Here is a 53,390-nt window from a genome sequence, read left to right as displayed (position 1 = left end):
TTGGGTTTGTTTGGCGACTACACAATAACCTTTCCAGCCGTTTTCGTATCTAGTTCCCGCTAATGTGCGAAGAACCTAAAAAAGGCCCCCGATTGGGAGCCTCATTTGCCATCAGCGGCGATTCTTCAGATGACCCAGCACCCGTCTGCGCTGCTTGAGATCTTCGCCACTCAAACGCTTGCGACGGTTGTCGAAGGGGTTCTCACCCTCCTGGAACTGAATGCGGATGGGGCTGCCCATGATCTTCAGCGACTTGCGGTAGTAGTTCATCAGGTAGCGCTTGTAGGAATCCGGCAGGTTCTTCACCTGGTTGCCGTGCACCACCACGATGGGCGGGTTGTAGCCGCCTGGGTGGGCGTACTTCAGCTTGATGCGGCGACCGTGGGACATGGGCGGCTGGTGATCGTCCACCGCCATCTTCATGACCTTGGTCAGCAGCGAGGTGCTGTGACGCTGGGTGGCGCTGGCATAGGCCTCCTGAACCGACTCAAACAGGTGACCCACACCGGTGCCATGCAGGGCGGAGATGAAGTGCACCCGGGCAAAATCGATGAAGCCCAGACGGCGATCCAGCTCCCGCTTGATCTCCTCTTTGACGTCATTGGAGAGGCCGTCCCACTTGTTCACCGCCAGCACCAGGGCCCGGCCGGCGTTGAGCACGAAGCCCAGCAGGGAGAGATCCTGATCGGAGATCCCTTCACGGGCGTCGATGGTCAGCAATACCACGTTGGCCTCTTCGATGGCCTTCAGGGTCTTGATGACGGAGAACTTCTCTACGGTCTCGTGGACCTTGCCACGACGGCGAACCCCGGCGGTGTCGATCAACACGTACTCTCGATCGTCGCGCTCCATGGGGATAAACACCGAATCACGGGTGGTGCCGGGCATGTCGTACACCACCACCCGCTCCTCGCCGAGGATGCGATTGGTCAGGGTGGACTTACCCACGTTGGGACGACCGACGATGGCCAGCTTGATCGGCTGATCCTGCAGACGCTTGGCCTCGGCCTCGGCGTCCTCTTCAGTCAGGTTCTGCTCCTCTGGGGACTCGTCGAAAAACGCTTCCTCACCGTCATCCTCATCACCGTCGCCGTGCTGACCGGCAAACTGCTCCACAAAGGGCTCCAAGGCACGGTAGATCAGGGCGCTGATGCCGCGGTTCTGAGCGGCGGCGATCTGGTGGATCTCGCCCAGTCCAAGGGAGTAGAACTCACCACAGGCGGAGTCGGCATCGATGCCGTCGGTCTTGTTGGCCACCAGGAACACCGGCTTCTCATTGCTGCGCAGGTGCTGGGCGATCGCCTCGTCGGCCACGGTCAGTCCGGCCCGGGCATCCACCAGGAACAGCACCACATCCGCTTCCTCGATGGCCGCCAGGGACTGCTCGGCCATCTTGGTCTCGATCCCCTCTTCGGTGCCATCGATACCGCCGGTATCCACAACGATAAACTCATGCTCACCCACGTTGGAGCGACCATATTTGCGGTCCCGGGTAAGGCCGGGGAAGTCCGCCACCAGGGCATCCCGGGTACGGGTAAGGCGGTTAAACAGGGTCGATTTGCCCACATTCGGACGCCCGACCAGGGCTACCACTGGCATCATGGAGAACAACCTCTCAAACAAAAAACGCCCCCAGGATTGGGGGCGCAGTATTTTAGCAGTGCCTTAGCCTATTGTCACCACGGCGATGCGACCACTTCGTGTCTGCAGGAACACCTTGTTCCCTTCGACCCTCGGCTGGCTGTAGAGGCCGGAGCCATCGATCTGACGACGCCCCACCAGCTTGCCGGTTTCCCGGTCGAGGATATGCAGGTAGCCTTCGAAGTCACCCACCAGCAGGAAGTCACCCAGGACCGCGGGGCCGGTGACCAGTCGTCCGGTCAGCTCGGAGTTGGCCCAGGTCTCCAGACCATTGAGGCGGTTCACCGAGTAGATGGTGCCGTCGCTGCCGGTCAGGTAGAGGTCGTTACCCTCCAGATCCATCGGGGTATAGCTGGAGTACTGACGCTTCCACTTGATCTGACCGGAGCGCACCTCTACCGCCGCCAGGTTGCCATTAAAGGCGCTGGCGTACAGGGTGGTGCCCAGCACCAGAGGTTTGGCGTCGGAATCCACCATGCGATCCAGTTCGTTGGATCCTGAGGCTTCCGCCAGCTTGGCTTCCCAGATGGGCGCACCCTGCTGGGCAAAGATCGCCGCCAGTTTACCGTCGGCGGTGCCCACAAAGGCGGCCCCCTGAGTGGTGGCGGCGGCACTGGTGCCACGCAGCACCAGGGAAGGCAGGGTCAGTTCGTAGGTCCACTGCTCTTCACCGGTTTCCACATCGAACGCCTGAACCTTACCGGCGCCGGTGTTGACCACCACCTTGGCATCCACCACTGTGGGGTCAGACAGCAGCTCACCCCGGGTCTGAGCCTGCCACAGCACTTCACCGCTGTTCTGGTCCAGGGCAAACAGCACACCGTTTTCGCTGCCGACAAACACCTTGTCGAAGCCGCTGCTCAGGCCGGCGGAGAGACGGGCACCGTTGTTCTTCTTCAGAACGCCGGTGGCGAAGACGCGGCGCAGGTTTTGCTGCCACAGTTCCTTGCCATTCTCCTGGTCAAAGGCGGTGATCAGGCCGAAACGCTCAGCCACAAACACCTTGCCATAGGCCACTTCAGGGGAAAGGCTGGACCAATACTCACCAATGCCGTCACCGGCACCGGTATCCCAAACCACGGTAGTGGCCACGCTGGAGTCGAGCTCCGGCAGCGGCGAAATCTCCACCTTGGCATCGTCATCACTGGAGGCACAGCCCATCAGAGCCAGGACCATCAGTCCGGCCAGCCATCCTTTTCCTGCCTTCACCATCCGCGCCATCCTCAGTTTGCCAGATCGTCGAGCTTCATCTGCAGCGCGGGGCTGCGGCTGCCGGCGGTCAGGGCCGCCTGGTAAGCGTCACGGGCTCCCTGGAGGTCACCCTTCTGCTTCAGCAGATCGCCCTTGAGCTCATCACGCTGGCCGGCAAACGCCTCACCAGTGATGGTGTTCAGGGTCGCCAGAGCCTCATCGCTCTTGCCCAGAGCCAGTTGCACCCGGGCCAGACGCAGGTCCACCAGGGGCTTGATGTCGGCATCGATGCCGGCGGCCACGTCGCTCAGGCGCTGTTCGGCCTGGGTCAGGTCACCGGCGTCGGCGGCGGCCTTGGCCAGCATCAGCGAGGCCAGATCCGCATAGGCGGAATCGCCGTGGCTCAGCTTCAACTCATCCACGGCGGCAGCCAGGGTGTCACGGGCACCGGCTTTTTCCACTGTGGCATCGAATGCGGCAGAAGCGGCTTCCTCCTGACCTACCTGGTACTCCTGGTAGGTGTTCCAGCCGAACAGGGCGGCCAGACCAATGGCGGCGCCGCCGATGATGGAGTTACCATACTCCTTCCAAAACGACTTAATCGCTTCTACCTGTTGTTCTTCGGTGCTGTAGATTTCCACTTGGTCAGTCCCCTTAAGCGTTCACCAAAGAGGGCAACAGACTGGCCAGCTCTTCCCGGCTGACCTGACGCTGTTCGCCCCCGGCGCGAAGCGGTTTCACCGTCACCACGCCCTGTTGTAATTCGTCTTCGCCGATGATCAGTGCCACGGTGGCACCACTCTTGTCGGCGCGTTTCATCTGTTTCTTAAAGTTGCCGCCACCGCAGTGCATCATCACTGCCAGGTCGGTGTCCCGGCGCAGATCATCCGCCAGGGCCATGGCGCTGCCCAGGGTGCCGGCGCCCATGGCGCACACATAGAGATCCACGGGTGCAGGCAGGGCATCAAATTTGCCCAGGGTATCCAGCAGCAACACCAGGCGCTCGATGCCGGAGGCGAACCCCACTGCCGGAGTGTCTTTGCCTCCCAACTGGCCCACCAGACCATCGTAGCGGCCACCGGCCAGCACGGTGCCCTGGGCACCCAGGCTGTCGGTGATCCACTCGAACACGGTGTGGTTGTAATAGTCCAGGCCACGCACCAGTCGAGGGTTTACCGTGTATTGGATGCCGGCGCCGTCCAGCAGTTCACACAAAAGTGAAAAATGTGCCTTTGACTCTTCACCCAGGTGATCCATCAGGGCCGGGGCGTCCGCCAGCAGCACCTGAACTTGCTGGTTCTTGCTGTCCAGTACCCGCAATGGGTTAGTGTACATGCGGCGCTGGCTGTCTTCATCCAGCTGCTCTTTGTGCTGCTCCAGGAAGGCCACCAGGGCATCACGGTAGGCGGCGCGCTCTTCGCTGGTGCCCAGGGTGTTGATCTCCAGGCGTACGGTCTCGGCAATCCCCAGATGCTCCCACAGGCGGGCGGACATCATCAGCACTTCCGCGTCGGCGTCGGCGGTGCCGATACCATAGACCTCCACACCAAACTGGTGGAACTGGCGGTAACGGCCCTTCTGAGGACGCTCGTGGCGGAACATGGGCCCCATGTACCACAGGCGCTGCTCCTGGTTGTAGAGCAGGCCATGCTCGTTGCCGGCACGCACGGTGGAGGCGGTGCCCTCTGGGCGCAGAGTCAGGGAGTCACCATTGCGATCTTCGAAGGTGTACATCTCCTTCTCGACAATGTCGGTTACCTCACCAATGGCGCGCTTGAACAGGCCGGTCATCTCTACGATGGGGGTCCGGATCTCCTGATAACCGTAGCTGGCAACGGTGTCACGCAGGGCCGCTTCTACCCACTGCCACTTGGCGCTCTCGCCAGGGAGGCAATCGTTCATGCCGCGAATGGCTTGAATCTGTTTACTCACGTTTCTCTCTTTCTGGATATAAAAAGACCCCGCGTCCCATCGGGCGCGCCCGAACCCGGGACGCCATGTGGGTCACGCAGGGGTGATTACTCTTTGACTTCCTTGACCGCGATCTGCTGCTCCTTGATGGCAGCCTGCTTGCGGATCCGCTCTTCCAGCAGCTCCACCAGCTGATCGTTGTCCAGACGCTCTTTCTGGCGTTCACCGCCGAGATAGAAGCCACTCTTTCTGTTGCTGCCCGCCAGGCCCAGGTCCGACACCAGGGCTTCACCGGGTCCGTTGACCACGCAGCCGATGATGGACACATCCAGGGCGGTGGTCACATCTTCCAGGCGCTGCTCCAGGGCATTGACGGTACCGATGACGTCGAACTCCTGACGGGAGCAGGAGGGGCAGGCGATGAAGTTGATGCCGCGGGAGCGGATGCGCAGGCTCTTGAGAATATCAAAGCCCACCTTCACCTCCTCCACGGGATCCGCCGCCAGGGACACCCTCAGGGTATCGCCGATCCCCTCGTTGAGCAGCAGTCCCAGGCCGATGGCGGACTTCACCGCGCCGGCGCGTTGACCACCGGCCTCGGTGATCCCCAGGTGGATGGGCTGCTCGATGGCATCGGACAGCAGGCGGTAGGCGTCCACCGCCAAGAAGACATCGGAGGCCTTCACACTGACCTTGAAGTTGTGAAAGTCCAGATCCTGCAGGATCTTAACGTGACGCATGGCGGATTCCACCAGTGCGGCAGGTGTGGGTTCACCATACTTCTCCTGGATGTCGCGCTCCAGGGAACCGGCGTTAACACCGATGCGGATTGGGATATTGCGCTCACGGGCAGCGTCCACCACCGCCCGGATCCGCTCTTCGTTACCGATGTTACCCGGGTTGATCCTCAGGCAGTCGGCGCCATACTCCGCCACCTTCAGGGCGATGCGGTAATCAAAGTGGATGTCCGCCACCAGAGGAATGGTGGTCTGTGCCTTGATCAGCTTGAACGCCTCTGCCGCCTCCATGGTGGGTACGGATACCCGGACGATGTCGGCACCGGCCCGCTCAATGGCCTGAATCTGTGCCACGGTGGCGTCCACATCTGTGGTGCGGGTGTTGGTCATCGACTGCACCGAGATGGGGGCTCCGCCCCCCACTGGCACATTGCCCACCATAACCTGGCGGGTGGGGCGACGCTTAATGGGAGATTCGTGTTGCATGGGACACCTTAATTGGCCAGGGTGATTACCGCCACCCGTCCTGGGCGGTAACCGGACATATCAATGGGGTTGCCGTTAAAGCTTAGGGACACCACTTCCGGCGCCCCAACGCGCAGCTTCATGGGGGCCTTGCCCTCCAGGGCGGTCTGGTAACCGCTGCGCTTGAGCCCCTCCATCAGGGTGTTGCCATCCGCATCCTTGAGCAGCATCCAGCAATCTCCGGTCAGGGTCAGGCTGACCTTATCCAGTGCGAGCTGAGGCGCGGCAACGTCAGCCTGTGGCTCGTCGGCCGCCAGCTCATCCGCCTCAACGGCTTGAGTGACCTGCGGCTGTTGAGTGGGCTCGGCACTGAGCTGATCAGGCTGGCCCTCATCAGAACTCATTGGGGTCTGGTCTTGGACCTCAGGCTCCACCACCTCCGGCGAGGCATCCAGAGTCTGCGCCAGGGTCTGCTGTTCCACCGGCTTCTGGGGCTGGGGCACCAGCTCGGCGGCACTGCGACGCTCAGGCTCGCTGCTGACAATGGAGGGAAGGGAGATCTCGCTGCTGGTCTCCAGCAGGGACTGGGGCTTGGAGACCCACCACCACACCAGCAAACCCACCAGGGCCAGGACGATGGCCCAGGTCAGCAGCATCCAGCGACTGTCGCGCTGCTGCTTGGAGGTGCGACGGGAGAAACTCTGCATGTTGGTTTCGGCTTGAGAGTGAGGCAACGCCGACAGGGCCAGGGCGATCTGCTTTTCGCTGACGCCCACCAGTCGAGCATAGTTGCGCACGTAGCCGCGAAGATAGGTGGTGGTGGTACCGGACTCGTAGTCGTCGTTCTCGATCCCCTCAACCACAGAGCGGCGCAGGCTGAGACGCTGAGCCACCTGTTGGGTGGTCAGGCCGCTGGCCTCCCTGGCGGCCCGCAACAGGGGGCCTGGGGTGATCACCGTACTTTCTTCTTGTTGTTCTTGGTGTTGTTGATTGTCATTCATTGATAATTCTTTGCCCGGTATGCCTTAGCTTGTTCCGAATCTGGGTATTTCACCAGCAGCTGGGCGCCAAATTGTCTGGCCGCCTGCCACTGCTGCGCCCGGCGCTCAATCTCCACTCCCAACCATAGGGAGGGTGCCGTGGCGACCGCTGTCCCGTGAAATTGGGACAGAGCACTCCTGGCTTGGGGATAATCCTGCAGGCGAAACGCCAATTCTGCCAGTTCCAGCCATAAGCCGATACGACCAGGATCATACTTTAATGCCGAATGAAAGTATTGAACCGCAAGGGGTTCACGACCCACTTTCAAGGCACACCGCGCCAGGTTTTCAAAGCTGCTTCCCTGTTTCGCGTACCCGGGCGAAGCGATGGCAGCCAGCAACTGCTCTTCGGAGGCGTCAAACTCCAGCCGTCGGCAGAGAAACACCCCGTAGTTGTTATGCACATCGGCGCTGTCGGGGTGCAACTTGAGCAGGTGCTCGTATGTTTCCCTGGCTGCAGGGAGATCCTCCACCTGTTCATAGTAATAAGCCAGGGTCAGATGAGCCTGCATCGAATCACTGTCGTGCTCGAGTGCCCGCTCCAGGTTTCGCCTGGCCGCTTCCATTTCGCCTCGTTCCAGATAGCCTACCGCCAGCGCAACCCGTTCCCGAGCTGCGGATGCTGCGTCCAGACTGCGGTCACCGTCGGCGACCTCTCTGCCGTCCAGAGTGGTCTGGGTGACGCAGGCGGTTAACAGGGCAACACATCCCAGGGCGATCCATGCCTTCATGCCAACACCTTGTCAGCTTGAGTAGTGTATTAACTCATTTTTACCGAAATTTGTTCACCATGCATGCGTTTTTTCAGCATACGCTTGGTGCGGTCCCGAACATCGCCCACCAACTGGCCGCAGGCCGCGTCGATGTCGTCGCCTCGGGTCTTACGTACAATAACGGTATACCCCTTCTCCATCAACACCTTGGAGAATCGGTCAATCCGGGAGTTGGAGCTCTTGCCATAGGGGCTGCCAGGGAAGGGATTAAAGGGGATCAAATTGATCTTACAAGGGGTATCCTTCAGCAGCTCCGCCAGTTCGTGGGCCTGGTCCATGGAATCGTTGATGTGGTCCAGCATCACGTATTCGATGGTCACCCGCCCTTTGTTGGCAAATGATTTACCCAGGTAACCGCGAACGGACTCCAGGAAGGTAGCGATGTTGTACTTCTTGTTGACCGGTACCAGCTCGTCCCGCAGCTCATCGTTGGGGGCGTGCAAACTGATGGCCAGGGCCACATCGATCTGGTCACCCAGCTTATCCAGGGCAGGCACCACGCCCGAAGTGGAGATGGTCACCCGACGCTTGGACAGGCCGAAGCCGTAGTCGTCCAGCATGATGTCCATGGCAGGCACCACATTGGTCATATTCAGCAGCGGCTCCCCCATGCCCATCATCACCACGTTGGAGATGGGACGCTCCTGACTTTTCCCGGAGAGACCCAGGTAGGTGGCCACGCGCCACACCTGACCGATGATCTCGGCCACGGTCAGGTTGCGGTTGAACCCCTGTTGGGCGGTAGAACAGAAGCTGCACTCCAGGGCACAGCCCACCTGAGAGGAGACACACAGGGTCGCCCGATCATCTTCAGGGATGTATACGGTCTCCACCTCCTGGCCGTTGCCCACATCGATGGCGAACTTGATGGTGCCATCGGAGGAGTGCTGACTGTCGGCGATCTCAGGTGCCTGGATGACCGCCACCTCATTCAATTTGGCACGCAGTGCCTTGTTGAAGTTGGTCATCTCATCAAAGTTGTCCTGGCCGAAGTGATAGATCCACTTCATCATCTGATCGGCGCGAAACGGCTTTTCGCCCAGTTCGGCAAAAAACTCACGCATCGCTTTGCGATTCAGGTTTAAAAGGTTGACCTTGTCAGTCATCTCAGTGCTCCTCGACTCCAGCCCGGAAAATGGCGCGCAATTGTACAGGCTAATCCCCCCGAAAGTCCACCATGACGGGGTTTCGCGGAGTTCAGCCGGTATCCAGCCATATCATGATACACTAGAGCTCATTACGACTGTTTCTAACCTGACTCAATGATACTGTTAGTTAGCTATATTCTTGCCGCCATTGGCGTTTCCTTTGTGTGCAGCGTCTTCGAAGCGGCCCTGCTCAGTGTGACACCCAGCTATATTGCCAACCTGAAAAAGAGCAATCCCAAGGCGGCTGCCCGTCTGGAAAAACAGAAAGAGGACGTTGAGGCGCCGCTGGTGGCGATCCTTACTCTCAATACCATAGCCCATACAGCGGGCGCTGCCGGTGCCGGTGCACAGGCGGCCAAGGTATTCGGAGACGATCTACTGGGTCTGTTCTCCGCGGTGCTGACCCTGGCCATTCTGTTCTTCTCCGAGATCATCCCCAAGACCCTGGGCGCCAACTACTGGCGCTCCCTGGCGCCGTCGGTGTCCCTGGCGCTGAACTGGATGGTGACCCTGACCAAGCCCCTGGTTTGGCTCTCCCTCAAGGTGACCCGACTGATGGGTAAGGGGGAGCAGGGACAGTACATCCGTGCTGAGATGTCTGCCATGGCGGACATTGGCCACCAATCCGGTGAGCTGGAGGAGAAAGAGTCCAACATTCTCAAGCAGTTGCTCAGTGCCCGGGAGGTTCCGGTGACCGCAGTAATGACCCCCAGAACGGTGATCCATGCGGTCAGCCAGCACATGAGCCTGGCCGATTTCGTCCGCGAGCAGTCCGAGGCGCGCTTTACCCGGATTCCGGTACACGACGAGGAGCGGGACGACATCGTGGGTTATGTGCACCGCAATGAAGTAATGCTGGCCGAACGCAGCAATCCAAACAAACCTTTGCGCACCCTCAAGCGGCCTATCCTGGCCCTGCCAGAGGGAACCCGTCTGATGGCGGTGTTTGAGCAACTGCTCAAACGCCGGGTGCAGATCGCCATCGTGGTGGATGAGTACGGCAGTGTCTTGGGTCTGGTGACCATGGAGGACATCATCGAGTCGCTGCTGGGTCTGGAAATCGTCGAGTTCAGCGATCCTGCCGCAGACATGCAGGATGTGGCCCGTAAGCTGTGGGAGCAGCGCAAGAAGCAGCGGGGAATCACCCTCAGTGACAACGACTCGGCCTGATCCGGTTCTGGCAGATGCAACACACAAAAAAAGCGCCCCTAGGGCGCTTTTTTTATTTCTGCCTGACACTTAGCGAGTGCGTGGGCAGATCTCTTCCTGAGTGAAGAAGTAGGCAATTTCGCGCTCGGCGGAAGCCAGGGCATCGGAGCCGTGTACGGCGTTCTCATCGATGGAGTTGGCGAAATCGCTGCGCAGAGTACCGCGAGCGGCATCGGCAGGGTTGGTGGCACCCATGATTTCACGGTTAGCCAGAACGGCGTTCTCACCTTCCAGAACCTGAACCATGATAGGACCGGAAGTCATGAAGTCTACCAGGGCACCGAAGAAGGGACGCTCCTTGTGCTCAGCGTAGAAACCTTCGGCTTGCTCACGGCTCAGGTGAACCATCTTGGAAGCCACGATCTTCAGGCCAGCATTTTCGAAACGGCCGTAGATGGCGCCGATCAGGTTCTTGGCTACAGCGTCAGGCTTAACGATGGAAAAAGTGCGTTCAATCGCCATTTTTCTCTCCATATTTAGGGTCGGTGTGTTGTTTGGCGCGGATTATAAGGCAAAACCACCCAAAGATCCCTACTTAAATCACGTTCAGGATCATTGCGGGTGGTTCAGCGATCACGTTTAGCGCAAATATTTGACACCGATCCACATGCAGTGCTCGTCACAGCGGCGCTTCATGCGGCTGACAAACCCGAGGCCGTTGCCAATCTCGATGGCTTCGTCCAAGGAGGAGCTGGAGTCTGGATGGGATTGAGGAAGAGCAAGGAGGAGGCGACCGCACTTGTCCAGCAGGCGCCAGGAGAACTGGATCTCCCTGGCCAGATCGCTGCCCGATTCGGTCATCGCCCCCAGCCAGATCACCGCCTGATAGGCGACATGCTTGACTGCAGGCCCTCGAACTTGAATAGAAACACTAGGAAGATCAGCATATTGCTGCTTTAACATGGCGGAATCCATGACGTGATCCGTCAGTATGTCGATGGCCCCGGTATCACCAACCTGCTTCGCCAGTACCCGAACAAAGCCCTCTTCACAAGGGGAGATCACCAGCACACGCTCACCGCGCTTAAGTGCCAACTTCCTTAGGATAAACTTGTACTTCCACTCAGGAAACGCATCATTCGAACCGTCAGAATGACAAACAAAAGAGTGGGTTTTGCGGACTTCTTGTTGCATTGTTATTTCCGCCCCAATTATTTTGATTTGAGCAATTTATCGCCAAACAGCCCCGACAGCCTGGTCAGCGATTACACAACATACTTCCTTGCTGGCTAAAAAAACAACCTTTTTTTGCCCTCAATGAGACATAGCGGCAGTTTTGATTAGCTTGTTAAATGAACTGACGCAGATTTCGTGTCCAAGTCCCTAAAAAACAAAAAGCCGGCTCAATCGAGCCGGCTTCACCTTTACGTTCAGCGTTGCTTTTGCAACCAGTCAATCCACTCATCCATCCCCTCACCCGTGGTGGCGGAGGTGCAGATCACCTGGATATCTGGATTGACCTTACGAGCGTTGTCGATGCAGGCCTGAACATCGAAGTTTAGGTGGGGCAACAGATCCACCTTGTTCACCAACATCAGGTTGGACGCGGCAAACATGTCGGGGTACTTAAGTGGCTTATCTTCCCCTTCGGTGACGGACAGAATGGCCACCTTATGGCGCTCACCCAGGTCGAAGCCCGCGGGACACACCAGGTTGCCCACGTTCTCGATGATCACCAACTCGTCCTTGTCCAGATCCAGACGATCACAGGCAGAGCCGATCATCGCCGCGTCCAGGTGACACCCCTTGCCGGTATTGACTTGGATGGCACGGACACCGGTCTCACGAATCCGGTCCGCATCGTTGGCGGTCTCCTGATCCCCTTCGATCACCACCACCTTGTCATCGGCCAGGCGACGGCAGGTTTCGGTCAGCAGGGTGGTCTTACCTGAGCCAGGGCTGGACACCAGGTTGACCACCAATTGATTGGCCTGATGGAAACGCTTGCGGTTTTCGGCGGCGAGGGCGTCATTCTTGCCCAGGATATCCTGCTCAATCTGTACCATCCGTGCCTGGGACATGCCGGGAGCATGGGCGTGAGCCGGCCCCTGGCCGTAGTGGAGGTTGTCGCCCTGATGTTCCGGAGCAAAGGCCTCAGCCTTGTCATCGTGATGATGGTGATGGCCGTGGTCATGAGAATGGCCATGATCATGGCTGTGACCATGCTCGTGGCCGTGGCTATGACCATGCTGATGGGCCGCCTCACCATGAATATGGTAGTGATAATGATGCTCTACATTACCCTGGTGGTGATAGTGGTGATGAATGATGGTCGGCTCGGCAGTGGCGTGGTGAGCATGGCCGTGGTGATGATCATGAGCATGACTGTGGCCATGGTTATGGCTGTGGCCGTGACTGTGGTCATGGCTGTGGCCATGCTCATGATGGTGGTGGTGACCGTGGTCATGGCTATGACCCTGTTCGATCTTTACATTGCCTTCGGCACAGCCGCATACGGTGCACATGGTTACTCTACCTCTAATGATTTGACGCGCATCTGGGTGCCTCCCACAACCTGCAGCGAGTATCCGCTGCACTTGGGACAGGGCTGCCCACGCCGTGACAGGGGAACCTCCACGGCACAATCGAAACAGTAGGCGGTGCCAGGCACCGACTCGATGGAAAGGCTGCACCCTTCAGCCAGGGTCTCCCTGGTGATCACATCAAAGCTGAACTCCAGCGCTTCCAGCTCTACCCCGGCCAGCTCCCCAACCTCGAGGCACACCTCTTTCACCTTGGTGAACTGCTGCTTCTGGGCCTCGCTCTCCAGGATCTGTACTATCCCTTCAGCCAGTGACATCTCGTGCATCTTGCCTTCCCGCTCTAGACCTTATCGGCCTGTTACTGGTTGATGGCTGCCCCTGCAGCAACCCTATCACCCCATGTTACTCAGGGAACCCGGGTCGAAACATTGTCCTTTGTCATAAAAATTGAAAAAAGGTCATAACATCGCTGTTACCCGTCGGCTCTGGCTTTCGCCATAAAAAAAGCGGAGCCAATGCTCCGCCTTATCTATTCAGTCTGGCCTATTCGGCCTCGTCAATCCAGGCCTGCTGAATCGCCTCCAGGATACGCTCGTTGCAGTGATCGGGGTCGTCACTGAACCCCTCCAGATCCATCACCCACTGGCGCAGCTCGGTGAAGCGCAGCTGCGTAGGATCCACATCGGGCTTCTGTTCACTCAGCTCGATGGCAATATCCTGCACGTCTATCCACTTCAGTTCCATGCTTATCTCCTTGGCGTGATTAGTGGTGTTCGCTTACCTGGTTGATGGTGTATCTGGGGATATCCACCACCAGATCCTCATCTTCGACCTTGGCCTGACAAGAGAGGCGGGACTCAGGTTCCAGGCCCCAGGCCTTATCCAGCATGTCATCTTCCAGCTCGTCGCTCTCCTCCAGAGAATCGAAGCCTTCGCGAACCACCACATGGCAGGTGGTGCAGGCGCAGGACTTCTCGCAGGCATGCTCGATGATGATGCCATTGCGCAGGGCGACGTCCAGAATGGTCTCCCCCTGCTCGGCTTGGGCTTCCAGGCCTTCAGGGCAGTGCTCTTCACTGGGCAGAAAAATAATCTTTGGCATAACTAACCTTATACTTTATCAACCGATTGTCCCGACAGCGCCCGGCGGATGGACAGATCCATCCGGCGCGCGGCAAACTCGGCACTGGCCTTATCCAGGGCCTCGATGGCGTCCTTGATGACCTGACCATCGTTGCCTTCACACAACTGTTTCAGCGCCACCATCTGGTCACGCAATACCTGCTGCTGCTCAGGACGCAGCAGTTCATCGCCGTCGGCATCCAGGGCAGAGCTCAGGCTCTCAATCACCCGCTGCGCCTCGATGCGCTGTTCGGTGAGCATCCGCTTGGCGATATCCTCTTTGGCATGCGTCATCGATTCGGTGAGCATACGGGTGATCTCCCCTTCGCTCAGGCCGAAGGAGGGCTTCACCTGAATGGAGGTTTGAACCCCGGAGGTCTTCTCTTGGGCCATCACCGACAGCAGGCCATCAGCGTCCACCTGGAAGGTGACCCGAATCACCGCGGTACCCGCAGCCATGGGCGGAATGTCCTTGAGGACGAAACGCGCCAGGGAGCGACAGTCCGCCACCATTTCACGCTCACCCTGCACCACATGAATGGCCATGGCAGTCTGACCATCTTTGAAGGTGGTGAACTCCTGGGCCCGGGCGACAGGGATGGTGGTGTTACGGGGAATCACCTTCTCGGTGAGGCCGCCCATGGTCTCCAGTCCCAGGGACAGGGGCGCCACATCCAGCAGCAGCATATCCGAGTCTGGCTTGTTGCCCACCAGAATGTCGGCCTGAATGGCGGCACCGATGGCCACCACACGATCAGGGTCGATGCTGGTCAGCGGGGTACGTCCAAAGAACTCGCCCACCTGTTCCCGCACCAGGGGAACCCGGGTGGAACCGCCCACCATCACCACCTCCAGCACCTCATCCTTTTCCAGGCCGGCATCGCGCAGGCTGCGACGACAGGCCATCAGGGTGCGCTTCACCAGGGGTGCGATCAGCGCATCAAACTGGCTGCGGGTGATCTCCCCCTGCCAGTCACCGATGGCGGCGGTGACGCTGTCGGCGCCGGTGAGCGCCTCTTTAACCCGGCAGGCTTCGCTCTGAAGCTGTCGGCGCAGGCTGGCGTCCGGTTCGGACAGCCCTGCCAGCTCAGCCAGGTGATCCGCCAACAGATGGTCGAAGTCATCCCCACCCAGGGCGGAATCCCCGCCGGTGGCCAACACCTCGAACACCCCCTGATTGAGGCGAAGGATGGAGATGTCGAAGGTGCCGCCCCCAAGATCGTAGACGGCGATCACCCCCTCCTGGCCGGAATCCAGGCCGTAGGCGATGGCGGCGGCAGTGGGCTCATTCAGCAGGCGCAGCACCTTGATCCCCACCAGCTCGGCGGCATCCTTGGTGCCCTGACGCTGGGCATCATCGAAGTAGGCAGGCACGGTGATCACCGCGCCGGACAACTCTCCACCCAGGGTCTCTTCGGCCCGGGCGATCAGTGGTTTGAGCACTTCTGAGGAGACCTGGACCGGGTTGACCCGGCCGGAGCGGGTCACGAACAGCGGCAGGCCGTTGTCCGAAGCTTCCAGCTCATAGGGCAGCTTGGGGTAGCGGCTCTGAATATCGTCCAGGGAGCGCCCCATGAAGCGTTTCACCGAGATGATGGTGTTCTGTGGATCCTCGCTGGCCAGGGCTTTGGCTGACTCACCGGTCTCTACTCCTTGCTCCAGGTAACGGATCACCGATGGCATGCGGTGGTGTCCCTGGGGGTCAGGCAGAGTTTCGGCCTGGCCGCTGCGCACCGCAGCCACCAGAGAGTTTGTGGTTCCAAGATCGATTCCCACCGCCAGCTTGTGCTGGTGAGGGGCGGCCATCTGGCCGGGTTCAGCAATTTGCAGTAGCGCCATAATCAGTGATGTGAAGCATCAGGCCAGCAACCGGTCTTCCAGCTGCGCCAGCTCCTCCTCCAGCTTCTTCATAAATTTTAGTTTGCGTACCGAGTCAGCGGCCTCCGGCCACTGCTGATCACCCAGCTGTGATTCCAACTGCTGCATCAGGGCACGGGTGCGCTGACCAAGATCATCGGCGAAATCCATCGCCGCGCTCTCTACATCGGAGGACTCCTCCACCTCTTCCAGTGTCTCCCTGAGCATCATCTGCTCCATCAGGAAGCTGGTATCACGGATGGTCTGGGTCTCACCCTGGAGCTCGATGCCACCGAGTTTCAGCATATACTGAGCTCGGGCTACGGGTTCTTTCAGAGTCTGGAAAGCGTCGTTGATCTCTGCCGCTTTCTGCACCGCCAGCAGGCGATCCCGCTCTGAGGCGTCGGCAAAGTTATCTGGATGGACGGCACGCTGAAGCTCGCGGTAGCGGCCGCTTAGCAGGGTGGCGTCCACCTGGAACGCCACCGGAAAGTCGAACAACTCGAAGTAGTTCATCAATATCCCCTGCGCCTGGCAAATGGGCCCGGTCGGGCCCCAGGCATCAAACTGTAAAGCTCTCTCCGCAGCCACACTCTCCCTGGGCGTTGGGGTTATTGAACTTAAAGCCTTCGTTCAGGCCCTCCTTGACGAAATCCAGCTCCACGCCATCCAAATGGATCAGGCTCTTGGCATCGATGATCACGTTGACTCCCTTGTCTTCGAACACTTCATCGTCTGGATTGAGCTCATCAACGAACTCGATTACGTAGGCCAGTCCGGAGCAGCCGGAGGTCTTCAGGCCCAGGCGCAGGCCGATGCCCCGCCCGCGATTGGCCAGAAACTGCTTCACCCGGTCGGCGGCGGCGTCGGTCATGGAGATGGCCATAGAAACTCCCGTTACTCTTTGCCTTGCTTGCTGTTGTAGTCGGCGATGGCCGCCTTGATGGCGTCCTCAGCCAGAATAGAACAGTGGATCTTCACGGGAGGCAGGGCCAACTCTTCGGCGATCTCGGTGTTCTTGATGGAAGCCGCTTCCTCCAGGGTCTTGCCCTTCACCCACTCGGTGACCAGGGAGGAGGAGGCGATGGCGCTGCCGCAGCCGTAGGTTTTGAACTTGGCATCTTCGATAACGCCTTCGTCATCCACCTTAAGTTGCAGCTTCATCACGTCACCGCAAGCCGGTGCGCCAACCATGCCTGTGGCGACATTGGGGTCGTTCTTGTCGAAAGAACCCACGTTGCGGGGGTTTTCGTAGTGGTCAATGACCTTTTCACTGTATGCCATGATTACGCTCCAAATTCCTAACTCTCATCGGGGACCGATCGCGGCCGGCCCCTCGTTGTGTCTCTATCAGTGAGCCGCCCACTCCACGGTGGACAGATCGATACCGTCTTTGTGCATCTCCCACAGAGGAGACATCTCGCGCAGTTTGCCGATGGCGCCACGAATCTTGTCGATGGCGTAATCGATCTCCTCCTCGGTGGTGAAGCGGCCGATGGAGAAACGGATGGAACTGTGGGCCAGTTCGTCAGTCATGCCCAGGGCGCGCAGCACGTAGCTGGGCTCGAGGCTGGCAGAGGTACAGGCGGAGCCAGAAGACACTGCCAGGTCACTCAGGGCCATCATCAGAGACTCACCCTCAACGAAGTTAAAGCTGATATTGAGGTTGGAGACCAGACGCTGCTCCAGATCGCCGTTGATGTACACCTCTTCAATGTCCTTGATGCCGTTCAGCAGACGGTCACGCAGTGAGCGCATACGCTCAGCCTCTGCGCCCATCTCCTCTTTGGCGATGCGGCAGGCCTCACCCAGGCCCACCAGCTGGTGAGTCGCCAGGGTACCGGAACGCATGCCGCGCTCATGGCCACCACCGTGCATCTGGGCTTCCAGACGAACGCGAGGCTTACGACGAACATAGAGGGCACCGACGCCCTTAGGACCGTACATCTTGTGGGCGGAGATGGAGATCATGTCCACCTTCATCGCCTTCACATCGATGGGCAGCTTACCGGCGCTCTGGGCAGCATCCACGTGCAGCAAGATCTTTTTGCTGCGACACAGCTCGCCGATGGCGGCGATGTCGTGAATGACACCAATCTCGTTGTTCACGTGCATAATGGAAACCAGGATGGTGTCATCACGCATCGCTTCTTCGAAGCGGCTCAGGGGGATGATGCCGTTGCTCTCCGGCTCCAGATAGGTCACCTCATACCCTTCACGCTCCAGCTGGCGACAAGTATCCAGTACCGCTTTGTGCTCGGTCTTACTGGTGATGATGTGCTTGCCCTTCTTGTTATAGAAGTGCGCCACACCCTTGATGGCCAGGTTGTCGGACTCGGTAGCACCTGAGGTGAAGACGATCTCGCGAGGATCGGCGTTGATCAGATCCGCCACCTGGTTACGGGCAATGTCCACCGCCTCTTCGGCCTGCCAGCCAAACTTGTGCGAGCGGGACGCGGGGTTACCGAACATGCCGTCCAGTGTCATGTACTGAACCATCTTCTCGGCGACACGGGGGTCTACCGGAGTGGTGGCGGAGTAATCAAAATAGATCGGAAGCTTCATTACCTTCTCCGACTTGAGCCGGCTAAAACATGGTGCCGGCGGTTAGTTACATCATGGCGCAAGCGCCAAAACCATTACTGTGCGTGAGCTTTGGCCTGTTGTGTTTCCTGACGCACGGAGACCACCTTTACGTCATGGCTCGACATCAGGTCAGCCAGGCTGATGCCGTTAAGAAATCCTGCAATACGGTCGCTGAGGTCTCCCCACAGGGAGTGAGTCAGGCAGCGGGCGCCGCTCTGGCAATTGCTCTTGCCGTGACAACGGGTCGCGTCCACGGACTCATCCACGGCGTGCACCACCATGCCCACGGCGATGTCGGCAGGGTCCTGCCCCAGCAGGTAGCCGCCCCCTGGGCCACGTACACTGCTGACCAAACCGTTTTTACGCAGCTTGGCGAACAACTGCTCCAGGTACGACAGAGAGATGCCTTGTCGCTCGGAGATGTCAGCCAGCGGCACCGGCCCATCGGCGGAGTGCAGAGCCACATCGAGTATGGCGGTGACCGCGTAGCGGCCTTTGGATGTCAATCTCATAACCTGTCCCTTTCATGCAACGCTACCACTATACCATATACCTGAGTAAATTACTCAAGTATTATTCTGGCAGCTTTAACCGGGATGTTCGATTAGTGGAGAGGAATACCCCAGCATCCAGCTGGGGCATTTAACCCTATTCGCAAGTCGGATTCAAATACCTGGATCAAATCTTTCGTGCTCTTTTCGACGGGTATCTGCCGCTTCTTGCTCTGCTTCAACAAAAGCGGTGACATTGAGCTGTGGCAGCTCCTTGGTTTCGATGGTGCATCCCTGCTCCTTGAGAGCCTGGCAGATCTCCATCATGCGGGCGTCCATCAGGTGCATGTGATCCAGCATGGAGCCGATGGCACTGGCCACAGGGTCCGGGTTGTCCGGCGACACCGCATAGGCATCAAAGCCATATTTTCTGGCCAGGTGACTGCGTCTGTGCTCCTTCTCGCGCTCCGCCTTGCTGAGCACAGAGCGGGCAGGAATGCCAATCATGGTGGTACCCGGCTCCACATCCTTGATCACCACTGAGTTGGACCCCACCCGGGCTCCCTCACCAATGTCCAGGGGACCGAGGATCTTGGCACCGGCACCCACCACCACATTGTCGTGGAGGGTCGGATGGCGCTTGCCGGCATTCCAGCTGGTGCCCCCCAGAGTAACACCGTGGTACAGGGTCACGTCATCGCCAATCTCGGCGGTCTCCCCGATCACCACTCCCATGCCGTGGTCGATGAAGAAGCGACGGCCAATGCGGGCTCCGGGGTGGATCTCCACACCGGTGGCCCAACGAGAGAAGGTAGAGAGAAGGCGAGAGGTCAGTTTCCAGTTGCGACACCAGAGTTTATGGGAGATCCGGTGAAGCCAGATCGCATGCATGCCGGGATAGTTGGTCAGGATCTCGAAGGCACTGTTGGCCGCCGGATCTCTGTGATAGATGGAAGCGATATCTTCCTTAAGACGCGCACGTATTCCCATGTTTGCCATTACTCTTTGTTGGTGGGGTCAGTTCTCTCTATAGATGTGAGGACGCCTCGCAGGATATTCAACTCCTGAGACTCAGGCCGAGCCCGGTTGAACAGTCTGCGCAGCTTGGCCATCACCTGACCAGGATGGTTTTTACGGATAAAGCCGGTGTGGGTCAGAGCAGACTCAAGGTGTTGGTAGAACCCTTCGAGTTGCTCGCCATTGGGGTAGGCCTCCTCAGGCTCCGGCTTGGCCAGCAGGCTCAGGTGCTTCATTCGCACCTCATAACAGAGCAGCTGCACCGCCTGAGCCAGATTGAGGCTGGAGTACTCAGGGTTGGCGGGAATGTTCACGTGGAAGTGACACAGCTGCAGCTCCTCATTGGTGAGGCCATGATTCTCACGGCCAAACACCAGGGCCACGGGACCGGTACGCCCCTCCAGCGCCAGCTTCTCCCCCGCCTGGCGGGCATCCAGCTGAGGCCAGTCCAGGCCTCGACGACGGGCCGAGGTGCCAATGGCCAGGGAGCAGTCGGCGATCGCCTCCTCCAAAGTGTCCACGGTTTTTATGTTCTTCAGCACATCCACGGCACCGGCGGCCAGAGCCACAGACTTGCCGTCCGGCTCCACTCTTGGGGCCACCAGCATCAGCTGGGACAGGCCCATGGTTTTCATCGCCCTGGCGGCGGAACCGATGTTGCCCGGGTGGGAGGTGCCCACCAGGATAATGCGGATATTCTCTAGCATCCGGTTGATTACTTAGGTAAACAAAGAGGGCCAATATGCTATCACAGCCTAATGTGCCACTTTAGAAACATTTGTTGCTTTTATATATAGATCATCTCTGCTAAGATCCGCGCCCCAACCCACAGGGGTTTCCGTTCTTTTACATCCAGGGGTATCGATATGCATCCGATGCTGAATATCGCCGTTCGCGCTGCGCGCGCCGGCGGAGAGGTTATTGCACGCGCGTTTTCTGAGCAGGACAAGGTTGAAGCCGAACTGAAAGGCATCAATGACTACGTCACCAAGGTAGACCGCGACGCCGAGGCGGCCATCGTGGCCACCATCCAGAAATCCTATCCTAAGCACACCATCATCGGCGAAGAGTGTGGCACCATCGAAGGTGAGCACGCAGAGTTCCAATGGATCATCGACCCCCTGGATGGCACCACCAACTTCGTTAAGGGCCTGCCCCACTTCTCCGTATCCATCGCTCTGCAGATCAAGGGCAAGGTGGAACAGGCGGTGGTGTTCGATCCCATCCGCAATGAACTGTTCACCGCCACCCGTGGTGCAGGCGCCCAGCTGAACGGTTACCGCATCCGCAACAGCGGCGCCCGTAACCTGACCGGCACCGTGATCGCCACCGGCTTCCCCTTCAAGAGCCGTCAGCACAGCGAGAGCTACCTGAATATGCTGGCTGGTATCTGGGAAAGCGCCGCCGACTTCCGTCGCACCGGTTCCGCAGCCCTGGATCTGGCCTACGTGGCTGCCGGCCGCGTTGACGGTTTCTTCGAGATTGGCCTCAAGCCCTGGGACATCGCCGCAGGTGAACTGCTGGTGAAAGAAGCCGGCGGCATCGTCAGCGACTTCATCGGCGGCCACAATCAGTTGAAGAGCGGCAACATCGTGGCTGGTGCACCCAAGGTCACCGCAGGCCTGCTGTCTGCCATGCGTCCTCACCTGAATGACGCCCTCAAGCGCTGATTTCGGTCAAGAACGGAAAAGGGGAAGCCAATGGCTTCCCCTTTTTTGTGAGTGAAACTGAGATCACGCCTACATTTTTCTGTCACCTTTTCACCTTTCCTTTCACAAATGGATATAAATGGCGCTAAATACGCCATTTCTGTTGATTTCCCCCATGGAAATCTTCAGGGAAAGCTGCTGAGATCTATCGATTTTTGAATTAGTACTCCCCTCAGGTAGAGCAAGACTCCCTGAAGGTTCAGAAAACCGAGGTACCCGTGAATCCACATCTGTTTTTCAAACTGCTCAGTGATGAAACCCGGCTGCGCTGCGTACTGCTGCTGGTCCGCAAAGGTGAGTTGTGTGTCTGTGAACTGGTCGAAGCCCTGAATGAGAGCCAGCCGAAGATCTCCCGCCACCTGGCCAGCCTGCGCAGCCAGGGGCTGCTGAAGGATCGCCGACAGGGCCAATGGGTCTACTACTCCCTGTCGGAGGAGCTGCCTGAGTGGCTCAATCCGCTGCTGGCCGAGCTGGGCAATGCGCAAAGCCTGGCGGATCTCTACCAGGCCGACAGTGACCGCCTGCAGGCGATGACCTATCGTCCAGGCCGCTGCACCAACTGATCAGCGCCCTCGAAGCTTGAGAAACAGCACCAGGTAAAGGGTGGCAGTAGCAAAGGAGGCCAGGGTACCCAAGGCCACACCCAGCAAGGGGTAACTCACCCATACCGACAGCCCGTAGACCACCAGGCTGCCCACCCCGAAGGGGTAATGCTTGGCCAGAACGGCCACCGGCCGGTTGCCATACTCCATTTGCAGCAACAGCATCAAGGGGAACAGGGTGACCGGAAACGCCGCCATCACACCGGCCAGGCTCTGCGGCAGCCAGTGTGCCAGGGCGGTGATCACCACCACGATCACCGCCGCCAGCAGTGCCCTGCCCCAGATCATCATCGGCCCCGCTTTCACCGCCACAAACTCCGGCTCCGGCACTCTACGGGTGACTCGAATGGCAAGCAGCGCCACGCCGGTTGCCACCAGGGCACCCGCGGCCCCTATGGGTGGCATGGATTGGGCCAGCAGGGCAAAGCCCACCAGCGCCAGAATGGCCACCCCCATGGGGCGCCAGGCCCTGGGCTCAGCCCCCTGGGCACTCAGGGTATAAACCAGACAGTAGCCCGTTGTCGCCGCCAGCCCCAACTGACCGTAGAGGGCCGCCTCGGCGGCATACTCGGGGCCATGTTCAATGCCGTAGAAGAACAGCACAATGGCGGTACCCAGGGGGTAACCGGAAAGAACACCGGCCAAGCGGGGACCACTGCGTTCAGCAATCCACGCCAGACCCACTACGGTGATCACCGCCGCCAGTACCTTGGCAACCAACAACATCATAGGAGCCGGGAAAATAGGAAAAAGAGGGCGCCAGAATAGCAGACCAGCAAGAAATGCCAAGAAGCAGTTGTGAGGCAGATCACGTTGATAACAATGCAGTTTTATTTTTGGAACTATAGACTGTAGGGAACAACGGAGTCCCCCTGGAGAGTGCCCATGCACAGACTGTACAAATCGTTCGGACTGCCCACCATCGCCCTGTTTGAACACCTGATCCTGATCATCATCACCCTGGCGACTCTGGTGGCCATCGGCCAGGAGGTATGGCTGATGATCTCCAACCGTCATGTGGCCCTGGCGGATCTGCTGCTGTTGTTCATCTACCTGGAGGTGTTGGCCATGGTGGCTGTTTACGCCGCCGAGGGGCAACTGCCGGTGAGGATGCCCATCTACATCGGCATTGTCGCCCTGGCCCGCTACCTGATTCTGGATATGAAGGCGATGGATGATTGGCGGGTGCTGGCCATCTCGGCCTCGGCTCTGCTGCTGGCCGCCACCGTGGTGGTGATCAAGGTGGGACAGACCTACCTCAGCAGCGAAACCGAGCACAACCGGACGTCAAGATAGAGCCAGATAGAGAAAAAGGAGGCTAAGGCCTCCTTTTTCTTTGAATCATCGTCGTAGAATCAGTGGCTGCACATATTGCCCAGGTTCAGGACATAACCTTCGCCTTGGGGTGCCACTTTCTGCATCTTAACGAAGAAGGTGACGATCTGTTCAATGCTCTGATCGTCCAGACGACAGGTGAAGAACCGGGCCTCGGCACCAAACTGGTCTGCAGCCAGGACCTTTATCTGATCCAGGGTCAACGGCTCACTCTGTTGGCCGATAAGGTTGAGAAGTTCGTGGGCGTGGATAGACTCGGACATAATGGTTCTCCAGATTTCAGAAGATTCATATTATATGCACCTTATAAAAGCGCTTTTTGATCTGAATCCGGTTTCCAGCAATTGGGTACAACAATGATCTCCATTGAAGCCCTGCAGCTGATCCTTAACCTGACTCAGCAGATGTCCCTCTACCTGGTGATCGCCTACATCTTCACCAAGACACCGGTGTTCAAACCCCTGGTCACCCTCTCCCATCGTCTGCCCCACAGGTTGATGCTGTACGGAGTGTTCAGCTGTTTCTGCATCCTGGGCACCTATTTCGGTGAACAGACCAATGGTGCCATTGCCAACACCCGGGCCATGGGCGCCGTGCTCTCCGGCCTGCTGGGCGGCCCCATCACCGGCTTTGCCGTGGGCCTGACCGGAGGCCTTCACCGCTACAGCCTGGGCGGTTTTACCGACATCGCCTGTGCCATCTCCACCACCTGCGAGGGGCTGTCGGCCGGCCTGGTGCACGCCTATCTGATCCGCAAGGGCAAACTGGAGCAGCTGTTCCATCCCGCGCTGGTGGCCCTGGTCGCCCTGTGGGCCGAGGTGCTGCAGATGATCATCATCCTGCTGGTGGCCCGTCCCTTCACCGATGCCTGGCAGCTGGTGCAGGTGATCGCACCGCCCATGCTACTGGTCAACAGCGTGGGAGCCGCCATGTTTATGAGCATGCTGAGGGATCAGCGGGTGATGGTAGAGAAGATGTCCTCGGTGTTCTCCGCCAAAGCGCTGAAGATCGCCGAGCGCACCGTGGGGATCCTCAGCCAGGGGTTCAATGCCACCACCACCAAACAGGTGGCTCGCATCGTCTATGAGGAGACCCAGGTGGGGGCGGTGGCCATCACCGACCGGGAAAAGCTGCTGGCCTTTATCGGCATAGGCTCCGACCACCACCTGCCCAACACCCTCATCTCCTCGGAGATCACCATGGAGGCGATTCGCAGTGACCGGGTGATGTACGCCGATGGCCTGCAGCTGAAGTACCACTGCTCGGTCTCCAAAAACTGCCCTCTGGGCTCCAGCCTGGTGATCCCACTGCGGGGGGAGAACGAAGTGATCGGCACCATCAAGCTGTATGAGGCCAAAAACAAGCTGTTTCTCAACATCAACCGCACCCTGGGCGAGGGGATCGCCAAACTGCTCTCCAACCAGATCCTGCACGGCCGCTATCAACACCAAAGCAACCTGCTGACCCAGGCAGAACTGAAGCTGTTGCAGGCCCAGGTGAACCCCCACTTCCTGTTTAACGCCCTGAACACGGTGGCGGCGGTGACCCGCATCGACTCCAACCGGGCCCGAGAGCTGATTCAGAACCTGGCCACCTTCCTCCGCGGCAACCTTAAACGTGGCACCGGAGTGGTCACCCTCAAGGATGAGCTGGAGCATATCGATGCCTACCTGGAGGTGGAGAAGGCCCGCTTCGGTGACCGGCTTTCCATCAATCGGGAAATTGCACACAATGTCCTGCACCTGCGGCTGCCGACCTTCACCCTGCAGCCGCTGGTGGAAAATGCGGTGAAACACGGTATCGCCAACCTGTTCGAACCGGGTAAAATTGAGATTGGTGCCCATCAGTCGGGAGATCAATTGATCCTCACCGTTGAGGACAATGCCGGTGCCTACAAGGAGAATCCCAACAGCAGCGGGCTGGGGATGAACCTGGTGGACAAACGAATAAAAGCACAATATGGACAACAGTTTGGCATCAGCGTCCAGTGTCGCCCCCAACGCTATACTAAGGTGACCGTGACCCTGCCTGCCGTGGAACACAGTGATGATTACCACCCTGCTGATTGATGACGAACCCCTGGCCAGAGAAGAGCTGGCCAGTCTGCTGGCCCACTACCCGGATGTGCAGGTTGTGGACCTGTGCGCCAACGCGGTAGAGGGGATAGCTGCCATCCACAAGCACAAGCCGGACCTGGTGTTCCTGGACATCTCCATGCCCAAGATCAGCGGCATGGAGATGCTGGCGATGCTGGACCCGGACAACACCCCCAAGGTGGTGTTCGTCACCGCCTACGACGAGTACGCGGTGAAGGCCTTTGAGAACAACGCCTTCGACTACCTGCTCAAACCCATAGAAACCGAGCGGCTGGAGAAATGTCTGGAGCGTGTCCGCCGGGCTCAGGAACCTCAGGATCTCAGCGCCATGGTGCCGGAGCAGCTCACCCTGGTACCCTGCTACACCGGTTCGATCCTCAAGGTACTCAAAGTCGAGGAGGTGGAGTTCGCCTTCTCCGACCTGGGGGGCGTGCATGTGGCCAGCACCGATGAGGTGATCCACACCCAGCTGACCCTCAAGGTACTGGAGAACCGTACCCCTCTGCTTCGCTGCCACAGGCAATACCTGATCCACCCAACTGCCATCGCCGAGATTGAAATTCAGGAAGGGGGCAATGGCGAGATCCACACCCGTGGAGGACGTACAATTCCGGTCAGCAGGCGCTACCTCAAAGCACTAAAACAGACGCTGGGCTTTCAATAGTTGTGATTTATTAGGCACCTTTGCAGATCAGTCACTACACTTATTTTAGCCGCCGACACGGCAAGACTGACTGGCAAAACGAGGTGTCCCCATGTCCCTGACCAAAGCCGAGCTGACGCAGAACCTGATCACCAACCTGAACCTGTCCACCAATGACGCCAAAAACCTGGTGGATGCCTTCTTCGAGGAGATCCGGGCCTGCCTTGAAAACGGCGAAGAGGTAAAGCTGAGCGGGTTTGGCGTGTTTCACCTGAGAGACAAGAGCCCTCGCCCCGGCCGCAACCCTAAAACCGGCGAAGAGCACGAGATCTCCGGCCGGCGAGTGGTGACCTTTGCCGCCGGCGGCAAGCTCAAGGGCCGGGTCGCCACCCTGAAAGCAGAGTGATTCCCATGGGCCGGTCACCCCGGCCCATGACCTTGATCACACTCTTATCACATCTCCATTACCTCTCTTTTCCGTTAACCGGTCATATCGACCGCTTAGCTGCGCTGACGACCGCTTAACCAATCCTCCCACCGACTAGAAATTCAGTTCAGTAAAATGGAACCACTCAAAAAGAGGGGATGAAAAAATGACTTGGTTCCTACTAGCTGTTGGCCTGCTCATAGGCGGCTACTTTATCTACGGCGCATTCGTCGAAAAGGTGTTCGGCATTAAGCCCGAGCGCACCACTCCTGCCCACACCCTGACCGATGGCGTGGACTATGTTCCCATGTCCAAGCGCAAGGTCTACCTGGTTCAGTTGCTGAACATCGCCGGTGTTGGCCCCATCTTCGGCCCGATTCTCGGTGCCATGTACGGCCCTGCGGCCATGGTGTGGATCGTCATCGGCTGTATCTTTGCCGGTGCGGTACACGATTACTTCTCTGGCATGCTCTCCGTGCGCAACGGCGGTGCCTCCGTGCCCAACTTGGCCGGTCGCTATCTGGGCAAGAACGCCAAGCACTTCATGAACATCTTCGCCCTGGTGCTGCTGATTCTGGTGGGTGTGGTGTTTGTTTCTGCCCCTGCTGGCCTGCTGGTGAAACTGAGTGGCTGGGACAAGACCCTGCTGCTGGCCATCATCTTCGGTTACTACCTGATCGCCACCCTGGTTCCCGTTGACAAGATCATCGGTCGCCTCTACCCCTTCTTCGGCGCCCTGCTGCTGTTCATGTCCATTGGCCTGACCATTGCGATCATGGTATCCGCCGACCACTCCATGCTGCCCGGCGTGACCGCTGGCGACCTGCTGACCAACCTGAACCCTGCTGACAAGCCCATCTGGCCTGCCCTGTTCATCACCATCGCCTGTGGCGCCATCTCCGGCTTCCACGCCACTCAGTCTCCTCTGATGGCCCGCTGCATGGAAAATGAGAAGAACGGTCGCTTTGTCTTCTACGGAGCCATGATTGGTGAAGGTATCATCGCCCTGATCTGGTGTGCCCTGGCCCTCTCCTTCTTCCACGGTGTTGAAGGCCTGCAGGCAGCCCTGGCCAACGGTGGCCCCTCCAACGTGGTATTCGAGGCCTCTACCGGTCTGCTGGGTGCCCTGGGTGGTGTGCTGGCTATCCTGGGTGTGGTGGTACTGCCCATCACCTCCGGTGACACCGCGTTCCGCTCCGCCCGTCTGATTCTGGCTGAGTTCATCAAGCTGCCTCAGAAGCAACTGCCCAAGCGTCTGATGATCGCCGTGCCTCTGTTCGCCATCGGTGCCATCCTGACTCAGGTCGACTTCGGTGTAATCTGGCGCTACTTCGGCTTCGCCAACCAGTCTACCGCCGTCATCATGTTGTGGACCGCAGCGGCTTACCTGGCCCGAGCCAACCGCCTGCACTGGATCTGCACCGTACCGGCCACCTTTATGACTACCGTGGTGATCACCTTCATCCTGAACAACCCCACCCTGGGCTTCGGTCTCTCCATGACCGTATCCACCGCCGCAGGTGTGGTACTGGCCCTGGTGATTGCTGGCCTGGTGGTAGGCGTTATTGGCAAGAAGCCTCTGCCTGCCGACATCGAGTCTCTGGAATCTGCCTGAGACACACGCCGATTCTAAGTCAAAGGGTCCCTCGGGACCCTTTTTTTATGGACTTGCATCACCGCCTGTCTGCCAGTAAGGTGAGCGCCCGGACACTGGGGAGCAAGGAGATCTCGCGACCCACAAGCGTCAAACGTCATCCAAACACAGCGGCCCAATAACAGCGGTATGAGAGCAGCAGTATGAAACCCATGGCTTACCACCCACCCACAGACCCCTTTCTGGTCATCCTTCATCAGGACAGAGACATCCTGGTGGTGGATAAGCCCAGTGGATTGCTGTCGGTGCCGGGGCGGGATCCGGCTCACCATGACTCCAGCTATGCCCGGGTATTGAGCCAGCACCCCCAGGCCCAGGTGGTGCACCGCCTGGATATGGATACCTCGGGCGTGATGGTGTTTGCCCTGCATAAGGAGGCCGAGCGGGAGCTGAAACGCCAATTCCGCGACAGGGAGACCAGCAAGACCTATCACGCCCGGGTATGGGGCACTCCGCCCACCCAGGGCGAAGTGGACCTGCCGCTGATCTGCGACTGGCCCAACCGTCCCAAGCAGATGGTGTGCCACCAGCAGGGCAAGCCTTCCCAGACCCTGTATAAAGTGATCAACCAAAGTGATGACAGCGCCCTGGTGGAACTGACCCCCATCACCGGTCGCTCACATCAGCTCAGGGTGCACATGCTGGCCCTGGGTCACCCCATTTGTGGCGACCGTTTCTATGCAGAGGGCGATGCCCTGAATAAAGCAGACCGGCTGCAGCTGCACGCCAGCCGTCTGACCATCAGCCACCCCGACAGGAATACACCGATGACCTTCGAAGCCCCTCTCCCCTTCGACTGATCCGCAACCACAAAGAAGGGGCCACCCGGGCCCCTTTTGCTTTAATTTCTCAGCGTTACAAATGGCTGGGGCAGGCCTCCTGCCATACGCCACACTGCACCTGACCGATGTGACTCATCCCCAGCAGGAACATGGTCAGCCGCGACTGGCCGATGCCGCCGCCTATGGTCTGGGGCAGCTCGCCCGCCAACAAAGCCTTGTGCCAGGGCTGCTCCAGCTCCTGAGCCTTGTCCGCCAGCTGCATCTGTCTGGCCAGTGCTTCGGCATCCACCCGAATCCCCATGGAGGAGAGTTCGAAGGCGTCCTCCAGCACCGGGTTCCACACCAGGATATCGCCGTTGAGCCCCTTGCCCAGCTCAGACTCGCTGCTCCAGTCATCGTAGTCGGGGGCACGGCAGTCATGAGCCTGGCCATCGGCCAACTCGGCGCCGATGCCGATCAGGAACACCGCCCCCATCTCCCGGCAGATCTGCTTTTCCCGCTCCTTGGCACAGAGGTCAGGGAAGCGGCTGCGCAACGCTTCGGCATGAACGAAACTGATGGTTTCAGGCAGGATGGCAGGCAAGCCGAAGCGGGCAGCCACCGCCGCCTCAGTATCACGCAAAGCCTGGTAAATCGCCTCCACCCGGGTGGTCAGCCCCTCCAGGGTACGCTCACCGCCACCGAGCACCTGTTCCCAGTCCCACTGATCCACATACACCGAGTGTTTGGGTCCCAGGCTGTCCTCATCGGGGCGCAGCGCCTTCATCTGTGCCACGACGCCTTCACCGGCGCCGAAACCATAACGGCCCAGGGTTGCCCGCTTCCATTTTGCCAGGGAGTGCACGACCTCGAAGCCGCGCTCCGGCATCGCTTTGACCTGGACCTGCACCGCTTTTTCATGACCAGACAGCCCATCCTGCAGGCCACTGCCCACTTCGGACAGCAGAGGCGCCTGCACCTCCAGAAGATTGAGGCGACGACTCAGCTGCTGACCAAAGGTCTCTTTCACAAAGGCGATCTGTTGCTGGGTCTCGATGTAGCTGTGTTTCATTGTCCGATCCTCAATCTTTGGCTTATCTGGAAGAGGATTTTTCACCATACTCACCACCAAATTCAACAATCAACAACAAAGAAACTTGATCGCCTTTTGATTCATCAATTAATTGTGGATATATTGAGGATTCGCTAATTGGGAGGCAAAAAAATGACCGAAGAGTATCGAATCGATAATCTGGACAGATCCATCCTGTGTGCCCTACAGGAGGATGCCCGTACCCCCTATGCGGAGCTGGCCAAGCGAAATGGCGTCAGTCCGGGTACCATTCATGTGCGGGTAGAGAAGATGAAACAGGCGGGGATCATCACCTCGGCTCAGGTGGTGGTGAACCCTAAGAAGCTGGGGTATCAGGTGTGCTGCTTTATCGGCATCAATTTGAAGGCCGCCGGTGACTATCCGGCGGTATTGGAAAAGTTATTGGCCCTGCCCCAGGTGGTGGAAGCCTACTACACCACAGGTCACTACAGCATCTTCACCAAGATCCTGACCCACAACATTGATGCCCTTCACGAGCTATTAGTGCATAAAATTCAAAGCATTGAGCAAATTCAGTCAACTGAGACCCTGCTTTCGCTTCAGCAGCCCATTCACCGCCAGATAACCCCATAAACAACCGATTAACATTCCACAAAGAAACAGAATCACAGAAGATTTCTCTGGGAGGGCCATTCGCATTCACCAGTGACTCCTGATACAAGGTACGATTCGTCTAAAAAGGCGAAAGGCTTTAGGAAGTTAACTAGCCAAACCTAATAAAATCAGGGAATCAACAAGAATGAAAACTCGTATAGCGATCGCAGTGGGCGCCCTACTCGCCTCAGGGTCAGCCCTCGCCACGGACTTCAGAGATCAGGGAATTTCTCTCGAAGCGCCGGTTGAAAATTTTTATGCACCAGCACAACGCAACTACAACCAGGATCAGCAACCCCGCTTCCTGGTAAAACTGAATGATGCCCCCATCGCCACCTACTCAGGCGGCGTAGCGGGCTTTGTCGCCACTGACGCCATCCGCGACAAGCGCAACAAGCTGAACCTGTCCAGCCCCAAGGTGCAGGACTACGCCAGCTACCTGAAGCAGAAGCGTCAGGGCTTCGCCCAGCAGGCCGCCGGTATTGGTGCCAAGGTAGAACGCCAGTTCGACACCCTGTTCAACGGCGTCAGTGTCTCCGGTCAGGGCCTGACCAAGGAGAAGCTGCTGGCGATGCCCGGCGTGGCCGCCGTCTATGACCACGCCATCTACACCACCCAGATGGATGCCTCCCGAGCCCTGATCCATGCCCCGGAAGCCTGGGAACTGATGGGCGGCGTCTCCGAAGCGGGTAAGGGAATCAAGGTCGCCATCATCGACTCTGGTATCCGCCCCGAGCACCCGATGTTCTCCGGCGCCAACTTCGATGAACTGGAGTGGGATCGTCCCGAAGACGACTACTGCGCCACCACCGAAGATTTCTGTAACAACAAGCTGATTGTTGCCCGCTACTCCACCCCCACTTTCGATGTGGCCCCCGATGAGCACATGAGCCCCCTGGGTTATGGTGGCCACGGCACCCACGTTGCGGGTACCGCTGTGGGTAACGTCATCAGCGCCAGCTATTCCGGTGTCGACACCGAGATCTCCGGTGTGGCCCCCGGCGCCTACCTGATGGTGTACAAGGCGCTGTTTGCCCCCGCCGATGACATCCACGGCGGTTCCGGTTCCAACATCATGCTGCTGGAAGCCCTGGAGATGGCCGTGAAGGATGGCGCCGACGTCATCAACAACTCCTGGGGCGGCGGTGCCGGCTCCAACCCGGCGTTCAGCCCCTATGTGGACGCGTTCGAAGCGGCGGAAGCCGCCGGCATCCTGGTCTCCACCTCCGCCGGTAACAGCGGCAGCCAGGGCGCCCAGTCCATCGGTTGCCCCTCCTGCATCGAGTCCGGTCTGTCCGTGGCCAACTTTACCCACGGCCGATTCTTCGCCAAGCCGGTGTCCATCGGCTCCGTCAGCGATGCCGTCTCCGTGGAGAGCACCGGCGAGGCTCGCCTGGCAGACCTGGATGGGGATCTGACCGCTCCGGCCAAGGCTGCTCTGTTTGTGGACGCCGACAACGTCGAAGGGTGCGCCCCCTTCGACGCCGACGCCTTTAAAGGCGCCATCGCCGTCATCAGCCGCGGCAGTTGCGCCTTCAGCGACAAGGCAAGCAACGCCGCCGACGCCGGCGCCATCGGCATGGTGGTGTACAACAACCGCGCCGGTCAGCCCATCACCATGTCCATGGACGATGGCACCATCCCCTCGGTGATGATTGATCAGGCCGACGGCACCGCCGTGGTCGCCGCCATCGAAGGCGCCGGCGACAGCGCCATCAACCTGACCGTCGGCCAGGCCACCCAGGCCCTGGTCAACTCCGACTACGCCGACATCCAGTCCGGCACCTCCTCCCGAGGCCCCAACGGCGACTCCAGCATCCTCAAGCCTGATCTGGCTGCCCCGGGCACCGACATTCTCTCAGCCTGGTCTGTGGATGACCCGGGCAGCGACGGCGCCACCTTCGCCGCCATCAGTGGCACCTCCATGGCCAGCCCCCATGTGGCCGGCGCCGCCGCCCTGATGAAGCAGGCACACCCGGACTGGTCTGCGGTGGACATCAAGACCGCCCTGACCTCCTCCACCAAGGACTCCGGCCTGCGTAAAGATGACGCGGTCACCGCCGCCGACGCCTTCGACGCCGGTGCCGGTCGTCTGGAGGTGGCCAACGCCATCCAAGCCGAGATCACCTTCTCCAAGCCTTCCCTGGTGGATGCCGCCTGTGTGAAGGAGTGTGAGTTTGAGTTCCACCTCTACGACAAGCGTGATGCGGGCAGCGACGAGAAGACCTATTACCTCAGTGGCGCTCTGAGCGGTGCCGACATCGACTTCGACGTGGACGCCATCACCCTGGCCGGCGGTGGCAGTGCCAAGATCGGTTTCACCGTCGACGGCAGTCTGGCTGGGCAGGGCGATTGGCTGTTTGGCCAGGTGCGCATCAACGACGATCAGGCCCACCTGCCCCTGGTGATCCAGAACATGGACGCCACCGGCAGCAACATCGCCGTGACCGCCGATGGCACCACCTCTGACAAGTCTGTGAGCATCGATACCCACTTCGAAAACGCCGATTTCAGCGAAGACCAGCTGGTGACCATCACCGCCAAGCTGCCTCAGGGCACCTCCATGGTGGAAGATTCCGCCAAGCTGGCTGGCAACCGCGCGGCCACCACCAGCTACAACGTGAACGAAGACCACGGCACCATCACCTGGGCCGGTAATCTGGGCAAGCCCCAGGTGCTGATCAACAAGATCGACGCCAGCCTGGGCTACAGCCCCAGCGCCGCCGGCCGCCCGGCCGCCTGCTCCGGTAGCTGTGATGAATCCGCCTTCAATCTGGATCTGTCTGTTGCTGACCTGAAATTCAAGTACCTGGGTCAGGAGTACGACTATGTGACCGTATCCACCAATGGCATCGTGTTGGTGGGTGGTGGCAACACTTCGGGGACCTGGCTGAACCGCCAACTGCCCGACGCCAACCAGCCCAACAACATCCTGGCGCCCTTCTGGACCGATCTGGATCTCAAGGGTAGCGATACCGACACCGCCGGTGGCGGTAACGTCTACTGGTCCATCGTTGGGGCTTCCGGCCCTGACTGGCTGGTGGTTGAGTGGGCCGAAGCCAAGGTTTACGGCGACAGCTCCGACAACAGCTACACCTTCCAGGTGTGGATCAGCCTGACCGAAGATGAAGGTGTCTTCTACCAGTACCTCAAGGTGGACAGCCTGCCAGCGGCTCTGACCATTGGTGCGGAGAACAGCAACGCCTCCGCCGGTGTGAACCTGCACTTCAATGGTACCGGCACCCCCCCTGCAGCCGACGACCTGTACAATGTTTCCGGCCTGGCCGGTGGCAACATCGACTTCAGCTTCGAGCTGATGCTGGATGAGACCGGCGCCGCTGCCGATGACAGCATCGCTGTGACCGAAGACGCCGCCATGGAGTTCACCGTGACCGACAACGACAGCGACAGCGCCACCAAACTGGTTGAGCTGACCGCCGCTGCCGGTGGCATCGAGCAGATGGCCGTTCGCCAGTTCAGCGTTGAGAGCACTGGAGACCTGACTCCTGCCATCAAGTCTGAGCCAGCCAACGGCACCCTGACCCTGGCGGATGACGGCACCTTCACCTACACCCCCAACAAGGACTTCAACGGCAGTGACAGCTTCAGCTACACCCTGATCGATGGTGACCTGCCTGCGGGTGAAGCCCAGGTGATGCTGAACGTTGCCGCTGTAAACGATGCCCCTGTGGTTGCCGAGACCACTGAGCTCTCCGGTGCCGCTCGCACCAACCTGTACCTGGAACTGAGCAGCATCAGCAGCGATGTGGATGGAGACAGCCTCAGCTGGAGCGTTGAACAGACCGGGGGTGACGCCGTCTCCTTCAGCACCAATGGCGGTCGCGTCCAGTTCACCCTGCCTGCTGACGGCGCCGGCAAGCAAGCCACCTTCAGTGTGATGGCCAGCGATGGTGAGCTTGAAAGCAACAAGGGCGAAGTGGTGGTCACCATGACCAAAGCCCAGGGTGGAGACAGCGACTCCTCCAGCTTCGGCTTCCTGGCTCTGGCCCTCTCCGGCCTGGCACTGCTGCGCCGCCGCAAGCTGGCTTAAGCCAAACCTGAACTGAAAAGGGGAGCCATCTGGCTCCCCTTTTTTGTCTCTCAGGCCGGCTTGCCGCTTAGGCTGGCAGCAGGCTCTGGTGCAACCGCCGGACCACGGCCTCCCCCTCCTCCCCTCTCACCAGGAAGCAGAGATTATGGGCACTGGCGCCCTGACAGATCATCCGCACATTACTGCCTGACATGGCGTCCAGCACCTTGAGGCCGATGCCGGCAGTATGGGCAATGTGATTGCCGATCACCGCCACCAGCGCCAGATCCTGCTCCACCTCCACCCGGCACAGGGGGGAGAGCTCCTCCAGAAGTGCGTCGGAGATCAGTGCACGGCCGCTGGAATCCGAGCCGGTCTGATCCAGAGTCAAGGCCACCGACACCTCGGAGGTGGTGATCAGATCCACTGAGATTCGATGACGGGCCAGGATGGCAAACAGTTCCGCCAGGAACCCCTGGGCGTGAAGCATGTTGAGACTGTGGCAGGTCAGCAGGGTTTGCTGGCGCCGCAGGCTCAGGGCCCGGAACACCGGCTTGCTATCGCAGCGATTGCGAATCCAGGTGCCACCCTGCTGCGGGGCCCGGGTCGATCCGACAAACACGCTAGTGCCACTGCGCACCGCCGGCAATATGGTGGCTGGGTGCAGCACCTTGGAGCCAAAGGTGGCCATCTCCGCCGCTTCATTGAAACTCAGCTCCTCGATGGGCCTGGCGTCCGACACCACTCGGGGATCACAGCTGTAGATTCCGTCGACATCGGTCCAGATCGCCAGAGTCTTTGCCCCAAGCCCTTCCGCCATCAGCGCGGCGCTGAAATCTGACCCGCCCCGCCCCAGGGTGGTTACCCGCCCGGCACTGTCGCTGCCGATAAACCCCTGGGTCACCACCACCGCAGACTCAAGCAGAGGGGCCAGCTTCTCCGCAGTCAGCCGGCCTATGGCACCGATCTCCGGCGTAGCACGGCCAAAGTGGTCATCGGTGCGCATCACCTGGCAGGCATCGAAGTTGCGAGCAGCCACCCCGCGCTGACTGAGCAGCTGGGTCATCATCAGCGAGGAGCAGCGCTCCCCCATGGAGAGCAGCCTGTCCATGGACTCGGCGCAGCCGGGCTGATCACTCAGGGCTTTAGAGAGCCTGTCCATCTCCGCCAGATGGGCATCCAGCTCGGCGGCAATGGTGGCGGGGTTCTCCAGGCGATCCAGCATGGCGTACTCGATGGCCGCCACCTCTCTCAGCAACAGCTGTCGACGGGGCTCGTCCAGATTGCCGGAGGCCAGCTCCACCAGACGGTTGGTCACGCCAGCGGCGGCACTGACCACCACCAGACGGACAGAAGAGTCCGACTGAATAATGTCGGCACAATGGTTCAGCGCCGTCAGATCGGCCACTGAGGTTCCGCCGAACTTGGCGACGGTTAAGGTAGGTATAGGATTATTCATGACTTCGAACCTGTATCACTGTTCGAAGAGTCTGGATCGACAACACGCAGGGTACGGCGTAAGCGACCAGAAGCTCTCCACCACATCTTACGGTGACAGTCATGGGGATTCAGCCCCATCGACCGAAGGAGTGGCGATCGGCCGCCGGCCCCCTCTCGGCACTGCTCCCCCTGATTCCGTGTCTTAAAGGACCGACCCTCTCACCGGAACTGCCTGGGCAGTGCACCTCTTCTGGCCCTGGGTTCAGCTTGCAGACAGGGAGTCTGGTTAAAACTAAACCTAAAGGGTTGCAGACACTAAACCTTAATGCAGTTTTAATGTCAAACGATTGAGTAAGTAATGTACCCCTTCAGCTCCCGTTACGGGAGGACGGGTCACAGTTTTAACTGGCCCAACCCGCCTCTGGGCTGTTACCGCCGGGGCACAATACTGTAATTCGTCTATCATTACAGACACCTTTAGGCGTTCGGACTTACAGACCGAAACAAAAATCATCCGTGAGTTTCATAAAGTGTGACACATTCGGCAGAAATCGGATTCTGTTAACATTTGCGGATAACATTTGAGCCAAAATACGGTATTTTGGGAACTTCAAATGAACAGAGCGAATCCCAATTCGTCCTGCTCCCCCAATGCTAGCGCATCGGGCTATTACACGCCGAAAAGGAATTTGCATAGGCATTCTTGTCCTGATGGAGGGAGACTCCGTTCAGGACGGTTGGTTTAAAATGGGCTTTAGGTAGCTGATCATGCAAAATCCACATATCTTGATTGTCGAGGACGAAGCCGTCACTCGAAACACACTGAAAAGTATTTTTGAAGCAGAAGGGTACCTGGTATCCGAGGCCGTAGATGGCGACGAGATGCACGATGTGCTCAAGGCGCACAAGGTGAACCTGGTGATCATGGACATCAACCTGCCAGGTAAGAACGGTCTGCTGCTGGCTCGCGAGCTGCGTGAGAACAACAACATCGCCCTGATGTTCCTCACCGGTCGTGACAATGAAGTTGATAAGATTCTCGGCCTGGAGATCGGTGCCGATGACTACATCACCAAGCCATTCAATCCTCGGGAGCTGACCATCCGTGCCCGCAACCTGCTGAACCGCATCGTCAGTTCCAGCAAGGCACCGGAAGAGAAGCCTCAGGTGGAACACTACCTGTTCAATGGCTGGTCCCTGGAGATCAACAGCCGTTCTCTGGTCAGCCCCAGCGGCGAGCCCTTCAAACTGCCTCGCAGTGAGTTCCGTGCCATGCTGCACTTCGTTGAGAACCCGGGCAAGATCCTCTCCCGTGCGGATCTTCTGATGAAGATGACCGGCCGTGAGCTCAAGCCCCACGACCGTACCGTGGACGTGACCATCCGTCGTATCCGCAAGCACTTCGAGAGCCACCCTGAGACTCCGGAGATCATCGCCACCATTCACGGCGAAGGTTACCGCTTCTGTGGCCAGCTGGAAAACCAGTAAGCTTCAGCCATAAAAAAAGCCGCTTCTCAGCGGCTTTTTTTGTACCTCAGATTCAACTGCGTTGGCTCAGGTACTGCTTGAGACTGGCCACATCCTCTTCCAGGTGCCGCTCAATCTGTTGGTACCACTGCTCATGACCCTCCTGCCACTGAGGCAGATCGCCACATTGAAGCTGCTGAGACAACTCCTGAATTCGTTTCAATCCCACGGAGCCTGCGGCTCCCTTCAACTTATGAGCTTCACTGCACAACAGAGGCTTGTCCTTGCTATGCATGGCGGCAGCCATGGTTTGCAGGTACTCAGGCGCCATCTGCTCAAACACCACCACACTCTTTAGCAGGGTTGCCGCACCAATGGCAGCACAATAGGCATCCAGGGTCTGCAGATCCAGCGATGCGGTACTTGCGTCCGTCATGCGTACACTCCATCTAACTCATCACATCCTAAGAGAAACAGGTTATCACAGCAGGACAATTTAACCATTGTAAATTATTGGTTTTACACCCATGAATCTGAATGAATGGTGCTATCATCGCCGGCAGTTATATACCGAACGTAGTTGGTTTGATGCGAGTTGTTAGCCTAATTCTGTCAGGATTGTTGAGTTGTTACGGCGTTAACGCCTTTTCCCAAGAGATAGACCTTCCCAATCAGAATCTTCGGCCCTTCACCCTTCACGCCAGAGGTGTCCAGCTGACCGATCAGCTCCCCGTCTACCTCTATCGGGGGAAGCTGCTGCTGCCCCTTCAGGGGCTGGCTGCATCACTGGGCATCGACGTCAAGGTAGACCCCCATGCCCTGACCGCCTCCGGCTGGATCCAGGGAGAAAACGCCAACCTGATGCTGGACCTCAATCAGGACAAGGCCAGGCGAGGGCTCAAGCAGATCACCGTGGCACCTGAGATGATCTGGGGGCGGAATAACCTGGATATCTACCTGCCACCGGAATTTATCCAGCAGCTGCTGCCTTTAACCCTCAACATTCAGAACCTGCGCCAAACCATCAATGCGTCAGGGGTCATCCCCATGCCGGCGGTGGACCAGGCGATCACCCTGAATCAGGTCACCGCGGATCCCAATGAACAGAAGGATCTGACCCAGACCAGTTTCGACCCTCAGCACCCCCATGACTATCGGCTCTCCACCCCTCCCCTGGTCTACCTGCAGGGGGAGGCAGATCTGGCCGGTGAGGACTTTGTCACCGAAGACTATATGTTCAACCTGTTCGCCCAGGGCGATCTGGCCATGCACTCCTATGAGTTCAGCGCCGGACGCACCCAGGGAGAGGATGAACGCTTCCGACTGCGCATCTCCCGGGATTTTGGCGACTTGGACGGACTGATGCCCTTTCAACTGGGGGGATACCAGGTTGGGGACGTTCGCTACTTCGGAGACAACCTGATCCACGGCCAGATAGAGGGTCAGGGGGTGGTGTTCGGTAATGCCCAACAGCGGGACCAGGCCAGGTTTGGCCGCACCGTCATCGAAGGCAACGCCCCCGAAGGATGGTCGGTCAACCTCTACCGAAACGGCGCCCTGATGCGAGTCACCACCGCAGACCAGGACAACCACTACCAGTTCAGCAACCTGCCCCTGCTCGAGGGTTCCAACCTGTTTGAGCTGCACCTGTTCGGCCCCAATGGCGAGTACCTGGTGAGGCGGCGCACGGTTCACAGTGGCGGCGCGACCCTGGCTGCCGGACAGGTCAGCTACTCCGGATTCTACATCGACCAGACCAGCAACCTGTTTACCCATAAGAGTGATGGAGAACTCGCCAGCCTGGGGCTGCGACGGGCCTATGATGCCAGGGTGGACTATGGCCTCACCGACAGCCTGACCCTGGGGGTGGGATACAGTCAGCAAAGCGTGCGGGAAGATGGAGTCATAGAGAACCGCGACTACTTCAGCACCCGGGCTACCCTCTTTTTTGCCGACAGCACCTGGTTTGCCGAAGCGGCCATGGAGGCCGAAGGCGACAGCGCCTACGCCCTGGGCTGGCAAACCCTGCTTGGCACAGACCACAGCCTGAGATTCACCCACAACGATTTTGGGGATTTTCAATCCAGTCGCAGCACCCCCGGGGAGCTGGTGGAGGTCCGCCGTGCCACCCGCTTCGAGATCGAAGGGGCTCTGCCCCAGGCCGCAGGCCTGCAGTACCAGTTTGGCACCGCTTTCCGGGACACAGAGATGGGCAGCGGCTTCCTGTTCGATAACCGCCTCAGCACCCAGCTTGCCGGACTCAATCTGACCCATTATCTGGCCTACGACACCCGCTTCGATGATGTGTCTCGGCGCCTTAGCGGCCAGCTGCTGTTTGATACCCCGATGCGGGGCTGGAACCTCTCTGGCCACCTGAACTATCAGACCGGCGAGGGGATAGGGGAGGTCCTGACCACCCTGCGCTGGCGACCGTGGCGGGGCGTCAACAATCAGACCCAGCTCTACTACCAGGATCCTCTGGACAGTAAGAGTCGTTTCGGCCTGGGCCACCGTTTCTCCCTGACCTGGCAATGGCTGACCCTAGGCCTGGAAGGGGAGGTGAATACCCGCGGCGACTGGCAGGTCATGGCCACCAGCGCCGTGGCCCTCAACTATCAGGATGGACGCTTGAAAGGGGTGGACTACCGCCCTCAGCTGTCTGACATTCAGGTTAGGGTGTTTGAAGACATCAACAACAATGGACGCTTCGACCCCAGTGACCGCCCCCTGGCAGGTCTGCCTATGCTGACGGCGCCTGGGCTGCCCCACTCCCCCAGTGATGATACCGGTCTGGTGAAACTGACTCAGGTGCCCTCCAATCAGCTCTACCGAATCGCTGTAGAGCCTGAGTTTATGCCCTCGGACCTGGTGCTTCGAGATGGCCCGGTACAGGCGATGCCGGTCACCGGCAAACTGGTGGCCCTGGATCTGCCCCTGGTGCGATTGACGGACCTGGAGGGCCGGGTACTGCGGGACAACAGCAACGAAGGGCTCTCCGGCATTCCTCTGGTGCTTAAGGATCTCCATCGCCAACCCCTGGCCAGCCTGGTCACCGGCCCCAGAGGTGAGTATCGATTTGACGACATCAAACCCGGCTACTATCTGCTTCAGCCTGATCCGGCGGTGCTGGACAACCAGGGGGTACTGATGGAGGAGCCCCTCTACCCTGTGGCGATCTCCGGCAAGCCTCTGGATCACCAGCGCCAGGACATCAAGGTGGGGTATGTTGAGCAGGCCGCCCTGATGGAGCGTTTGGGACAGGCACCGGTACAACCGCAGCCACCAACCCCCAAGGCACAGGTGCCCCAAGCCGTCCCCAGCGGCGTGATGGCCATGGACCCCAGGGAGTTTACTCTGCAGCTGGCAGCCAGTCGGCGTCCCTGGGACCTGACCACCCTCAAGAAACGCTACCCCTCACTGTCACTGAGCCAATTGCCGGTTGTGCGTGACGGCAAGCCGATGTACCTGCTGCTCAGCGGGCGCTTCCCCAGTGAGCGTTCGGCTCAGTATGGACTGCGGGACATCCCCAAGGATTTTGCCAATGATCTGCCTCTGGTCCGATCCGTATCAGAACTTCAGGCGCAGTATCAACTGCTGCAGGCCAGTGGCATGGACACTCTGAGTGAGGAAACCGGTTGGGTCACCGGGCAGCCGCAGGGCAACCTCACCTGGCAGATCGCCGCAACCCGTCAAAAAACCAGTGCCCAGCAGGTGATACAGGGCTTGAATCTGGGCAGCGATGCCCACATACACTTCAGTAACGGGTGGTATCAGGTTCTGTGGGGCAGCTTCAAGGATCGCACCGAGGCCGCTGAGGCCCTCGCCGGCCTGGCCAAAGCCCCACAAAGTCCATGGTTGAGATCCCTAGGCTCACTGCGGTAAATTGCCTGCCCTGAGCGGGGCCATTCCCCCCTGAACGCCCGGCCCTGCCGGGCGCTTTTGGTCGAAAAAGCCGCTTGATGCAATCGAGCGGAACACCAAAGTTTTTCGCGGCGAACGTCGCACCCCATGTTACAATCCCGCCCTTAAGCAGTTTGAGGGTTAGATAATTGACGGAGTCTGTGTCCATGGCGACAACAATGCCCGATGTAGCGAGCAGTGCCAAAGCCCAGGTGGGCGGCACCCTGGACTGGGTGGGCATGAGCAACATCGAACTTCCACTGACGGTTAAAGCCGACGACGGCCAGTCCCGCTCAGTGTCCGCAAAGGTGGAGGCCTTTGTGAACCTGCCCAATCCCCAGGCCAAGGGGATCCACATGTCGCGCCTCTATCTGGCCCTGGACCAGCTGTCTCTCAATGGTGAGTTGACCCTTGCCAGCCTCAAATCTCTGCTGGACGACTTCATCTCCTCCCACGAAGCGCTGTCCGATCGCGCCAAGGTGAAGATCAGTTTCGACTATCACTTGCGTCGTAACTCTCTGCTGTCTGAAAACAGCGGCTGGCGTGCCTACCCGGTGACACTGGTGGGCAGCCTGAATCAGGGCAAACTGTCTCTGGAGATGAGCGTCGAAGTCGCCTACTCCTCCACTTGCCCCTGCTCCGCCGCACTGGCCCGCCAGTTGATTCAGGAAGCATTCAACAATCAGTTTGCCAGCCAGCAGACCCTCACCGCCGAGGAGGTGCACCAGTGGCTGGGAACCACCCAGGGCGTGGTGGCCACGCCTCACAGCCAGCGTAGCCTGGCTCAGGTCTGGGTCAAGCTGGATGAGAAACTGGAGGCACTGCCTCTGGTCAACCTGGTGGATCGCATCGAAGGCGCCCTGGCGACCCCGGTTCAGGCCGCGGTAAAACGGGAAGATGAGCAGGAGTTCGCCCGCCTCAACGGTCAGAACCTGATGTTTGTGGAAGATGCCGCCCGCCGTCTGAAGACCGCCCTCAATGAAGAGCAGCGGTTCCAGGATTTCTGGCTGCGCGTCAATCATCTGGAAAGTCTGCACGCCCATGACGCCGTCTCGGTGACCTGCAAGGGTGTCGAAAACGGGTATCAACCCTGAGACTGATTCCGGAAAGAGAAAAGGCCGCAATTGCGGCCTTTTTCACATCGGTTAGAGGGCGCTGCCCTGGCCCCCATCCCGCTTGAGGCGATCCAGGATACCGTTGAGGGCCAACCACTTGTCCCCGCACCATTGGGGGGCAACCAGTTCCGGTGGCCTGGCATAGGCGCTGATCCGGTGAAACACCACCGATTCCGGGGTACGGCGAATCATCTCGGCGGCGGTATCCATATAGGTGTCGGCGTCCATCAGGGGCAGGCGACCCGCGGCATACTGCTTGGCCATGGTGCTGTTTTGCACCACGTGCAGCGGGTGAAGCTTGAGTCCGTCCACACCCAGTTCCAGCACACGATCCAGAGTCTCGAAGGCGTGCTCCGGACCTTCGCCAGGCAGGCCCATAATAAGGTGGGTACACACCTGCAGCCCCATGGCACGTGCCCGCTCTACCGTGTCACGGTAGACATCAAACCCGTGTCCTCGGTTGATCCGCTTCAGGGTGTCATCGTGGGCAGACTGAAGCCCCAGCTCCAACCACAACTCCATCCCCTGCTCCCGGTACTGGGCCAACAGCTCCAGTACCGAGTCCGGCACGCAGTCCGGTCGGGTCCCGACGCAGAGGCCGACAATGTCAGAGACCGCCAGGGCCTCTTCATATCTCCGCTTAAGCACCTGATACTCATCATAGGTGGAGGTATAGGCCTGGAAGTAGGCCATGTAGCGCTTGGAGTCGCCTCGGCGGGCTTTGCCTTCGGCCAGTTGCACCGCCACACTTTTCCCCTGCCCGGCCTCGGCGCTGAATGAGGTCACATTACAGAAGGTGCAACCACCCCGGCCCAGGGTGCCATCCCGGTTGGGGCAGGTGAAGCTGGCATCGATGGTCAGCTTATGGATCTTCTGACCGTAGCGGGCCTTCATGTGATTACCCAGAGTGTGAACGTACTGATCCAGCCCCATGACTGCTCCAAAATTGGGAAAACGGGCCATTGTACCTAAAGGGAACCGGCCCAACGCAGGATCCCGATCACAGCTTTGCACAATATTTCGAATGATTATTCAGCCTTGCCCCCTGGCGACTCCCAATCGCCAGCGTGATCTATCTCCATATTTGAGCTGGTTAACAGGATCTGGATCTGCTAGAGGAAGAAGTTTCTGCGTCAGCGCACAGTTTATTGACCGAAATAGCAGAATGTTTGCTCTGTAAACCGGTTATAAGGCGACGATATAGGTTGTGAATGCTTCCATTCTCGCCCAACTTACCAGAATGGTGCATCGTTTGACCTTTGTACCCAGCCTAGGTACTTTGAATCGTTCACCTGCATAATTATGTGTTAGTAGTAGTCAGTTTTGCACGACGCGGAGGAGAGGGAATGTCGTTGTACCAGCCTGATTTTGAGCGTGAAAATTGTGGTTTCGGGCTCATTGCCCACATGGATGGCGAGCCCAGTCACCGTATTGTCCGTACCGCAATCCAGGCTCTGGATCGCCTGAAACACCGTGGCGCCGTGGGTGCCGACGGTAAGACCGGCGACGGCTGCGGACTGCTGATGAAGAAGCCCGACGGCTTCTTCCGCCACCTTGCCCAAGAGCAGGGCTGGCGCCTGTCCAACAAGTATGCCGTGGGCATGCTGATGATGAGCAAGGACCCGGTTCGGGCCCAGCACGCGCGCACCCTGATAGAGCAGGAGCTTGGCAGAGAGACTCTGTCAGTCCTTGGCTGGCGTGACGTGCCGGTCAACGAATCTGTCCTGGGCAGCATCGCCGCATCCTGCGTGCCCGCCTTCGCCCAGATCTTCATCAATGCTCCCGCAGGCTGGCGTGCCCGGGACCTGGAGCGCCGCCTCTACATGGCCCGCCGCCGCATTGAAAAGCAGCTTCAGGACGACCCGGACTTCTATGTGGCCAGCCTCTCAGGTCAGGTGGTGGTCTATAAGGGGTTGATGCTGCCTGCCGACCTGCCCAATGTGTTCCCGGATCTGGCGGACCTGAGGATGGAAAGTGCCGTCTGCCTGTTCCACCAGCGCTTCTCCACCAACACTCAGCCCAGGTGGCCACTGGCCCAGCCCTTCCGCTACCTGGCCCACAATGGTGAGATCAATACCATTGCCGGAAACCGCCAGTGGGCGCGCGCCCGGGCGTACAAGTTCAACTCGCCACTGTTGCCGGATCTGAAAGACGCGGCGCCCTTCGTGAATGAGACCGGCTCCGACTCCTCCAGCCTGGACAACATGCTGGAGCTGCTGCTGGCCGGAGGTATGGACATCAAACGCGCCATGCGTCTGTTGATCCCGCCCGCCTGGCAGTCCAATCCTGAGATGGATGAGGAGCTCAAGGCGTTCTACGACTTCAACTCCATGCACATGGAGCCCTGGGATGGCCCTGCCGGAGTGGTACTGACCAACGGTCGTCACGCCGCCTGTGCCGTTGACCGCAACGGTCTGCGCCCCTCCCGCTATGTGATCACCAAGGATCGCATCCTGACCCTGGCCTCCGAAGTGGGGATCTGGGACTACCAGCCCGATGAGGTGGTTGAGAAGGGCCGGGTCGGCCCGGGTGAACTGCTGGTGCTGGACACCTTCACCGGCAGCCTGATGCGCTCGTTCGAGATCGATGAGGATCTCAAGCAGCGCCACCCCTATGCCGAGTGGATGCGCATCAATTCCAAACGACTGATCCCGCCTCAACAGCTGGATGCCAGCGCCCTGGGGTGCGGCGACCTCTCCAGTGCCCAACTGACCCAGTACCAGAAGGCGTTCAACCTCACTCGCGAAGAGCTGCTGGAGATTCTCTGGCCTTTGGCTTCCGGGGCTCAGGAAGCGATCGGCTCCATGGGGGATGACACCCCCATTGCCGTGCTCTCCAAGCAGGAACGCCACATCTGCGACTACTTCCGTCAGCAGTTTGCCCAGGTGACCAACCCCGCCATCGACCCGCTGCGCGAGAAGCACGTGATGAGCCTGGCCACCTGCATCGGCAAGGAACAGAACCTGTTTAACGAGACCACGGGTCACGCCAACCGGGTGATCTTCGACTCGCCGGTGCTGCTCTACTCCGACTTTGCCCAGCTGATGGCCCTGGACAACGAGCATTACCGCTCGGTCAGCCTGAGCCTGAACTACGACGAGTCCGAAGGGCTGAAGCAGGCGATCTGCCGCCTGTGCACCGAAGCGGAAACCGCTGCTCGAGACGGCGCCACCATGGTGGTGCTCTCCGACCGCAAGCTGTCCAAGGACAAATTGCTGGTGCCTGCAGCCATGGCAGTGGGCGCGGTGCAGAAGCGCCTGGTGGACACCAACCTGCGCTGTGACACCAACATCCTGGTGGAAACCGGCTCAGCCCGCGACCCTCACCATTTCGCGGTGCTGCTCGGCTTCGGTGCCACCGCCATCTACCCCTATCTGGCCTACGAGTCCATCGACGCCCTGGCCCGTCAGCAGGGTGACGAAGCGGAGCTGCGAGACCGACTGCTGGGCTATCGTGCCGGCATCGACAAGGGTCTGCAGAAGATCCTCTCCAAGATGGGGATAAGCACCATCGCCAGCTACCGCTGCAGCCGTCTGTTCGAGGCCGTGGGTCTCTCCAGCGAGGTGATCGACCTCTGTTTCCACGGCGTCACCTCCCGCATCCAAGGTTCCGACTTCGAGGACCTGGAGCAGGACCAGAAGCAGCTGCATCAGGCCGCCTTCAAGGCGCGACAGCCTCTTGGCCACGGTGGCCTGCTGAAGTTTGTCCATGGCGGTGAGTACCACTGCTTTAACCCGGACGTGGTCCAGGCACTGCAAAAAGCGGTCGCTAGTGGCAATCAGAAGGATTACGACCACTACTGCGAGCTGGTGGACACCCGTCCGGTGGCGACCCTGCGGGATCTGCTCAAACTGACCCCACCGCAGCAGGGCCTGGCCCTGGATCAGGTGGAGGGTGCAGACAAGCTGTTCTGGCGCTTCGACACCGCTGCCATGAGTATTGGCGCCCTGGCTCCAGAAGCCCATGAGGCCCTGGCCATCGCCATGAACCGCCTCGGCGGCCACTCCAACTCCGGTGAAGGGGGCGAGGATCCGCGCCGCTTCAACAGCCCGGGCAACAGCCGCATCAAGCAGGTGGCCTCCGGCCGCTTTGGCGTGACCGCCGCCTACCTGATGAGCGCCGACGTCATCCAGATTAAGGTGGCACAGGGCGCCAAGCCCGGAGAGGGTGGCCAGTTGCCTGGTAAGAAGGTGAGCACAGAGATCGCCACCCTGCGTTACTCGCGCCCCGGTGTCACCCTGATCTCGCCGCCGCCGCACCACGACATCTACTCCATTGAAGACTTGGCTCAGCTGATCTTCGATCTCAAGCAGGTCAACCCCAAGGCCCGAGTCTCGGTGAAGCTGGTGTCTGAGCCAGGCATCGGCACCATCGCCTGTGGCGTGGCCAAGGCCAACGCCGACATGATCACCGTATCCGGTTACGACGGCGGTACCGGGGCCAGCCCTCTGACCTCGATCCACTACGCCGGCTCCCCCTGGGAGCTGGGCCTGGCGGAAGTGCAGCAGGCCCTGGTGGCCAACGGCTTGCGCCACAAGGTTCGCCTGCAGGTGGACGGTGGCCTGAAGACCGGCCTGGATGTGGTGAAAGCGGCCCTGCTGGGTGCGGAGAGCTTCGGCTTCGGTACCGCCCCGATGATCGCCCTGGGCTGTAAATACCTGCGCATCTGTCACCTGAACAACTGCGCCACCGGCGTGGCCACTCAGCGTGAAGATCTGCGCAACAATCACTACAACGGCACCCCGGAAAAGGTGGAGAACTTCTTCCGCTTCGTGGCCGAGGATCTGCGCCACTACATGGCCAAGCTGGGCGTAACCGAGTTCAACCAGCTTATCGGCCGCACTGATCTGATGACCCAGCTGCCCGGGGAGACCCCTCGCCAGGCCAAGTTGGATCTCTCCCCTGTGCTGGCCAGTGTGCCCGCAGGCAGCGATACCGAGCTGTTCTGCACCGAGCGCAACTACCCGGACGACAAGGGACTGAAGAACCAGCAGCTGCTGGAACTGGCCAAGCAGGCGGTGGACGCCCGTCAGAGTGCCGGCTGGCAGCTGACTCTGCAGAACACCGATCGCAGTGTCGGCGCCTCGCTCTCCGGTTACATCGCCGCCAAGTGGGGCAACCAGGGACTGCGTGAGACGCCTCTGGATATCCGCTTCAACGGCTCCGCCGGCCAGAGCTTCGGCGTCTGGAACGTCGAGGGGATGAACCTGACCCTGGCCGGTGACGCCAACGACTATGTAGGCAAGGGGATGACCGGCGGACGCCTGGTGATCACCCCGCCTCCCGGCGTGGCCTATCGCAGCCACCAGTCTGCCATCATCGGCAACACCTGCCTCTATGGCGCCACCGGAGGCAAGCTGTTTGCCGCCGGCACCGCCGGGGAGCGTTTCGGGGTGCGTAACTCCGGCGCCATCGCGGTGATCGAGGGCTGTGGCGATAACGCCTGTGAATACATGACCGGCGGCGTGGTGATGGTTCTGGGACGCACCGGGGTGAACTTCGGCGCGGGCATGACCGGCGGCTTCGCCTATGTCTTCGACCAGAAGAACTACCTGGACCGACGCCTCAACAAGGAGCTGGTGGAAGCCCTGCCCGTGGTCGAGCCCATGGTCCAGTTGCACCTCAAGCGCCTGCTGGAGGAGCACCTGGAAACCACAGGATCCGAGCGTGCCGCCGAGATCCTGGAAGATTTCACCAACTGGCTGCCCAAGTTCCGCATCGTCAAACCCAAGGCGAGCCAACTGGGCGAATTGATGGCGCTGGAGCAGAGCCAGCAACTGCAGGTCAAGGCAAGTTAAGGAGTGAAGATGAGCAACGTATTTCAATTTCTTGAGGTGGATCGCCACGACCCCGAGAAGGCTCCGCTCACTACCCGAAAGCAGGAGTTTGTCGAGATCTACCGACCTTTCGAGCAGCAACAGGTTGCCGAGCAGTCCGATCGCTGTCTGGATTGCGGCAATCCCTACTGCGAGTGGAAGTGTCCCGTACACAACTACATCCCCGACTGGCTGAAGCTGGCCAAGCAGGGGCGGATCCTGGAGGCGGCGGAGCTGTCTCATCAGACCAACGCCCTGCCGGAGATGTGTGGCCGGGTCTGCCCTCAGGACAGACTCTGTGAAGGCGCCTGTACCCTGAACGATGAGTTTGGCGCCGTCACCATCGGCAATGTGGAGAAATACATTACCGACACCGCCATCGCCATGGGCTGGAAACCGGACCTGTCCGAAGTGGAAGCCCGCCACGAAAAAGTGGCCGTCGTCGGTGCCGGACCTGCCGGCCTGGCCTGCGCCGATGTGCTGGCCCGCAACGGCATCAAGGCGGTGGTCTACGATCGTCAGCCTGAAATTGGTGGCCTGCTCACCTTCGGTATCCCCAGTTTCAAGCTGGAGAAAGAGGTGGTGCGCCGCCGTCGCACCCTGCTGGAGGGGATGGGCATCGAGTTCCGTCTTGGCGTGGAGATTGGCAAAGACCTGGCCTTCCAGGATCTGCTGGATCAATACGACGCCGTCTATCTGGGCATGGGCACCTACAAGGCGATGGAGGCCAGGCTGCCCGGTGAAGACGCCGATGGCGTATTCCAGGCCCTGCCCTACCTGATCGCCAACACCAGTGCGGTAGAAAACTACCCCTGTGAGCACCCCTTCGTCGATCTGGCGGACAAGCGGGTGGTGGTCCTCGGTGGCGGTGACACCGCCATGGACTGTGTGCGCACCGCCGTGCGCCAGGGGGCCGCTCAGGTCAGTTGTGCCTACCGTCGGGATGAGGCCAACATGCCCGGTTCCCGCCGTGAGGTGACCAACGCCCGGGAGGAGGGGGTGGAGTTCCTGTTCAACCGCATGCCTCTGGCCATCGAAACCGATGCCGAAGGCAAGGTCACTGGCGTGCGCTGCTGCCACACCGAGCTGGGTGAGCCGGATGAACAGGGCCGTCGCCGTCCACAGCCGGTGGAGGGTTCGGAGCATATCCTCGAGGCCGATGCCGTGCTGATCGCCTTCGGCTTCCAGCCCAGCCCGGCGCCCTGGTTCGGCGAGTTTGGTATCCTCACCGACGACTGGGGCCGGGTCAGTGCCCCAAGTCAGGGCAAGTACGCCTTCCAGACCAGTCACCCCAAGGTGTTCGCCGGCGGTGACATGGTGCGCGGATCCGACCTGGTGGTGACCGCCATCGACGAGGGCCGCCACGGTGCCACCGGCATCCTGGACATGCTCGACGACCAGGCTTAGTCCAGTCAGGTAACTCCCCAAAGGGCGGCATTGGCCGCCCTTTTTGTTTGGCCGTCCGGCCCTCCAAAAGGGGCTAATTTCCGGTTGGGTTATGCTACACTGCCCGCCACACTTTTCCCGGAAACAGATAGCCTGAAGATGAAGATCGGAATTATCGGCGCCATGGAGCAGGAAGTTGCCCTGCTGCGCAGCCACATCGACAACCTGACCGTGACCACCATTGCCAACATCGAGTTCTACTCCGGCACCCTCAATGGGACCGACGTGGTCGTCACCCGCTCCGGCATCGGCAAGGTCACCGCCGCCATCGCCACCACTTTGCTGATTGAGCGCTTCGCCCCGGACGCAGTGATCAATACCGGTTCCGCCGGCGGTTTCGCCCGTGAGCTGGCCATCGGTGACGTGGTGATCTCCAGCGAGGTGCGTTACCACGATGTGGACGTCACCGCCTTCGGCTACGAGATGGGTCAGCTGCCCAGCCAGCCCGCCGCCTTCCTGCCCTGCCAGGACCTGGTGGATTCTGCCAAGGCCGCCATCGCCGAAGTCGGCGAGGTGAAGGCGATCGAGGGCCTGATCTGCACCGGCGACAGCTTTATCGCCGATCCGGAGCGCACCAAGGTGATGCTGTCCCACTTCCCGGCCATGGCCGCCTGTGAGATGGAGGCCGGTGCCATCGCCCAGACCTGTCAGCAGTTCGACATGCCCTTCGTGGTGATTCGCGCCATCTCCGACAACGCCAACGACGATTCCGCCGTCGATTTCGACAGCTTCATCGTCAAGGCCGGCGAGCACTCCGCCAAGGTGGTGATCGCCATGCTGGACAAGCTCAGCCACTGATGCAAGGCATCCTGGGCCCCCTCTATCCCTGGCTGGCCCCCCCATTGATACTGGGGGTGGCGGTGCTGATCAATCAGCTGCTGCCGGACCGTTGGCTACTGGCCCACAAGCTGGGCACGGTGGCTGACGCCATTGCGGATAAGGTGATCCACCCCTACCGGGACGGGGCCCAACAGAGGCTCGCCGGGCTGCTCTCCATGATGATCATCCTGCTGCCCGCCACAGGCGTGCTGTGGGCACTGGTCTCCCTGGCAGCCTACCCTGAGCCGTTTCACATTCTGCTCATCGCCCTCTGCCTGCCTGGCCGTGCCCAGCAACTGGAGCACAGGGCGATGGTCAGCCAGCTGCAGTCTGGTCAGAAAGGCCGAGCCCGGCAGGCTCTGGCCCCCTTTACCCTGAGGCGTACCGACAACCTCAGTGAGGTGGGGCTGGTCAAGGCGGGCATCGAGAGCCGGCTGGTTCATGAGGCCACCGCCACCTTCAGCTGGCTGCTGTTCTACCCCCTGGTGGGGCTGGAGCTGGCCTTTGCCATCTGGCTGATTCAGCAACTGGCCCGTCAATGGACACCGTTAAAGTCCAGAACCCGTTTTTTTGGCCAGGGTGTCGCCCGATGCAGCCACTGGCTGCAACTGCCGGTTAATGCCCTGCTGGCCCTGACCCTCAGCCTCTATGGCCGCCCCCTGGCGGGCTGGCATGAGCTCAAGCGGGTCCAGCAGGCCCTGCCCGGGGGCGCCCACTGGCCACAGATTGCCATGGCCCACCACCTGGGTGCCCAGCTCGGCGGCCCCTGGATGCTGGAGGATCGCCGGTTGGAACGCCCCAGGTTGGGTCCGTCCCAGACGCCGGCCGCTCACCATCTGCTCAGAGCCGACAAGCTGCTGCTGTTGGCCCGCTGGCTGTGGCTCTCCCTGCTGTTGCTGGGAGGGGGAGCATTGGCCATGGCCCTCAACGGCGCCCTGTAATCGCCACTTTGGAAGCATCATTGTGACCGACTTCGTCTACTACGCCGATCTCTTTGGCACCGCGGTGTTCGCCGTCTCCGGTGCCCTGGCCGCTGGCCGGCTGAGAATGGATCCTTTTGGCGTCACCGTCCTGGCGGCGGTCACCGCCATCGGCGGTGGCACCGTGCGCGACACCATACTGGGGGCCACCCCGGTCTTCTGGATCCATGACACCAACTACATCTGGGTGGTACTGCTTACCGCCCTGATGGTGATGCTGCTGGTCCGTTGCCCACGACGACTCTCCGGCCTCTGGTTCCAGATGGCGGACGCCTTCGGCCTGGCCCTGTTCACCGTCATCGGTGCCCAGAAAGCATTGAGCTTTGGCGCCTCACCGCTGATCGCCGTGATGATGGGGGTGATGACCGGCGTCGTGGGGGGAATGATCCGCGATGTCCTCTGCCGGGAAGTGCCTCTGGTACTGAGGAAAGAGATCTACGCCACCGCTTCCATCGTGGGTGGTATTTTGTATACCATCTCTATTCAAATGGATGTGGAGCAGGTTCCGGCGATGCTGATCGCCATGGGCGGCGCCCTGGCGATTCGGGTCTCCGCCATCTACTGGCGCCTCTCTCTGCCCGCGTTCGAACTCAATGACCTGCCCAAGGAGTAGTAGTGCCCGCGTTGATCCTCGGAATTGTTCTTGCCTTGCTGCTGCCGTCCACCGCCTGGGCCGCCGGCGCCGACATCGTGCCTGATGAACCGGCCAGCTCAGAACCCGCCGAACCGGCGGTGCCTGAAGCGATAAGTCTGTCGCAGGAGTATATCCTGGCCCTGACCGGCAGGAACTATAACAGCCTGAACCGCTTCTACAGCCGGGAGACGGTGTTCGAGGACAAGACCGCCAGCAAGAAAGTGACTGGCGCCACCGATATCCTCACCTTCCTGCGGCGTATCCATGTCTACACCCTGAGTTACAGCTTTGAGCCGGACCACATCTTCCACTCGGGCTCCCTGGTGGTGCTGATCGGCACCTATCGCTACCGCAGTCGGGGCGATCTGTTTGGCAAACCTGGAAAGACCATCGAACTGACCATCCCCGGGGTCACCACCCTGGAGCTAGACATGGATGAGAAGCAGATCAAGAAGCATGTGGATCTGCTGGACTATGACGCCATGAGGGATCAGCTGGCCAGCCAGTGATCAGCGCCTGGCTAAGAGAATCCCCATACAGACTCCAAGAAGCTGAGCCATCAGTGCGGTGGGTTGAGACCAGATCCAGCTGGCCAGGTACCAACTGCTGCCCACCAGCAACGGCAACGCCAGATAGGTACCTGCCGCCGCCCCCACCGCCAGCCAGATTCCGGACTCCAGGGTGCCAAGGCGATAACTCAGCCCGGCGAGCAACAACCACATGGGGGCATACGCCAGCAGGGCGTCGCCGGTCACCGACACCGCATACCAGGAGGTTGCGGGCAGCAGGGCGCCAAACCCCTGAGTCAGGGACAACATAGGCAGGGAGACTGCCACCGCACTCAACCCTATCAATGCACCCATCACCGCCTTTTGCCAGATCCCGTCCTGCACCCTGTGGCTCTCCCATTCGCTGCGCCTTACCCTAGGATACCCGAGTTCCGACGGCGGGGATCATCTGACCTGATGGATCGGTGCAGACTGGCGCAGGCACCGGCAGGCACAAAAAAGGGCTGTGTCCTAAGTAACTGTTGAACCCCACCCAACAGCTTCGAACAGACACTGCTCAGAGCTGGGCCGGTACTTATGTCGGTCCAGCATTCTGTGCCAGCCCAAGTAGTTTCCTAAATACTTGGTC

General features: G+C 59.7%; 49 protein-coding genes and 1 riboswitch. Of the genes, 20 read left to right on the top strand and 29 right to left on the bottom strand.

Features of this window, described 5'->3' with window-relative positions; translation table 11 throughout:
- Window positions 1-111 precede the first annotated feature (111 nt).
- From der to ACN0RV_RS17855, 8 genes are all read right to left on the bottom strand, one after another.
- The gene (gene der / locus ACN0RV_RS17890) at window positions 112-1,602 is read right to left on the bottom strand and encodes a ribosome biogenesis GTPase Der (protein WP_417349759.1); all 1,491 of its coding nucleotides are present in this window, start codon (window positions 1,600-1,602) and stop codon (window positions 112-114) included.
- Window positions 1,603-1,665: 63 nt separating this feature from the next.
- Complete coding sequence (gene bamB, locus ACN0RV_RS17885; RefSeq protein WP_417349757.1) at window positions 1,666-2,853, bottom strand: outer membrane protein assembly factor BamB; 1,188 nt, start codon at window positions 2,851-2,853, stop codon at window positions 1,666-1,668.
- Window positions 2,854-2,864: 11 nt separating this feature from the next.
- Window positions 2,865-3,473 carry a YfgM family protein gene (locus ACN0RV_RS17880; RefSeq protein WP_286340283.1) on the bottom strand — a complete coding sequence of 203 codons (609 nt, stop codon included), beginning with the start codon at window positions 3,471-3,473 and terminating at the stop codon, window positions 2,865-2,867.
- Window positions 3,474-3,486: 13 nt separating this feature from the next.
- Window positions 3,487-4,764 carry a histidine--tRNA ligase gene (gene hisS / locus ACN0RV_RS17875; RefSeq protein ID WP_417349754.1) on the bottom strand — a complete coding sequence of 426 codons (1,278 nt, stop codon included), beginning with the start codon at window positions 4,762-4,764 and terminating at the stop codon, window positions 3,487-3,489.
- Between the two features lie 86 nt (window positions 4,765-4,850).
- Window positions 4,851-5,966, bottom strand: coding sequence for a flavodoxin-dependent (E)-4-hydroxy-3-methylbut-2-enyl-diphosphate synthase (gene ispG, locus ACN0RV_RS17870; protein WP_286340285.1), 1,116 nt, complete (start codon window positions 5,964-5,966; stop codon window positions 4,851-4,853).
- 8 nt (window positions 5,967-5,974) lie between these two features.
- Window positions 5,975-6,946 carry a RodZ domain-containing protein gene (locus tag ACN0RV_RS17865; protein ID WP_417349752.1) on the bottom strand — a complete coding sequence of 324 codons (972 nt, stop codon included), beginning with the start codon at window positions 6,944-6,946 and terminating at the stop codon, window positions 5,975-5,977.
- On the bottom strand, window positions 6,943-7,716 hold the full coding sequence (pilW, locus tag ACN0RV_RS17860; RefSeq protein ID WP_417349750.1) for a type IV pilus biogenesis/stability protein PilW: 774 nt from the start codon (window positions 7,714-7,716) through the stop codon (window positions 6,943-6,945). The genes ACN0RV_RS17865 and pilW overlap by 4 nt, the downstream gene beginning before the upstream one ends.
- A 29-nt stretch (window positions 7,717-7,745) precedes the next feature.
- The gene (locus tag ACN0RV_RS17855; protein WP_417349748.1) at window positions 7,746-8,864 is read right to left on the bottom strand and encodes a bifunctional tRNA (adenosine(37)-C2)-methyltransferase TrmG/ribosomal RNA large subunit methyltransferase RlmN; all 1,119 of its coding nucleotides are present in this window, start codon (window positions 8,862-8,864) and stop codon (window positions 7,746-7,748) included.
- Between the two features lie 156 nt (window positions 8,865-9,020).
- On the opposite strand from ACN0RV_RS17855, the gene ACN0RV_RS17850 reads away from it, so the two are divergent.
- Window positions 9,021-10,076: a CNNM domain-containing protein gene (locus tag ACN0RV_RS17850; RefSeq protein WP_417349746.1), complete on the top strand. Its 1,056-nt coding sequence runs from the start codon at window positions 9,021-9,023 to the stop codon at window positions 10,074-10,076.
- Between the two features lie 69 nt (window positions 10,077-10,145).
- On the opposite strand, the gene ndk is transcribed toward ACN0RV_RS17850, so the two are convergent.
- The 14 genes from ndk to trmJ all read right to left on the bottom strand — a co-directional run bounded on the left by ndk (window position 10,146) and on the right by trmJ (window position 20,378).
- Window positions 10,146-10,577, bottom strand: coding sequence for a nucleoside-diphosphate kinase (gene ndk / locus ACN0RV_RS17845; protein WP_286340290.1), 432 nt, complete (start codon window positions 10,575-10,577; stop codon window positions 10,146-10,148).
- Window positions 10,578-10,694: 117 nt separating this feature from the next.
- Window positions 10,695-11,249, bottom strand: coding sequence for a hypothetical protein (locus ACN0RV_RS17840; RefSeq protein ID WP_417349744.1), 555 nt, complete (start codon window positions 11,247-11,249; stop codon window positions 10,695-10,697).
- Window positions 11,250-11,485: 236 nt separating this feature from the next.
- Complete coding sequence (hypB, locus tag ACN0RV_RS17835) at window positions 11,486-12,580, bottom strand: hydrogenase nickel incorporation protein HypB (RefSeq protein WP_417349742.1); 1,095 nt, start codon at window positions 12,578-12,580, stop codon at window positions 11,486-11,488.
- A gap of 2 nt (window positions 12,581-12,582) precedes the next feature.
- Window positions 12,583-12,924: a hydrogenase maturation nickel metallochaperone HypA gene (hypA, locus tag ACN0RV_RS17830; protein ID WP_028110941.1), complete on the bottom strand. Its 342-nt coding sequence runs from the start codon at window positions 12,922-12,924 to the stop codon at window positions 12,583-12,585.
- A 217-nt stretch (window positions 12,925-13,141) separates the two neighbouring features.
- Complete coding sequence (gene iscX, locus ACN0RV_RS17825; RefSeq protein WP_417349740.1) at window positions 13,142-13,342, bottom strand: Fe-S cluster assembly protein IscX; 201 nt, start codon at window positions 13,340-13,342, stop codon at window positions 13,142-13,144.
- Between the two features lie 19 nt (window positions 13,343-13,361).
- A complete protein-coding gene (gene fdx / locus ACN0RV_RS17820; protein ID WP_417349739.1) occupies window positions 13,362-13,700 on the bottom strand; it encodes an ISC system 2Fe-2S type ferredoxin in 339 nt (112 codons plus the stop codon).
- A gap of 8 nt (window positions 13,701-13,708) precedes the next feature.
- Window positions 13,709-15,559 (bottom strand): Fe-S protein assembly chaperone HscA, encoded by a 1,851-nt coding sequence (hscA, locus tag ACN0RV_RS17815; RefSeq protein ID WP_417349737.1) that lies wholly within the window; start codon window positions 15,557-15,559, stop codon window positions 13,709-13,711.
- Between the two features lie 18 nt (window positions 15,560-15,577).
- On the bottom strand, window positions 15,578-16,093 hold the full coding sequence (gene hscB / locus ACN0RV_RS17810; RefSeq protein ID WP_417349735.1) for a co-chaperone HscB: 516 nt from the start codon (window positions 16,091-16,093) through the stop codon (window positions 15,578-15,580).
- A gap of 46 nt (window positions 16,094-16,139) precedes the next feature.
- Complete coding sequence (iscA, locus tag ACN0RV_RS17805; protein ID WP_136851208.1) at window positions 16,140-16,463, bottom strand: iron-sulfur cluster assembly protein IscA; 324 nt, start codon at window positions 16,461-16,463, stop codon at window positions 16,140-16,142.
- A gap of 11 nt (window positions 16,464-16,474) precedes the next feature.
- Window positions 16,475-16,861, bottom strand: coding sequence for a Fe-S cluster assembly scaffold IscU (gene iscU, locus ACN0RV_RS17800; RefSeq protein WP_028110947.1), 387 nt, complete (start codon window positions 16,859-16,861; stop codon window positions 16,475-16,477).
- A 66-nt stretch (window positions 16,862-16,927) separates the two neighbouring features.
- Entirely contained in the window at window positions 16,928-18,142 is a 1,215-nt protein-coding gene (locus ACN0RV_RS17795) for an IscS subfamily cysteine desulfurase (RefSeq protein WP_417349733.1), read from the bottom strand.
- Between the two features lie 74 nt (window positions 18,143-18,216).
- Entirely contained in the window at window positions 18,217-18,675 is a 459-nt protein-coding gene (gene iscR / locus ACN0RV_RS17790) for a Fe-S cluster assembly transcriptional regulator IscR (RefSeq protein ID WP_028110949.1), read from the bottom strand.
- A 153-nt stretch (window positions 18,676-18,828) separates the two neighbouring features.
- On the bottom strand, window positions 18,829-19,644 hold the full coding sequence (gene cysE / locus ACN0RV_RS17785) for a serine O-acetyltransferase (protein ID WP_286340298.1): 816 nt from the start codon (window positions 19,642-19,644) through the stop codon (window positions 18,829-18,831).
- Window positions 19,645-19,652: 8 nt separating this feature from the next.
- Entirely contained in the window at window positions 19,653-20,378 is a 726-nt protein-coding gene (gene trmJ, locus ACN0RV_RS17780) for a tRNA (cytosine(32)/uridine(32)-2'-O)-methyltransferase TrmJ (RefSeq protein WP_417349730.1), read from the bottom strand.
- 159 nt (window positions 20,379-20,537) lie between these two features.
- On the opposite strand from trmJ, the gene suhB reads away from it, so the two are divergent.
- Window positions 20,538-21,341 carry an inositol-1-monophosphatase gene (gene suhB / locus ACN0RV_RS17775; RefSeq protein ID WP_417349729.1) on the top strand — a complete coding sequence of 268 codons (804 nt, stop codon included), beginning with the start codon at window positions 20,538-20,540 and terminating at the stop codon, window positions 21,339-21,341.
- Window positions 21,342-21,598: 257 nt separating this feature from the next.
- Window positions 21,599-21,943 (top strand): metalloregulator ArsR/SmtB family transcription factor, encoded by a 345-nt coding sequence (locus tag ACN0RV_RS17770; protein WP_417349727.1) that lies wholly within the window; start codon window positions 21,599-21,601, stop codon window positions 21,941-21,943.
- Here the strand turns inward: ACN0RV_RS17770 and ACN0RV_RS17765 are convergent, their stop codons facing one another.
- Complete coding sequence (locus ACN0RV_RS17765; protein WP_417349725.1) at window positions 21,944-22,708, bottom strand: hypothetical protein; 765 nt, start codon at window positions 22,706-22,708, stop codon at window positions 21,944-21,946.
- 153 nt (window positions 22,709-22,861) lie between these two features.
- Here ACN0RV_RS17765 and ACN0RV_RS17760 point away from each other — a divergent pair, with 153 nt between their 5' ends.
- Window positions 22,862-23,278: a phosphate-starvation-inducible protein PsiE gene (locus tag ACN0RV_RS17760; protein ID WP_417349723.1), complete on the top strand. Its 417-nt coding sequence runs from the start codon at window positions 22,862-22,864 to the stop codon at window positions 23,276-23,278.
- Window positions 23,279-23,337: 59 nt separating this feature from the next.
- On the opposite strand, the gene ACN0RV_RS17755 is transcribed toward ACN0RV_RS17760, so the two are convergent.
- A complete protein-coding gene (locus ACN0RV_RS17755; protein WP_417349721.1) occupies window positions 23,338-23,580 on the bottom strand; it encodes a YecH family metal-binding protein in 243 nt (80 codons plus the stop codon).
- Between the two features lie 111 nt (window positions 23,581-23,691).
- On the opposite strand from ACN0RV_RS17755, the gene ACN0RV_RS17750 reads away from it, so the two are divergent.
- The 5 genes from ACN0RV_RS17750 to rluA all read left to right on the top strand — a co-directional run bounded on the left by ACN0RV_RS17750 (window position 23,692) and on the right by rluA (window position 28,937).
- Window positions 23,692-25,386: a LytS/YhcK type 5TM receptor domain-containing protein gene (locus tag ACN0RV_RS17750; RefSeq protein ID WP_417349761.1), complete on the top strand. Its 1,695-nt coding sequence runs from the start codon at window positions 23,692-23,694 to the stop codon at window positions 25,384-25,386.
- Entirely contained in the window at window positions 25,364-26,077 is a 714-nt protein-coding gene (gene btsR, locus ACN0RV_RS17745) for a two-component system response regulator BtsR (protein ID WP_417349719.1), read from the top strand. Before ACN0RV_RS17750 ends, btsR begins: the two co-directional genes overlap by 23 nt.
- A 91-nt stretch (window positions 26,078-26,168) precedes the next feature.
- Complete coding sequence (locus ACN0RV_RS17740; RefSeq protein WP_136851182.1) at window positions 26,169-26,462, top strand: integration host factor subunit alpha; 294 nt, start codon at window positions 26,169-26,171, stop codon at window positions 26,460-26,462.
- A 187-nt stretch (window positions 26,463-26,649) separates the two neighbouring features.
- Window positions 26,650-28,098, top strand: a complete 1,449-nt coding sequence (locus ACN0RV_RS17735) for a carbon starvation protein A (protein ID WP_417349717.1) — start codon at window positions 26,650-26,652, stop codon at window positions 28,096-28,098.
- 182 nt (window positions 28,099-28,280) lie between these two features.
- A complete protein-coding gene (gene rluA, locus ACN0RV_RS17730) occupies window positions 28,281-28,937 on the top strand; it encodes a bifunctional tRNA pseudouridine(32) synthase/23S rRNA pseudouridine(746) synthase RluA (RefSeq protein WP_417349715.1) in 657 nt (218 codons plus the stop codon).
- Between the two features lie 55 nt (window positions 28,938-28,992).
- Here the strand turns inward: rluA and asnA are convergent, their stop codons facing one another.
- Window positions 28,993-29,970, bottom strand: coding sequence for an aspartate--ammonia ligase (gene asnA / locus ACN0RV_RS17725; RefSeq protein ID WP_417349714.1), 978 nt, complete (start codon window positions 29,968-29,970; stop codon window positions 28,993-28,995).
- Between the two features lie 153 nt (window positions 29,971-30,123).
- Here asnA and asnC point away from each other — a divergent pair, with 153 nt between their 5' ends.
- Both asnC and ACN0RV_RS17715 read left to right on the top strand, forming a co-directional pair.
- Window positions 30,124-30,585 carry a transcriptional regulator AsnC gene (gene asnC, locus ACN0RV_RS17720; protein ID WP_417349712.1) on the top strand — a complete coding sequence of 154 codons (462 nt, stop codon included), beginning with the start codon at window positions 30,124-30,126 and terminating at the stop codon, window positions 30,583-30,585.
- Window positions 30,586-30,751: 166 nt separating this feature from the next.
- Complete coding sequence (locus ACN0RV_RS17715) at window positions 30,752-34,657, top strand: S8 family serine peptidase (RefSeq protein ID WP_417349710.1); 3,906 nt, start codon at window positions 30,752-30,754, stop codon at window positions 34,655-34,657.
- Between the two features lie 67 nt (window positions 34,658-34,724).
- Here the strand turns inward: ACN0RV_RS17715 and lysC are convergent, their stop codons facing one another.
- Window positions 34,725-36,095 (bottom strand): lysine-sensitive aspartokinase 3, encoded by a 1,371-nt coding sequence (lysC, locus tag ACN0RV_RS17710; protein ID WP_417349709.1) that lies wholly within the window; start codon window positions 36,093-36,095, stop codon window positions 34,725-34,727.
- Between the two features lie 62 nt (window positions 36,096-36,157).
- A riboswitch (Lysine riboswitch) is annotated at window positions 36,158-36,334 on the bottom strand.
- A gap of 510 nt (window positions 36,335-36,844) precedes the next feature.
- Here lysC and arcA point away from each other — a divergent pair.
- Complete coding sequence (gene arcA / locus ACN0RV_RS17705; RefSeq protein WP_028110965.1) at window positions 36,845-37,564, top strand: two-component system response regulator ArcA; 720 nt, start codon at window positions 36,845-36,847, stop codon at window positions 37,562-37,564.
- Between the two features lie 52 nt (window positions 37,565-37,616).
- Here the strand turns inward: arcA and ACN0RV_RS17700 are convergent, their stop codons facing one another.
- Entirely contained in the window at window positions 37,617-37,979 is a 363-nt protein-coding gene (locus ACN0RV_RS17700) for an Hpt domain-containing protein (RefSeq protein WP_417349707.1), read from the bottom strand.
- 185 nt (window positions 37,980-38,164) lie between these two features.
- Here ACN0RV_RS17700 and ACN0RV_RS17695 point away from each other — a divergent pair, with 185 nt between their 5' ends.
- A complete protein-coding gene (locus tag ACN0RV_RS17695) occupies window positions 38,165-41,425 on the top strand; it encodes an SPOR domain-containing protein (protein ID WP_417349705.1) in 3,261 nt (1,086 codons plus the stop codon).
- 185 nt (window positions 41,426-41,610) lie between these two features.
- Complete coding sequence (folE2, locus tag ACN0RV_RS17690) at window positions 41,611-42,537, top strand: GTP cyclohydrolase FolE2 (RefSeq protein WP_417349703.1); 927 nt, start codon at window positions 41,611-41,613, stop codon at window positions 42,535-42,537.
- 51 nt (window positions 42,538-42,588) lie between these two features.
- On the opposite strand, the gene ACN0RV_RS17685 is transcribed toward folE2, so the two are convergent.
- Complete coding sequence (locus tag ACN0RV_RS17685) at window positions 42,589-43,491, bottom strand: TIGR01212 family radical SAM protein (protein ID WP_417349702.1); 903 nt, start codon at window positions 43,489-43,491, stop codon at window positions 42,589-42,591.
- Window positions 43,492-43,904: 413 nt separating this feature from the next.
- On the opposite strand from ACN0RV_RS17685, the gene gltB reads away from it, so the two are divergent.
- The 6 genes from gltB to ACN0RV_RS17655 all read left to right on the top strand — a co-directional run bounded on the left by gltB (window position 43,905) and on the right by ACN0RV_RS17655 (window position 52,762).
- Window positions 43,905-48,356, top strand: a complete 4,452-nt coding sequence (gltB, locus tag ACN0RV_RS17680; RefSeq protein WP_417349700.1) for a glutamate synthase large subunit — start codon at window positions 43,905-43,907, stop codon at window positions 48,354-48,356.
- 9 nt (window positions 48,357-48,365) lie between these two features.
- A complete protein-coding gene (locus tag ACN0RV_RS17675; RefSeq protein ID WP_417349698.1) occupies window positions 48,366-49,781 on the top strand; it encodes an FAD-dependent oxidoreductase in 1,416 nt (471 codons plus the stop codon).
- A gap of 138 nt (window positions 49,782-49,919) precedes the next feature.
- Window positions 49,920-50,618: a 5'-methylthioadenosine/S-adenosylhomocysteine nucleosidase gene (gene mtnN / locus ACN0RV_RS17670; protein WP_417349696.1), complete on the top strand. Its 699-nt coding sequence runs from the start codon at window positions 49,920-49,922 to the stop codon at window positions 50,616-50,618.
- A complete protein-coding gene (locus ACN0RV_RS17665; protein ID WP_417349694.1) occupies window positions 50,618-51,580 on the top strand; it encodes a cobalamin biosynthesis protein CobD/CbiB in 963 nt (320 codons plus the stop codon). The genes mtnN and ACN0RV_RS17665 overlap by 1 nt, the downstream gene beginning before the upstream one ends.
- Before the next feature lie 22 nt (window positions 51,581-51,602).
- Window positions 51,603-52,232 (top strand): trimeric intracellular cation channel family protein, encoded by a 630-nt coding sequence (locus ACN0RV_RS17660; RefSeq protein WP_417349692.1) that lies wholly within the window; start codon window positions 51,603-51,605, stop codon window positions 52,230-52,232.
- A gap of 2 nt (window positions 52,233-52,234) precedes the next feature.
- Window positions 52,235-52,762 (top strand): nuclear transport factor 2 family protein, encoded by a 528-nt coding sequence (locus ACN0RV_RS17655; protein WP_417349690.1) that lies wholly within the window; start codon window positions 52,235-52,237, stop codon window positions 52,760-52,762.
- On the opposite strand, the gene ACN0RV_RS17650 is transcribed toward ACN0RV_RS17655, so the two are convergent.
- The gene (locus ACN0RV_RS17650; protein WP_417349688.1) at window positions 52,763-53,146 is read right to left on the bottom strand and encodes a hypothetical protein; all 384 of its coding nucleotides are present in this window, start codon (window positions 53,144-53,146) and stop codon (window positions 52,763-52,765) included.
- Window positions 53,147-53,390: the final 244 nt, after the last annotated feature.

This window comes from Ferrimonas sp. (genome assembly GCF_048263965.1).
Taxonomy (GTDB): domain Bacteria; phylum Pseudomonadota; class Gammaproteobacteria; order Enterobacterales; family Shewanellaceae; genus Ferrimonas.
This window is presented reverse-complemented; position numbering and strand designations above follow the sequence as displayed.

Bases quoted from the DNA above. Each gene is read 5' to 3' on its own strand.
- ispG (WP_286340285.1), bottom strand. From the start codon at position 5,966: ATGCAACACGAATCTCCCATTAAGCGTCGCCCCACCCGCCAGGTTATG.
- hscB (WP_417349735.1), bottom strand. From the start codon at position 16,093: ATGAACTACTTCGAGTTGTTCGACTTTCCGGTGGCGTTCCAGGTGGAC.
- iscR (WP_028110949.1), bottom strand. From the start codon at position 18,675: ATGAGATTGACATCCAAAGGCCGCTACGCGGTCACCGCCATACTCGAT.
- ACN0RV_RS17685 (WP_417349702.1), bottom strand. From the start codon at position 43,491: ATGGGGCTGGATCAGTACGTTCACACTCTGGGTAATCACATGAAGGCC.
- ACN0RV_RS17740 (WP_136851182.1), top strand. From the start codon at position 26,169: ATGTCCCTGACCAAAGCCGAGCTGACGCAGAACCTGATCACCAACCTG.
- ACN0RV_RS17855 (WP_417349748.1), bottom strand. From the start codon at position 8,864: ATGACTGACAAGGTCAACCTTTTAAACCTGAATCGCAAAGCGATGCGT.
- iscU (WP_028110947.1), bottom strand. From the start codon at position 16,861: ATGGCATACAGTGAAAAGGTCATTGACCACTACGAAAACCCCCGCAAC.
- hypA (WP_028110941.1), bottom strand. From the start codon at position 12,924: ATGCACGAGATGTCACTGGCTGAAGGGATAGTACAGATCCTGGAGAGC.
- arcA (WP_028110965.1), top strand. From the start codon at position 36,845: ATGCAAAATCCACATATCTTGATTGTCGAGGACGAAGCCGTCACTCGA.
- iscA (WP_136851208.1), bottom strand. From the start codon at position 16,463: ATGGCCATCTCCATGACCGACGCCGCCGCCGACCGGGTGAAGCAGTTT.
- gltB (WP_417349700.1), top strand. From the start codon at position 43,905: ATGTCGTTGTACCAGCCTGATTTTGAGCGTGAAAATTGTGGTTTCGGG.
- ACN0RV_RS17700 (WP_417349707.1), bottom strand. From the start codon at position 37,979: ATGACGGACGCAAGTACCGCATCGCTGGATCTGCAGACCCTGGATGCC.
- hscA (WP_417349737.1), bottom strand. From the start codon at position 15,559: ATGGCGCTACTGCAAATTGCTGAACCCGGCCAGATGGCCGCCCCTCAC.
- der (WP_417349759.1), bottom strand. From the start codon at position 1,602: ATGATGCCAGTGGTAGCCCTGGTCGGGCGTCCGAATGTGGGCAAATCG.
- ACN0RV_RS17840 (WP_417349744.1), bottom strand. From the start codon at position 11,249: ATGCAACAAGAAGTCCGCAAAACCCACTCTTTTGTTTGTCATTCTGAC.
- pilW (WP_417349750.1), bottom strand. From the start codon at position 7,716: ATGAAGGCATGGATCGCCCTGGGATGTGTTGCCCTGTTAACCGCCTGC.
- ACN0RV_RS17755 (WP_417349721.1), bottom strand. From the start codon at position 23,580: ATGTCCGAGTCTATCCACGCCCACGAACTTCTCAACCTTATCGGCCAA.
- ACN0RV_RS17850 (WP_417349746.1), top strand. From the start codon at position 9,021: ATGATACTGTTAGTTAGCTATATTCTTGCCGCCATTGGCGTTTCCTTT.
- iscX (WP_417349740.1), bottom strand. From the start codon at position 13,342: ATGGAACTGAAGTGGATAGACGTGCAGGATATTGCCATCGAGCTGAGT.
- ndk (WP_286340290.1), bottom strand. From the start codon at position 10,577: ATGGCGATTGAACGCACTTTTTCCATCGTTAAGCCTGACGCTGTAGCC.
- rluA (WP_417349715.1), top strand. From the start codon at position 28,281: ATGAAACCCATGGCTTACCACCCACCCACAGACCCCTTTCTGGTCATC.
- ACN0RV_RS17735 (WP_417349717.1), top strand. From the start codon at position 26,650: ATGACTTGGTTCCTACTAGCTGTTGGCCTGCTCATAGGCGGCTACTTT.
- asnA (WP_417349714.1), bottom strand. From the start codon at position 29,970: ATGAAACACAGCTACATCGAGACCCAGCAACAGATCGCCTTTGTGAAA.
- cysE (WP_286340298.1), bottom strand. From the start codon at position 19,644: ATGGGAATACGTGCGCGTCTTAAGGAAGATATCGCTTCCATCTATCAC.
- ACN0RV_RS17765 (WP_417349725.1), bottom strand. From the start codon at position 22,708: ATGTTGTTGGTTGCCAAGGTACTGGCGGCGGTGATCACCGTAGTGGGT.
- fdx (WP_417349739.1), bottom strand. From the start codon at position 13,700: ATGCCAAAGATTATTTTTCTGCCCAGTGAAGAGCACTGCCCTGAAGGC.
- ACN0RV_RS17715 (WP_417349710.1), top strand. From the start codon at position 30,752: ATGAAAACTCGTATAGCGATCGCAGTGGGCGCCCTACTCGCCTCAGGG.
- btsR (WP_417349719.1), top strand. From the start codon at position 25,364: ATGATTACCACCCTGCTGATTGATGACGAACCCCTGGCCAGAGAAGAG.
- bamB (WP_417349757.1), bottom strand. From the start codon at position 2,853: ATGGTGAAGGCAGGAAAAGGATGGCTGGCCGGACTGATGGTCCTGGCT.
- ACN0RV_RS17675 (WP_417349698.1), top strand. From the start codon at position 48,366: ATGAGCAACGTATTTCAATTTCTTGAGGTGGATCGCCACGACCCCGAG.
- suhB (WP_417349729.1), top strand. From the start codon at position 20,538: ATGCATCCGATGCTGAATATCGCCGTTCGCGCTGCGCGCGCCGGCGGA.
- trmJ (WP_417349730.1), bottom strand. From the start codon at position 20,378: ATGCTAGAGAATATCCGCATTATCCTGGTGGGCACCTCCCACCCGGGC.
- folE2 (WP_417349703.1), top strand. From the start codon at position 41,611: ATGGCGACAACAATGCCCGATGTAGCGAGCAGTGCCAAAGCCCAGGTG.
- ACN0RV_RS17665 (WP_417349694.1), top strand. From the start codon at position 50,618: ATGCAAGGCATCCTGGGCCCCCTCTATCCCTGGCTGGCCCCCCCATTG.
- hypB (WP_417349742.1), bottom strand. From the start codon at position 12,580: ATGTGCACCGTATGCGGCTGTGCCGAAGGCAATGTAAAGATCGAACAG.
- ACN0RV_RS17795 (WP_417349733.1), bottom strand. From the start codon at position 18,142: ATGAAGCTTCCGATCTATTTTGATTACTCCGCCACCACTCCGGTAGAC.
- ACN0RV_RS17865 (WP_417349752.1), bottom strand. From the start codon at position 6,946: ATGAATGACAATCAACAACACCAAGAACAACAAGAAGAAAGTACGGTG.
- lysC (WP_417349709.1), bottom strand. From the start codon at position 36,095: ATGAATAATCCTATACCTACCTTAACCGTCGCCAAGTTCGGCGGAACC.
- asnC (WP_417349712.1), top strand. From the start codon at position 30,124: ATGACCGAAGAGTATCGAATCGATAATCTGGACAGATCCATCCTGTGT.
- mtnN (WP_417349696.1), top strand. From the start codon at position 49,920: ATGAAGATCGGAATTATCGGCGCCATGGAGCAGGAAGTTGCCCTGCTG.